This is a genomic window from Pantoea sp. AS142, assembly GCF_037152305.1.
Taxonomy (GTDB): Bacteria; Pseudomonadota; Gammaproteobacteria; order Enterobacterales; family Enterobacteriaceae; genus Pantoea.
In genome coordinates, this window is the sequence record NZ_JBBCMO010000001.1 from 512,439 (window position 1) to 570,109 (window position 57,671).

Genomic DNA, 57,671 nt, shown 5'->3' on the forward strand with positions numbered 1-57,671 from the left:
GTCGTGGCCATATTTTGCAGCCATTTCTTTAATCTGGGCCAGAGCACGATGCTGATCAGAAATCTCTTCGCGCAGACGAATGGTCGCTTCAAGGTTCACGCCATTCTCTAAATCTTCCTGCAGTGAGGCGAACTGAGAGAATTTATCCGCCATCAGGAAATCGATGCCGTACAACGCCACACGACGATAGTCACCAATGATACGGCCACGGCCATAAGCATCAGGAAGGCCGGTCAGGATACCTGATTTACGGCAACGCAAAATGTCCGGGGTATATACATCAAACACGCCCTGGTTATGCGTTTTGCGGTACTCAGTGAAGATTTTTTTCAGTGAAGGATCGAGTTCACGGCCATACACTTTGCATGACCCTTCGACCATTTTTATGCCGCCATAAGGAATGATGGCGCGTTTTAATGGCGCTTCAGTCTGCAGACCAACAATTTTTTCCAGTGGCTTAATGATGTAGCCCGCGTCGTGCGAAGTAATGGTTGAGGCAAGATCGGTATCGAAGTCCACTGGCGCGTGGGTGCGGTTCTCAATTTTGATACCTTCCAGCACGCTTTCCCATAATTTAGTTGTCGCTTCAGTGGCGCCCGCCAGGAATGACTCGTCACCTTCATATGGTGTGTAGTTTTTCTGAATGAAGTCGCGCACATTGACGCTGTTCTGCCATTCGCCTTCAGCAAATCCTTCCCATGCTGAAGCCAGTTTTGCATTAAGTTCGGTCATAATATACCTGCCTTATATGAGGAGACTTTATAGTCGGGCACAGTCAACGTCCTGTGCCGTCAAAAATACGTTTAATGAACCTGGTCGCCTTTACGGAGATAGATGACCCAGTAGGTCAAGCCAACCAGTACGCCGCCGCCGATGATGTTACCGATCGTCACGGGAATCAGGTTATCGATAATAAAATTACTGACGGTAAGCGAGTGAAACTGTGCAGCCGTAGTGCCCGCAGCCTGCCAGAACTCAGGTGTCGCAAAGTCGCGGATAGTAATGGCATAAGGAATAAGAAACATATTGGCGATGCTGTGTTCGAAACCGCTGGCGACAAACATCGCAACAGGCAGAATCATCACGACCAGCTTGTCAGTCAGAGTTCGGCCTGAGTAACTCATCCAGACTGCGAGACAGACCAGCAGATTAGCCAATGTACCCAGACAAACCGCTTGAATGAAGGTGTGATGCATCTTGTGATCGGCAGTTTCCAGGACATTTAAGCCCCAGGCTCCATTCGCGACCATGTGCTGTCCGGCAAACCACATCAGGGCGACAAAGAAGAGTGCCCCCGCAAGGTTACCGGCATAGACGTTAATCCAGTTGCGTGCCAGCTGTCCCCAGCTGATGCGGCCACTGGCTTTAGCGACAACGATTAATACGGTAGAGGTAAAAAGGTCCGCACCACATACCACGACCAGCATTAAGCCGAGTGAGAAGCAGATACCCCCAATCAGTTTGGCTATGCCATAGGGCATCGCGCCGCTGCCGGTGGTCGCTGTAATATAAAAAACGAATGCGATTGAGATAAATACGCCGGCATTTATTGCCAGAAAGAAGGTGGTAAAGGGATGTTTGGTTGCTTTGTAGATACCAGCGTCTTCGGCCACTTTCGCCATTGCGGCTGGTAATAAAAGATTAAAAGGGTTGTCAGTTTTCACACTAACTTGCTCCTGAAGTTGTCTGAAAAAATACTAACAAAGGAGTATAGGTCAGTAATTGATATGGATCATGTTTGCCAAGGCGGTAACCAGTTTACCGCGTAAAAAAGAGAGATTAATCCTATAACTATCTGAATTTAAATAATTAAATAAATTTTAAAAATAAAAAAATATTTTAATATAAAAATGATCACTTATTTTTTTATTTAGATAATGTTATTAATTAATCTCTTATATGTTAATTAAAATAATGTGATGTAATGCGAAGGAGTTGTAATGCAGTTAATGTTTCATAAATAAGGTGGAAAATTATGGCACCAGATAAGTCCAGTGCCACCTTCAGACGTTTGCTTCCAGTCTGACGCGTGATGGCTTACGCGTTTTCCCAGTAGTGACGTTTAGCTGCTTGTAGTTTTTCGTAGGCAGCAAGCAGGGCCTGATGGGCCGGGAATGCCTGCAGCTCATCATCAACAGCCTGAAGTCCGTTAAAAGGATTTTCACCACTAATGGCGGCTGAAGCCGCTTCCATTGCGCTGTCACCATACATCCGCAGGAAAGCGTGGTGGTACTGCAGCGGATCGCGCTCATCTTCCATTGCTAATAGCAGCAGGGTCTGCAGGCAACGGTAGTAATTTGCCCGCTCTGGCGTAAAGATTGAACTGTTAAATTCCATTGTCCATTCTGTCCAGATCAATGCCTGATCCAGATCTCCACCTGCCAATGCCAGCATCGCTTTTAATTCACCTACACGCAGCGTATACCAGCCATTATCTTTACCAGTCGCCACACCCAGTAGCTCACGAATACGGGTGAAGTCATCAAAACCTTCATCATCGAGCTGTCCAATCAGATCAAGATACTCTTCTGGATTCCAGTTGCTGTCAGGCAGGGCCAGCAGGGTGTCACGAATGCCAGCGCCCATACTGTTATTCGCCAGGAAGAGATCTTCCGCCGGGTAGATATCAGACATGCCTGGTACGATGATGCGGCAGGCGTAGACACCCAGATGCTCGTAGTCAGCAATATAGACTTCCTGATCCTCTGAGGCGAAGATCGCCATCAGTGTGGCAAACTCCTGCTCAGTACTGCCCGCGAATGACCAGTCTACAAAGGGATAATCCGCAGTTTCTTTGAACAGATCCCAGGAAATCAGGCCGCTTGAGTCAATGAAGTGTGTTTCAAGGTTGGCATGTTCAGCCACTTCTTCGTCATCAAAAGTCGGCGGCGTAAACACATCCAGATCTTTAAGGCTTCGGCCTTGTAGCAACTCGGTGACGGTACGCTCCAGTGCCACACCGAAATCAGGATGAGCACCAAATGAGGCAAAGCAGGTTCCGTTGGTCGGGTTAAACAGCACCACACAGATAACCGGATATTTACCGCCCAGCGAGGCGTCATAAGCGAAAATCGGGAAGCCTTCCGCTTCGAGGCGTGCAATCGCTTCAATCACTTCAGGATAACGCTGCATCACCTCATCAGGAATCGCAGGCAGGCTGATCGCTTCAGCAATAATGCGGTTTTTAATGTAGCGCTCAAACACTTCGGACAGCCCCTGAACGCGCGCTTCATTCGCGGTGTTCCCCGCTGACATGCCATTTGAGACATAGAGGTTGCCGATGATATTCATCGGGATATAGACAGTTTGCTGATCGGACTGGCGGGTGAAGGGCAGGGCGCAGATCCCGCGCTCAGCATTGCCAGACTGCAGATCTATCAGGCCGGAAGCCGTCAGTGCATTGTCGGGATCGTAAAACGCGCGCAGTTGTGGATCCAGAATGCCTTCCGGTAATGACTCATCATCAGGTAATGCAAACCATTTTTCATTGGGATAGTGAACAAAATCACCGTTAGCGATCCTTTTCCCCAGCCAGAAGTCTGCAAAAAAGTAGTTAGTTGAGAGACGCTCAAAATATTCGCCCAGTGCGGAGGCCAGCGCCGCTTTTTTACTGGCGCCCTTGCCATTAGTGAAACAGAGCGGGCAATCGCGGTCACGGATATGCACTGACCAGACATGGGGAACAGGATTCAGCCATGAAGCTTCTTCAATGTTAAAGCCAAGATCCTGCAGCTTGTTCTGGAAACGCGCAATGGAGTCTTCCAGTGCGGCATCTTTGCCCGGGATAAATGTTTGCGTCATAGTGCCGCTCTCTCAGTTGTCATAGGGTGCGTAAAGCGCGCAATGATACGGATTTTGCCAACAGACCGCTATCAGGGCGGGAAATTTTTACCGGCTTAGTTTTCATCACATCGGCTCTCAGGCCAAACGCGGATTAATAGTGGTGGATGAAGCCTCACAAAATTCCGCGCAGGTTTGCATTGGTAACATAACCTCCGGCGAGCCGGATTCAGAAAATGTGACCGCGCCCTGATTTATGATTGCAGCTATCAGAATGCAGTGATAAAACCGGATAGTTATTCATAACCGTTCGATATGACAGTGGTGAGGGGAAATGACGCAAGTTTATAATTTTAGCTCTGGCCCGGCGATGCTACCGGTTGAAGTGCTTCGTCGTGTAGAACAGGAACTGACGAACTGGCGCGGTCTGGGTACCTCTGTAATGGAGATCAGTCACCGCAGTAAAGAGTTTATTCAGGTGGCTGAAGAAGCGGAGCAGGACTTCCGTGATCTGCTAAAAATACCGGCTAATTACAAAGTTTTATTCTGTCATGGCGGGGCGCGTGCGCAGTTTGCAGCTGTACCGGGCAATCTGCTGGGTCAGGCGACTAGCGCAGACTATGTCGATGGCGGTTACTGGGCGCATAGCGCAATAAAAGAAGCGGAAAAGTATTGTTCCCCACGCACGCTGGATGTCAAAACAACCCGTGATGGTAAACGTGCTATCCTGCCGATGAGCGAATGGGATGTGAATGAGGCGTCCGCTTACCTGCATTTTTGCCCGAATGAAACCATTGATGGCATCGCTATCGACGAAGAGCCTGACTTTGGCAGTAAAACCGTTGTTGCTGATTTCTCATCCACCATTTTGTCACGTCCGATTGATGTCAGTCGCTATGGCGTAATCTACGCGGGTGCACAGAAAAATGTGGGACCAGCCGGGTTAACACTGGTTGTTGTCCGCGACGATCTGCTGGGGCAAGCGCATGCTTCCGTGCCTTCCATCCTCGATTACAAAGTGCTGGCCGATAACGATTCGATGTTTAACACCCCACCGACTTTTGCATGGTATCTCTCAGGGCTTGTGTTTAAATGGCTGAAAGAGAAGGGCGGTGTCGCTGAAATTGATCGTATCAATCAGGCAAAATCTGACCTGCTTTATGGCGTAATCGATCACAGTGGCTTCTATCGTAACGATGTGGCGACAGAAAACCGCTCACGCATGAATATTCCTTTCCAACTGGCAGACGCATCACTTGATGTGCTGTTCCTGGAAGAGTCATTCAAAGCGGGATTGCATGCGCTTAAAGGACATCGTGTAGTAGGCGGTATGCGCGCCTCTATTTATAATGCGATGCCGCTGGAAGGTGTGAAGGCCCTGACCGATTTCATGATCGATTTTGAACGCCGTCACGGCTGATTACTAAGATATCAGCATTGATGCTGATGCCAGACCTCGTCACATGGCGAGGTCTCTGTATTTTTTGAGGATTTCGTTTCACATGCAGGACTCCCTGACTCTCCAACCGATTGCACGCGTCAATGGCACCGTAAATCTGCCTGGTTCAAAGAGCGTTTCAAATCGCGCATTGCTGCTGTCTGCGCTGGCTGAAGGCACTACCCGTCTGACTAACCTGCTCGACAGCGATGATGTAAAGCACATGCTCAATGCGCTGACCGCACTGGGCGTAAGCTATACGCTTTCCGGCGATCGTACCATGTGTGAAGTGACAGGAAATGCCGGGCCACTGCACTCATCTCAACCGCTGTCACTGTTTCTGGGCAATGCCGGAACCGCAATGCGTCCGCTGGCCGCAGCGCTTTGTCTGGGCGAGCACGATATCGAACTGACCGGCGAACCTCGCATGAAGGAACGTCCAATCGGGCATCTGGTTGATGCGCTTCGTCAGGGTGGAGCAACCATTGAGTACCTGGAAAACGAAAACTATCCACCACTGCGTTTACGCGGGGGCTTTACCGGGGGTGAAGTCAGTGTGGATGGCAGCGTCTCCAGCCAGTTCCTGACGGCACTGCTGATGACCGCGCCGCTGGCGCAGCAGGATACCTGCATTACCATCAAAGGTGATTTGGTCTCGAAACCGTACATCGATATCACCCTCAATCTGATGCAGTGCTTTGGCGTCGACGTGCAGAATCAGAACTATCAGCGTTTTCTCATTAAGGGGCAGCAACAGTATCAGTCGCCGGGCGACTACCTGGTTGAAGGAGATGCCTCCTCCGCTTCCTATTTCCTGGCCGCTGCCGCTATAAAAGGCGGAACGGTTCGGGTCACCGGCATTGGACGCCAGAGTGTGCAGGGTGACATCCGTTTTGCAGATGTGCTGGAAAAAATGGGTGCAGTGATTGAGTGGGGCGATGATTACATTGCCTGCACGGCCGGAAAACTTCAGTCCATTGATATGGACATGAACCACATCCCGGATGCCGCAATGACTATTGCGACCACAGCGCTGTTTGCCGAAGGCACCACCCAGTTACGCAATATTTATAACTGGCGGGTAAAAGAGACCGATCGACTGAGCGCAATGGCCACCGAGTTACGTAAAGTGGGAGCAGAAGTCGAAGAGGGCCATGACTATATCCGTATTACACCGCCAGCGACGCTGATTCATGCTGATATTGGCACCTACAACGACCACCGCATGGCGATGTGTTTTTCGCTGGTAGCCCTTTCCGATACACCGGTGACCATTCTCGATCCTGGCTGTACGGCAAAAACCTTCCCGGATTATTTCGTTCAGTTGGCTAAAATAAGCCAGTGTGCCTGATATTTCCCTCTCCGGTGCGATTCCGCACCGGATCTCCCCCTGATTTAATCTGACTGTAACTGTCCAGAGATCCTCTGAATTAACTAACATTACGAACCCGGTTAGTGCGAAAGGGTAACCAAGCCGCGCTATGCAGCGTATAATGCTACTCATTAATGGTGACCGAAAGGTCAGGAAGCACGCAGCAACAGGAGGGAATAATGACAGTAACTGCCCCGGTCATAACTATTGATGGGCCAAGTGGAGCGGGAAAGGGAACCCTGTGCAAAGCGATGGCTGAATCGCTGCAGTGGCATCTGCTGGACTCCGGTGCTATCTATCGCGTGCTGGCGTTAGCCGCGTTGCATCATCAGGTGGATATCGAATCTGAAGAGGCTCTGGTGCCGATTGCTGCACACCTCGATGTGCGGTTTGTGTCACAAAACGGTGAAATGCAGGTCATACTTGAAGGCGAAGATGTCACTGGTGAAATCCGTACTCAGGAGGTCAGCAATACGGCATCACGTGTCGCCGCGTTTCCTCGGGTGCGTGAAGCGCTATTGCGCCGTCAGCGCGGTTTCCGCGAGTTGCCGGGTCTGATTGCTGATGGCCGTGATATGGGCACCGTAGTATTCCCTGATGCGCCTGTGAAAATTTTCCTTGATGCCAGCCCGGAAGAGCGTGCTCAGCGTCGTATGCTACAGTTGCAGGATAATGGCTTTAATGTTAACTTTGACCGCCTTTTAGCCGAGATAAAAGAACGCGACGACCGCGATCGTAATCGCGCAATCGCGCCTTTAGTAGCTGCTGGCGATGCATTGGTTCTGGACTCTACCGAGATGTCTATCGATCAAGTCATTGAAAAAGCGTTACACTTTGCCCGCCAGAAGCTGGGCATTCCGGCTTAACTGAATTTATCACCCTGTACCACGGATCAGGTGCCGGGCATGTGAAACAACCCCATCCGACATGAAGTCAGATGGACGTTAAATTGAAGAATCCTGAAGATTATCAATATGACTGAATCTTTTGCTCAACTATTTGAAGAATCCTTAAAAACAATCGAAACCCGCCCGGGTTCTATCGTTCGTGGCATCGTCGTTTCTATCGACAAAGATGTCGTTCTGGTTGATGCGGGTCTGAAATCTGAATCTGCAATCCCTGCAGAGCAGTTCAAGAACGCAGCCGGCGAACTGGAAATCCAGGTTGGCGACGAAGTTGATGTTGCTCTGGATGCAGTGGAAGACGGCTTCGGTGAAACCCTGCTGTCCCGTGAGAAAGCTAAGCGCCATGAAGCATGGATCACGCTGGAGAAAGCTTACGAAGACGCTGAAACTGTTACCGGTGTTATCAACGGCAAAGTTAAAGGCGGCTTCACAGTTGAGCTCAACGGTATCCGCGCGTTCCTGCCAGGTTCACTGGTAGATGTGCGTCCGGTGCGCGATACGCTGCATCTGGAAGGCAAAGAGCTTGAGTTCAAAGTTATCAAGCTGGATCAGAAACGCAACAACGTCGTGGTTTCACGTCGTGCGGTTATCGAATCCGAAAACAGCGCAGAGCGCGATCAACTGCTGGAAAACCTGCAGGAAGGCATGGAAGTTAAAGGTATCGTTAAGAACCTCACTGACTACGGTGCATTCGTTGATCTGGGCGGCGTTGATGGCCTGTTGCACATCACTGACATGGCATGGAAACGCGTTAAGCATCCAAGCGAAATCGTCAACGTGGGCGACGAAATCACCGTTAAGGTGCTGAAGTTTGACCGTGAGCGTACCCGTGTTTCTCTGGGTCTGAAGCAGCTGGGCGAAGATCCATGGGTTGCTATCGCTAAACGCTATCCGGAAGGTACTCGCCTGACTGGTCGTGTTACCAACCTGACTGATTACGGCTGCTTCGTGGAAATCGAAGAAGGCGTCGAAGGTCTGGTGCACGTGTCTGAAATGGACTGGACCAACAAAAACATCCATCCGTCTAAAGTTGTTAACGTAGGCGATGTGGTTGAAGTTATGGTTCTGGACATTGACGAAGAGCGTCGTCGTATCTCTCTGGGTCTGAAGCAGTGTAAATCTAACCCATGGCAGCTGTTTGCTGAGACGCACAATAAAGGCGATCGTGTTGAAGGTAAAATCAAGTCAATCACTGACTTTGGTATCTTCATCGGCCTGGATGGCGGCATCGACGGTCTGGTTCACTTGTCTGACATCTCCTGGAACGCGACTGGCGAAGAAGCCGTTCGTGAGTACAAAAAAGGCGACGAAATCGCTGCCGTTGTACTGCAGGTTGATGCAGAGCGCGAACGTATCTCTCTGGGCGTTAAACAGCTGGCAGAAGATCCGTTCAACAACTACATCACTTTGAACAAGAAAGGTGCCATCGTCACCGGTAAAGTGACTGCAGTTGATGCTAAAGGTGCTACAGTTGAATTAGCAGACGGCGTTGAGGGTTATCTGCGCGCTTCTGAAGCTTCACTGGACCGCATTGAAGATGCAACTCTGGTTCTGAACGTTGGCGACGACGTTGAAGCTAAGTTCACCGGCGTTGATCGTAAAAACCGTGTCGTAAGCCTGTCTGTCCGTGCGAAAGACCAGGCTGATGAGAAAGAAGCTATCAATACTGTTAACACCAAACAGGAAGAAGGCAATTTCTCTAGCGCTATGGCTGAAGCGTTCAAAGCGGCTAAAGGCGAGTAATCGACCTGAAGCGCCGGGTGGGTAACTACCCGGTTTCGGTAAAAGCTGTCATACATTCCCCTAGGGATAAACCGGAGGTTACATGACCAAGTCAGAACTGATCGAAAGACTGGCGGGACAGCATACTCATATACCGGCGAAAGTCGTTGAGGATGCAGTAAAAGAGATGCTTGAGCACATGGCCACTACACTGGCACAGGGCGAACGCATCGAAATCCGGGGATTCGGCAGCTTTTCTTTGCACTATCGCGCTCCTCGTACTGGTCGTAACCCGAAAACGGGTGACAAAGTGGATTTGGAAGGTAAATACGTTCCCCACTTTAAGCCAGGCAAAGAGCTTCGCGACCGCGCAAATATCTACGGCTAAGCCGATATCGAACCAGATAAACGACATCTCCGGATGTCGTTTTTTTTGCCTGATATTCACGTTCAGATCTGATATCCACTCTTCTTTTATCAACTCTGCAACACCGTACTCTCTTTGCGAGACCGCTTCCTACTGACTAAACATTTGCTGTTACTTTCATCTCATTTGCACAGAATAATCGCACTGAATCAATGGATACGATTATGCTGACATGGACCGTTTTGGCGCGACTGGCGATCGTTGCAACGTTACCGCTACTGCTGATTGCCCAGCTGCCTTCAGGCGAAACGATAGTGGTCTTCCTTGTTGTGGGCCTGGCGCTGCTGCATTGCGCTTACCAACCCGTTCGTCTTACTGGCATCACTCTGCTGTTTCTGGCATGGGCCTGTAACGACGCCCGTCTGATGGTGCGGGATATTGAACAGCTCTCTGGGCGTCCTGCAACCTTCACCATTCAGATTAATGAACTGCGGAAAGAGCGGAAACAAATCCGGGTGCGTTTGCTGAAAGAGGAGGGCAGGATGATTTATCCGCCTCGTTATGCCTGGCTCTATTTCGACGCTGAACCGGAAGTTTACTGTCCAGGACAACGCTGGACGATGCAATTGCGTCTGCGACCGATACACGCCCGGCTCAATGAGGGGGATTTCGATGCCCAGCGTTTCGCGCTCGCCAATAATACGCCACTTCAGGGGCGGATCCTTAAACAGGTTGCCGTTAGCGATCGCTGTGACGGGCGCTGGCGATTTATTGTATGGCATCGTGACAGGACCAGTGCAATGCCTTCACGTGCAACGCTGGAAGCGCTGGCTTTTGGCATTCGTGATGAGATGAGCCAGCAGACACGTCAGCTACTGCGGGATACCGGTACCGCACATCTGATGGCGATATCGGGCATGCATATCGCCTTAGCTGCCAGCACTGGCTGGATGATTGCGCGTGGGGTGCAGTTTTTATTGCCAGCCCGTTATATCAGCTATCTTTTCCCCCTCATCGTGAGTTGGCTATTTGCTGCTATCTATACCTGGCTTTCAGGAGCGCAGCCTCCCGCAGCGCGTTCGCTACTTGCCCTGACGCTGTGGACGATAACACGGGTTGCGGGGGTTCAGCTGAATAGCTGGCAGGTCTGGACGTTCTGTATGGCGTTGCTGCTGGTGACGGATCCGTTAACTGTCCTGTCTGACAGCTTCTGGCTCTCGGTACTGGCTGTCGGCATGCTGCTGGTCTGGTACCACTGGTTCCCGCTGCCAGCGGCGTTCCGTCATCAACGACGCTGGCTGCCGTTACAACTCCTGCATTTACAGGTGGGTATGATGATTTTAATGGTGCCGTTACAGGTGGCGATTTTCAACGGGATCAGCCTGACCGCGTTAGTAGCAAATGTTGTCGCGATCCCGGTTGTCTCATTTATTACCATGCCCCTTGTGACGTTCGCCATGCTGCTGCCAGTGGCACAGGTATCCGGCTTCTTCTGGGGAGCGGCCGATCTCTCTTTACGTGCATTGTTTCATTGCCTGACGTTGCTGCCGCCAGGCTGGTGGCCGCTGAGTGGCACAACCTGGTTCACGGTCATGGTTTGGGGCGGTCTGATTCTCTGGCGTGCGCAACTCTTCTTCTCGCTGCCATTGAGCAGTTGCGCGATAGCGCTGGCGATGATACTGAGTCGCCAGCCAAATCAGGAGCAGGGCTGGCGAATCGATATGCTGGATATCGGGCACGGTTTGAGCCTGGTGATCAGCCAGGGCGACGAGGCGGTCATGTATGACACAGGGCCGCGCTGGCAGCACGATAATGCGGGGAGTCGGGTGATCATTCCGTGGCTTGAGCGCAGGCAATTACGGTTAAAACAGGTCATCCTCAGTCATAACCATCTTGATCATACTGGCGGACTGGAGGCGATCACTCAACGCTGGCCAGCGGTTGAAATCAGAAGCGCGCTGGCAGACAAGACGCACTTGCCTTGCGTGCGTGGCACCCAGTGGCGCTGGCGACAGCTACGCTTTCGGGTTGTCTGGCCGCTGACAGCCCCCTTGCCGGGTGGCAATAATGACTCCTGCGTGGTCATCGTCGATGATGGTCAGGTCCGGCTGATGTTAACCGGCGATATTGAAGCTAAAGCGGAGCGTCAGCTGGTAGCACTGGAAAAACAGGGGCTGAAAGTCGATATTCTTCAGGTTCCGCACCACGGCAGCCGTACCTCTTCCACCTCATTGCTGCTGCGTAAAACAGCAGGCCATACCGCCATCGCCTCTCTGGCACGCTACAATGCATGGCGTATGCCTGCAAAAAATGTATTGGAAAACTATCGAACCACTGGATTTCACTGGCTGGACACAGGCCAGTCAGGACAAATTAGTATCAGGATAGAGCAGGGTAGAGTGCAGGTTTCCAGTCTGCGGGAACAATTAATGCCGCGTTGGTATCATCAGTGGTTTGGCGTCAAACGCGAATCCAGGTAGAATGGCCGGCTATTTCCAACAGCGTGAATAAATAATGCATCAAGATAAAGATCTCTCTACGTGGCAGACGTTTCGCCGACTCTGGCCGATGATCGCGCCTAATAAAGCGGGATTAATTGTGGCCTCTGTCGCTCTGATTATTAATGCTGCGGGCGACGCCTTAATGCTCTCCCTGTTGAAACCGTTACTGGATGATGGCTTTGGTAAAGCTGACAGATCGGTGATGCTGTGGATGCCCTTAGTGGTTATTGGCCTGATGCTGGTACGCGGAATAACCAGTTATATCTCTAGCTACTGCATCTCCTGGGTTTCTGGCAATGTCGTGATGAATATCCGCCGTCGGCTGTTCAGCCATATGATGGGCATGCCGGTTTCGTTTTTTGATCAGCAGTCGACCGGCACTCTGTTGTCGCGCATTACATACGATTCTGAACAGGTTGCCTCTTCTTCTTCGGGCGCGCTGGTTACGGTGGTGCGTGAAGGTGCCTCGATTATTGGCCTGTTTATCATGATGTTTTATTACAGTTGGCAACTGTCGTTGATCCTGATTGTGCTGGCACCTATCGTCTCATTTGCGATCCGCACCGTCTCTAAGCGTTTTCGCACCATCAGCAAAAGTATGCAGAACACCATGGGGCAGGTGACAACCAGCGCCGAACAGATGCTGAAAGGTCACAAAGAAGTGCTGATTTTTGGCGGTCAGGAAATTGAATCGGAGCGTTTCTCTCGCGTCAGTAACCGTATGCGTCAGCAGGGAATGAAGCTGGTCTCAGCGTCCTCAATCTCCGATCCGATTATTCAACTGATCGCGTCGCTGGCACTGGCTTTTGTACTTTATGCCGCCAGCTTCCCCAGCGTCATGGATACTCTGACCGCCGGTACCATTACCGTGGTTTTCTCCTCTATGATTGCCCTGATGCGACCGCTTAAGTCTCTGACCAACGTCAATGCTCAGTTCCAGCGTGGTATGGCGGCCTGCCAGACCCTGTTCTCGATTCTGGATAGTGAGCAGGAAGTGGACAACGGCACGCGCGAAATCACCCGTGCTAAAGGGGACATCGAATTCCGTGATGTGACCTTTACCTACCCTGGTCGTGAAATACCGGCACTGCGTCATATCAATCTGTCGCTACCAGCAGGAAAAACGGTGGCGCTGGTGGGTCGTTCCGGTTCCGGTAAGTCTACAATGGCGAGCCTGCTGACCCGTTTTTATGACATCCAACAGGGCGAAATCCTGCTGGACGGTTATGATTTGCGTGAGTACAGCCTGCGTTCGCTGCGTAATCAGGTGGCGCTGGTGTCGCAAAATGTGCATCTCTTCAACGACACCATTGCAAATAACATCGCTTATGCCCGCAGTGAGCAATATAGCCGTGAAGAGATCGAGCAGGCGGCGACCATGGCGCATGCCATGGACTTTATCAATAAAATGGATAAAGGTCTGGATACGGTAATTGGTGAGAATGGCGTTCTGTTATCTGGAGGTCAGCGGCAGCGTATTGCCATTGCCCGTGCATTGCTGCGTGACTGCCCGATCCTGATCCTGGATGAAGCGACTTCCGCATTGGATACCGAGTCAGAACGCGCTATTCAGTCAGCCCTGGATGAGTTGCAGAAGAACCGTACGTCGCTGGTGATTGCTCATCGACTCTCTACTATCGAAAAAGCGGACGAAATCGTGGTGATTGAAGATGGTCAGATTGTTGAACGCGGAACACATCGGGTGCTGTTAGCAGAACGCGGCGCCTATGCCCAGCTGCACAAGATGCAATTCGGTCAATGATTGAACGTATCTGGAGTGGCCACTCACCGCTGTGGCTACTGCTATGGCCATTGAGCTTACTGTATGGTGCGATCGCGAGCCTGATACGCTTAAGTTATCGGCGCGGCTGGCGTAAAAGCTGGCGTGCGCCCTTACCGGTAGTGGTGGTGGGTAACTTAACGGCTGGGGGGAATGGAAAGACGCCGGTGGTGATCTGGCTGGTTGAGACATTGCAGCAGCGCGGTCTGCGCGCTGGTGTCGTTTCCAGAGGTTATGGCGGTAAGGCGGACCACTATCCTTTGCTGGTCACGGCGCAGACCAGTACTGAACAGGCTGGTGACGAGCCAGTCCTGATTGCTCAGCGCACCGGTGCACTGGTCGCGGTCGCGCCAAAACGGCAACGGGCAATTGAGGCGTTGCTTAAACAGGGCTCGCTGGATGTGATTATCACGGATGATGGCCTGCAGCATTATGCCCTGCAGCGCGATCGTGAAATCGTAGTGGTTGACGGTGTGCGTCGTTTTGGTAATGGCTGGTGGCTGCCTGCCGGTCCGATGCGCGAACGTGCCGATCGTCTGCGGCAGGTCGATGCCGTGATCATTAACGGGGGGGAAGCGCGGCCCGAAGAGATTGCCATGCAACTTCAGCCCGGATTGGCTATCAACCTGCTGACCGGAGAAACCTGCCCGTCCGAGCAACTGGGTGCGGTGGTTGCCATGGCCGGTATTGGTCATCCTCCTCGCTTTTTCACCACGCTGAAACAGCATGGGATAACGCCGGTTGCGGAGATCGCCTTTGCCGATCATCACGCCTACAGCAAGGATGAGCTGACCCGATTACTCCAGTCAGGTCAGCAACTGCTGATGACAGAAAAGGACGCGGTGAAATGCCGTCTCTTTGCACAGCCCAACTGGTGGTATCTGCCGGTCGATGCCCATTTAACCGGTAAGGCAGTGACGCCGTTACTGGACGATATTGAACAACTCTGCCGCCGCATTTCCTGATACTTGCACACATTCTCAGGTGAAGCCTGATAAGGAAGAGAATGAACAGCCCGCATTCACTTTCATTGCAGCAGGCCCGTCATCTTCATCTCGCCGCGCAGGGCCTGCTGCGTGCTCCTGCAAAACGCGCCGTTTATCCGGATCTGATTAACTGCATCTCACGCATGTCGCTGCTGCAAATCGATACCATCTATGTGGTGGCCCGCAGTCCTTATCTGGTGCTGTTCAGCCGCCTGGGTAACTATCCTCAGGGATGGCTGGAACAGGCGCAGGCTGAGGGCGAACTCTTTGAGTACTGGGCGCACGAAGCCTGCTTTATTCCCCGTGCCGATTACAGACTTCTTCGTCATCGCATGCTGTCGCCGGAACGTCTGGGCTGGAAATACAACGCACAATGGGTCGCTGACCACCAGCAGGCCATTGCTGAATTACTGCAGCAAATCAGGGATAACGGCCCGGTGCGCGCCGCCGATTTTACCCATGCCGATAACCCTAAATCGGGATGGTGGGCATGGAAACCGCACAAACGCCATCTGGAAAATCTGTTCAGCGCCGGTGAGCTGATGGTCGCCGAACGCCGTAATTTTCAGCGTGTCTACGACCTGCGCAGCCGCGTCATGCCCGACTGGCAGGATGCGATACATGGCATCAGCGAAGCGGAGGCAACCCGTCAGATGCTGATGAACAGCGCCCGCAGCTTAGGGATTTTCCGCGCAGACTGGCTGGCGGATTACTATCGCCTGAAGCGGGCACCTCTGAAAGACTTTATCTCTGACGCCGAGGCTGCGGGCGATTTGGTCGCCGTCAATACAGAGGGACTGGGTGAGATGTGGCTGCATCGTGACTATTTGCCGTTGCTGGAGACACCGTTGCAGGCGACGCATAGCGCGCTGTTGTCGCCGTTTGATCCGGTGGTATGGGATCGCAAACGTGCACTGGAGCTATTTAACTTTGACTATCGTATCGAGTGCTATACTCCGGCTGAAAAACGCAAATTTGGCTATTTTGTTTTGCCCATCCTCCATCGCGGTCAGATAAAAGGGCGGCTGGATGCCCGCATGCTGCGTCAGGCAAGGCAGCTGGAGATTAAAAATATCTGGCTGGAAGAGAAGACCCGGGTCACGGCGCGCTTTGTCGTGGATATCCGGCGTGCGATTGAACGCTTTGCAGCCTGGCAGGGGGCAGAAAGCGTCACTATCCTGCAGGTACCCGATGCACTTAACGATCAGTGGCCAGCCCTGTGGACGCTGGATTAATCAATTTTAAAGCAGCCGCTGTGGGATGGCGTTTTACCCCATCCCGCATGCGCCGCGCTATGGTATGCTTTAATTCTTAAGCATTCGGTCCCTGATGGAGGACATATGGATCATCGTTTACTCGAAATCGTTGCCTGCCCGGTGTGCAATGGCAAACTTTACTTCAACAATGCTCAGCAAGAGCTGATCTGCAAACCTGATGGCCTGGCCTTCCCGGTCCGGGACGGCATTCCGGTGCTGCTGGAAACGGAAGCCCGCACGCTGTCGGTTGAAGAGATTCATCCATGAGTTTCACCGCCATCATTCCTGCGCGTTATGCGTCAACCCGCTTACCCGGCAAGCCGCTGCTCGATATTCACGGTAAACCGATGGTTGTGCATGTGATGGAGCGCGCCCGTGAATCGGGTGCCAGCCGGGTCATTGTTGCCACCGATCATCCTGATGTGGCGCTGGCAGTGGAAGCGGCTGGCGGCGAAGTCTGCATGACGCGCGCCGATCACCAGTCCGGCACGGAGCGGCTGGCGGAAGTGATCGAAAAATATCAGTTTGCTGATGATGAAATCATCGTCAACGTGCAGGGTGACGAGCCGATGATTCCGGCAGAGATTGTGCGTCAGGTGGCGACCAATCTGGCGGGATCGGCGGCCGGGATGGCGACGCTGGCGGTGCCGATCACCGATGCGGAAGAAGCCTTTAATCCGAACGCGGTGAAAGTCGTCATGGATGTGAATGGCTACGCGCTCTATTTCTCACGGGCGACCATTCCCTGGGATCGTGAACGCTATGCCGCATCGCGTGAGCAGATTGGCGATACGCTGCTGCGTCACATTGGTATCTACGCCTATCGTGCCGGTTTCATTCGCCGCTATGTCGCGTGGGCGCCTTGCCCCCTGGAACAGATTGAGCTGCTCGAGCAACTGCGTGTTTTATGGTACGGCGAAAAAATCCATGTTGCCGTGGCGAAAACCCTCCCCAGTGTGGGTGTGGACACGCCAGACGACTTGCAACGCGTCCGTAATGCTATGCAGGCCTGACATATGGGGAGCCGGTCTCCCCGTTTCAGCGCAACCTTCTTGATCCGCCGCTAAACTTATCTCCAACACTTCCTTCAGGATATTGTGATATTCATCTGAGGAGGATACCACATGGAACACCTTAAATCGGAACTCACGCTGGCGTTGGGTGAAACCATCAGCCGCCTCGAAATGATCAGTGAACATCCACCCACCCGGCTTTATGCGTTATACGATCGGGAAGGCCGCCCCATGCCGGTGGTGGCAAAATATTTTCGGCATCAGGGACGGGCGGCGATGGAAGCCAGAAAGCTGGCGTTGCTGGGGCAGGCCGGGTTGATTGCGGTGCCAGCGGTTTATGGCCTGGTGATGAGCCAGCAGCCTCCGGTGCATGAAATGCTTTTGCTGGCGCGACTTAATGGTGTGACGGCGGAGGCGCCGGCGCGGGATGCTCATCGCTGGCAACAGTTTTGCGAACAGGTGGTTGAGGGGCTGCTTGCCTGGCACCGGCTCGACAGTCACGGTCTGGTCGGAACGGTGGACAGCACGCAGCAAAACAGCTGGCCCGCCTGGTATGCCCAAAAGGTTGAGGTGTTGTGGACGACCCTGAGCTATCTGCGTCCGCCAGATTTTACGCTGGACGATCGCCAGATTCTGTTCCGCTGCCGGGCGCGACTGACGCATCTGTTTCGCGAATTCGACGATCCCTGCATCATGGTGCACGGCAACGTGCGGCTGCAAAGCATGCTGAAAAATAGCCGCAGTGACCAGTTAATCGCGATGACGCAGCCGGGCACGATTCTCTGGGCACCCCGTGAATATGATCTGATCCATCTGGACGCGTCGCCCGCTGAAACGGCGCTGCTGCACAGTTACCTGCAAAGGGCACCGGTTTCTGAGGGCTTTCTCTGGCGTCGGTGGGTTTACCAACTGTGGGATTGCATCGACAATCTGATTCAGACCGGCACGTTTAATCGTCCGCGTTTTGAGCATGCCCACGCTCAATTACTTCCCTGGCTCGGTTGAGCTCGTTTCCTCGCCTTTGAAATGCTGCAAGAGCGAGCCAAGCGCTTCATAGACCGCACGTTCACTGTGACTCAGCCAGATTGATGACGGTATCGCCCGTTCCCATCCATTCAGTGGTGACGTAATCGCCAGCTGATTGGCAGGCGCAGCAATCGGCTCAAGCCCTGCCGCATGGAAAAAGCGTATTGCCCGCGGCATATGATTCGCTGAGGTGACCAGCAGCAACGGGCGATCTCCAACCACAGTTTTGACCGCCTGCGCTTCATCCGCTGTGTCGCGAGGCTTGTCGAGAATCTGAATATGTTCGCGCGGAACGCCCAGACTTTCCGCTACCTGTGCCGCTACCCAGGCACTGCTCTTTGGATTGGTGCCACCCGCTGCGCCGGTAAAAATTAGCGTCGACTCTGGATTACGCTGCCACTGACGAACACCTTCTGCCACGCGCGGCAGACTGTTATTCAGCAGGTTCGAGCTGGGCGCCCACGCCGGGTTAAAGGTGTAGCCTCCGCCCAGCACCACAATGTAATCCACCTTCTCTGCGCCATTCCAGGTCGGATAGCTCCTGTCCAGCGGCAAAAGCAGACGATCGGCCAGCGGTTGCAGGCTCAGCAGTAGCAGTAGCAGCCAGCTGATGGAGATCACGGTTTTGCCGCTTTTCTGCCAGCCAGTAAACCAAAGCAGTAAAATGCCCAGCGCCATCAGCAAAAGCAGAAACGGCAGGGGTAAAAGCAGCCCGCCAGTGACTTTTTTTAGGGTAAATAACATCAAAAAAGAGTCCTGTTGTCCGAAAATAGAGCACCCGGAAGGGAAGATGGGGATGAAAGGTTCATTCTTCTGGTGCCTGTGACAAAATAGCACAAGTTTCACCGCAGCATACCGGAGCGCATGCCATGCAGGATCGTAACTTTGACGATCTCGCGGATAAATTTTCGCAAAATATTTACGGCACCACCAAAGGGAAGATACGTCAGGCCATCCTCCGGGATGAACTGGAGATGATACTGCCCGGACTTTCACCCTATCCGCTGTCGGTGCTGGATGCTGGCGGCGGTATCGGCCAGGTCTCCAGCGGGCTTGCTGCGCAGGGCCATCAGGTTCTGCTGTGCGACCTCTCCGGCGAGATGCTGCGCCGGGCAGAGGAAAATGCAGCGGCGCAGGGTGTGAGCCACAACATGCAATTCAGACAAATTAGCGCGCAGCAGGTGGGCGAACATTTGGATAAGCCGGTGGATCTGGTATTGTTCCACGCTGTGCTTGAGTGGGTCGCTGAACCGGAGAAGGTGCTGAAAGCGCTCTTCGACCTGCTGCGTCCAGGGGGCGTCATGTCGCTGATGTTTTACAATCTGCACGGCCTGACATTGCGCACCTTAACGCTGGGTAATTTCGGGTATCTGCGCACCAACCTGACCAAACGCAAAAAGCGAACGCTGTCGCCTGACTATCCGCGCGACCCCAATCAGGTCTATCGCTGGCTGGAGGCGTGCGGCTTTGTGATTGAGCAGCGTGCCGGAATCCGGGTGTTCAGTGACTACATGAAGCCGCCCAAGGGCGAGCCAAAAAGCGACGACGAAATTATTGAGATGGAGCGGCGTTACTGCCGTCAGGAACCCTTTTTGAGCTTAGGGCGTTACATCCACGTGACCGCGCGTAAACCCGGGCAGAAGGACGAATTATGAGTGAATTTTCCCAGACGGTACCTGAACTGGTATCCTGGGCGCGCAAAAATGACTTTTCGCTTGCGCTGCCAGTGGAACGTCTGGCCTTTTTGCTGGCTATCGCCACCCTCAACGGTGAGCGGATGGATGGCGAAATGAGCGAAGGCGACCTGATTGATGCTTTCCGTCACGTCAGCAAAGCTTTCGAACAAACCCACGAAACTGTGCTGGTTCGCGCCAACAACGCTATCAACGATATGGTGCGACAGCGCCTGCTCAACCGTTTTACCAGCGAGCTCACCGAAGGAAACGCCATCTATCGCCTGACGCCGCTGGCGATCGGCATCACCGACTATTACATCCGTCAACGTGAGTTTTCGACCCTGCGTCTGTCGATGCAGCTTTCGATTGTTGCCAGTGAGCTTAAGCGGGCAGCCGATGCCGCACAGGAAAACGGCGATGAGTTTCACTGGCACCGCAATGTTTTCGCGCCACTGAAATATTCGGTGGCGGAGATCTTCGACAGCATTGATATGACTCAGCGTCTGATGGATGAACAGCAGCAGGAGGTTAAAAACGATATCGCTGAACTGCTGAATAAAGACTGGCGCGCGGCTATTTCCAGCTGTGAAATGCTGCTCTCTGAAACGTCAGGGACGTTGCGTGAACTGCAGGATACGCTGGAAGCCGCGGGCGACAAACTGCAGGAAAATCTGCTGCGGATTCAGGATGCCACACTGGACAGTCCCGATCTGGGCTTCGTCGATAAGCTGGTGTTTGATCTGCAAAGTAAACTCGACCGTATTACCAGCTGGGGCCAGCAGGCGATCGACTTGTGGATCGGCTATGACCGCCACGTTCATAAATTTATCCGTACCGCTATCGACATGGATAAAAACCGCGTCTTTGCTCAGCGCCTGCGGGTATCGGTGCAGAATTACTTCGACGCGCCCTGGGCGCTGACCTACGCCAACGCCGACCGACTTTATGACATGCGCGATGAGGCACTGACGCTGCGGAATGACGAAGTCATGGGCGAACTGCCACCGGAGATGGAATACGAAGAGATCAACGAAATCCGCGAACAGCTGGCAGCGATGATTGAAAAAGCGCTACAGGTCTACAAATCGCAACAAAAACCGCTCAACCTCGCGTCAGTGATGCGCGACTACCTGGCCCAGTATCCCCGCGCCCGCCATTTCGATCTGGCGCGCATTGTGGTGGATCAGGCGGTGCGCCTTGGCGTAGCGGAAGCCGATTTAGCCGGTTTGCCTGTGGAATGGCAAGCCATCAATGATTACGGAGCCAAGGTGCAGGCACATGTCATCGACAAATATTGAACAAGTGATGCCGGTTAAACTGGCACAGGCACTGGCCAACCCGATTTTTCCCGCGCTGGACAGCCAGTTGCGCGCCGGACGCCATATCGGTATCGAAGAGCTGGATAATCACGCTTTTCTGATGGACTACCAGTCATTTCTCGAAGAGTTCTACAGTCGCTATAACGTTGAGTTAATTCGTGCGCCGGAAGGCTTTTTCTATCTGCGTCCGCGTTCAACCACGCTGATTCCGCGTTCTGTGCTCTCTGAGCTGGACATGATGGTCGGTAAGATTCTCTGCTATCTCTACCTCAGCCCGGAACGACTGGCCAATGAAGGGATCTTCACCCAGCAGGAATTGTATGACGAGCTGCTCTCACTGGGCGATGAGAACCGTCTGCTGAAGCTGGTAAACCAGCGTTCAACGGGTTCAGATCTGGATCGCACCAAACTGCAGGAGAAAGTGCGCGCTTCCCTGAGCCGCCTGCGTCGCCTTGGCATGGTGTGGTTTTTTGGCAACGACAGCAGCAAATTTCGCATCACGGAATCGGTGTTCCGCTTTGGTGCCGATGTGCGTGCCGGTGATGACGCCCGTGAAGCGCAGCTTCGTCTGATCCGTGATGGTGAGGCAATGCTACTGGAAAACGCCACTGCTCCGGTCGACACCGATGAAGGTGAAGGGCAGGAAGACGACGCGAGTGAGAACGCAGAGGAAGAACAGGCATGATTGAGCGCGGAAAGTTTCGTTCGCTTACGCTGATCAACTGGAACGGTTTTTTTGCCCGCACCTTTGATCTTGATGAATTAGTAACCACGTTGTCAGGCGGTAACGGTGCAGGTAAGTCCACTACGATGGCGGCATTTGTCACCGCGCTGATCCCCGATTTAACGCTGCTGCATTTCCGTAACACCACCGAAGCGGGCGCGACGTCAGGGTCACGTGACAAGGGCCTGCACGGTAAACTGCGGGCCGGCGTCTGCTACTCCATGCTGGATGTGGTGAACTCTCGCCATCAGCGAGTGGTAGTCGGTGTGCGTCTGCAACAGGTCGCCGGACGCGATAAAAAGGTCGATATCAAGCCGTTCAGTATCCATGGTCTGCCAACCGATACTAACCCGACCGATATGCTGACGGAAGTGCTTAACAGCCGTCAGGCACGCGTGTTGCCACTGAATGAGGTGAAAGAGCGGGTTGAAGCGCAGGAAGGCGTGCAGTTCCGCGCCTATAACTCGGTGACCGATTATCACGCCATGATGTTTGATCTGGGCGTGGTGCCGCGCCGTCTGCGCTCGGCCAGCGATCGCAGCAAGTTCTATCGCCTGATTGAAGCCTCGCTGTATGGCGGTATCTCCAGCGCCATCACCCGCTCTCTGCGTGATTACCTCCTGCCTGAAAACAGTGGTGTGCGTAAAGCGTTCCAGGATATGGAAGCCGCGCTGCGCGAGAACCGTATGACGCTGGAGGCGATCCGTGTTACCCAGTCTGATCGCGATCTCTTTAAGCATCTGATCTCAGAAGCGACCAGCTATGTTTCAGCGGACTATATGCGCCACGCTAACGAGCGTCGGGGACACCTGGACAGCGCGTTACAGCTGCGCAATGAGCTGTTCAGCAGCCGTAAGCAACTCGCCACCGAGCAGTATCGTCATGTTGAGATGGCGCGCGAACTGGCCGAGCACAGTGGCGCAGAAAACGATCTCGAAGTCGATTATCAGGCGGCCAGCGATCACCTGAACCTGGTGCAGACGGCGATGCGTCAGCAGGAGAAGATTGAGCGCTACGACGCAGATATCGAAGATCTGACGCTGCGGCTGGAAGAGCAGACCGAAGTGGTCTCAGAAGCGCGTGAAATTCAGGAAGAGAATGAAGCGCGTGCCGAAGCGGCTGAGCTGGAAGTGGATGAGCTGAAAAGTCAGCTGGCCGATTTCCAGCAGGCGCTTGACGTGCAGCAAACCCGCGCCATCCAGTACCAGCAGGCATTGCAGGCGCTGGAACGCGCTCGCGCGCTTTGCCAATTGCCCGAACTGAACATCGAAAATGCCGCTGAATGGCAGGAAAGCTTCCAGGCCAAAGAGGAAGAGGCGACAGAGCGCCTGCTGCGTCTGGAGCAGAAGCTGAGCGTGGCGGAAGCGGCGCACAGTCAGTTCGAACAGGCGCTGGCGCTGGTGACCAGCATTGCCGGTGACGTGAGCCGTCAGGATGCCTGGCAAACCGGTCGCGAATTGCTGCGTGATGCCAGCAACCAGCGGCACCACGCCGAACAGCTCTCTTCGCTGCGTCTGCGTCTTAATGAGCTGGAACAGCGTCTGCGCGAGCAGCTTGAGGCGGAGCGTCTGCTGGCCGAGTTCTGCAAGCGTCAGGGGCAGCATTATGAAGCAGATGCGTTGGCAGGCTTGCAGCAGGAGCTTGAAGCCCAGATTGAACAGCTGAACAGCAGCGTTTCCGACGCCGGTGAGCAGCGCATGACGATGCGTCAGGAGCTGGAACAGCTGCGCGAACGCATCGCCAACCTGACGGCCCGTGCGCCACACTGGCTGGCGGCGCAGGAGATCCTGACGCAGCTCAGCGAACAGACCGGCCAGGCGCTTAACAGCAGCCAGGACGTCACCGAATATATGCAGCAGCTGCTGGAGCGTGAGCGTGAAACTACCGTCGAGCGTGATGAAGTGGCAGCATGTAAACGCGATATCGAACAGCAGATCGAACGGCTCAGTCAGCCGGGTGGTGCAGAAGATGCGCGCCTGACCCAGCTGGCAGAACGTTTTGGCGGCGTGTTGCTGTCTGAGATTTACGACGATGTGACGCTGGATGATGCGCCTTATTTCTCAGCGCTCTACGGTCCGTCACGTCATGCGATTGTGGTGCCTGAACTCTCCCGTGTGCGTGAGTTGCTGGATGGCCTGGAGGAGTGCCCGGAAGATCTCTACCTGATCGAGGGTGATCCTCAATCGTTCGATGACAGCGTATTCAGCGTGGATGAGCTGCAGAATGCGGTGGTGGTGAAGGTGGCAGAGCGTCAGTGGCGTTATTCCCGCTTCCCGAAAATACCGCTGTTTGGCCGCGCGGCGCGTGAGAATCAGCTTGAACTGCTGCACCTTGAGCGCGATAAGCTGGCCGAACGCTACGCCACACTGTCGTTCGACGTGCAGAAAACTCAGCGTCTGCATCAGTCATTCAGCCGCTTTATCGGCAGTCATCTGGCCGTCGCCTTTGATGCCGACCCGGAAGCGCAGCTCCGTCAGCTGGGCGCGCGCCGTGGTGAACTGGAGCGGGCGCTTAATCAGCATGAGAGCAATAATCAGCAGCAGCGTCAGCAGTTTGAGCTGGCGAAAGAGGGGGTTTCACAATTAAACCGATTGCTACCTCGCGTCAATCTGCTGCTGGACGATACCCTGCGCGATCGCTGCGAAGAGATCCGCGAGCAGGTCGATGCCGCACAGGAAGCCGCGCGCTTCCTGCATCAGCATGGCGCTAAGCTGGCGAAACTTGAACCGATCATCGCTGTATTACAGAGCGACCCGGAACAGCACGAGCAGTTACAGGCTGATTATCAACAGGCCCAGCAGCAGCAGCGCAATGCGCGTCAGCAGGCCTTTGCCCTGACAGAAGTCGTGCAGCGTCGCGCTCACTTCAGCTATGACGACTCGGCCAGCATGCTTAACGGCAACAACGACCTCACCGATAAACTGCGTCAGCGTCTGGAACAGGCTGAGGGTGAACGCAGTCGCAGTCGTGATCGCCTGCGTGAACATCAGGCGCAGCTGACGCAATATTCCCAGGTGCTGGCCTCGCTGAAAAGCGCCTGGGACGCCAAACGCGACATGCTGAAAGAGCTGCAGCAGGAGATGCAGGATATTGGCGTCCAGGCTGACAGCAGCGCAGAAGCACGCGCACGCGTTCGCCGTGACGAACTCTACACTGCACTGAGCCATAACCGCGCCCGCCGTAATCAGCTGGAGAAACAGCTCACTTTCTGTGAAGCGGAGATGGATAACCTGCAGAAACGACTGCGTCAGCTGGAGCGTCATTATTATCAGGTGCGTGAACAGGTGGTCAGCGCTAAAGCGGGCTGGTGTAACGTACTGCGCCTGGTGAAAGAGAATGGCGTCGAACGTCGCCTGCATCGTCGTGAACTGGCCTACCTGAGCGGTGATGAGCTGCGTTCTATGTCGGATAAAGCGCTGGGTGCGCTGCGTCTGGCGGTGGCGGACAACGAACATCTGCGCGACGTGCTACGGTTGTCGGAAGATCCAAAACGGCCGGAACGTAAAATTCAGTTCTTTATTGCGGTTTATCAGCATCTGCGCGAGCGTATTCGTCAGGATATTATTCGTACTGACGATCCGGTTGAAGCAATTGAGCAGATGGAAATCGAACTGAATCGCCTGACGGAAGAGCTGACGGCGCGTGAGCAGATGCTGGCGATCAGTTCGCGCAGTGCAGCCAACATTATCCGTAAAACGATCCAGCGTGAACAGAACCGCATCCGCCAGCTCAACCAGGGCCTGCAGACCGTCAGCTTTGGTCAGGTGCGCAGCGTGCGGCTTAACGTTAACGTGCGTGAAACCCACGCCATGCTGCTGGATACGCTGTCGGAAGAGCACGAGCAGCATCAGGATCTCTTTAACAGCAACCGTCTGACCTTCTCGGAGGCGCTCGCCAAACTTTATCAGCGTCTTAATCCGCATATCGACATGGGGCAGCGGACGCCGCAGACCATCGGTGAGGAGCTGCTGGACTACCGCAACTATCTGGAGATGGAAGTGGAAGTCAACCGGGGTTCCGATGGCTGGCTGCGTGCAGAAAGCGGTGCGCTGTCAACCGGTGAAGCGATCGGTACTGGTATGTCGATTCTGGTGATGGTGGTGCAGAGTTGGGAAGAGGAGTCCCGTCGTCTGCGTGGCAAAGATATTTCGCCTTGCCGACTGCTGTTCCTGGATGAAGCGGCCCGTCTGGATGCCCGCTCCATCGCCACGCTGTTTGAACTCTGTGAGCGATTGGAGATGCAGCTGGTGATTGCAGCACCGGAGAATATCAGCCCGGAGAAAGGCACCACCTACAAACTGGTGCGTAAGGTGTTTAACAACACCGAACATGTGCATGTGGTCGGCCTGCGTGGTTTTGCTGCCGATCCTTCACCCGCGCGTGCGGTGAGTGAAACAGATTCTCTGCCCGATTTAACGACTGAAAAATCACAGGCAGAGACGTAGTCAAAAACTGAACCATTCGTTAATCTGGAAACGGCATTTGTCACATGAGGCAAATGCCGTTTTTGTTTGTATACTCACATTATGAGTCACGGCGCGGTTGCAGTGGTTACAGGGAACACTGCGAAGTTGAAAGATAAGGGGGCAGGGATGTTGCTGGTAAAAACATTAAATCATCATCGCGTTATATCATTGTTAGCACTGGCGCTAACTGTTGTTCCATTTACGCTACCTCAGGCCGCTGTCATTGCCGCTATGCCCGGGACACCGCGGGCGGCAATCTCCGTCTCCGAAAGTCAGCAACGCATCCGGCAGGCGTTTTCCAGCGCCGATCAGCCATTTTATCTTGCACCATTGGCGACACTGTATGCGTCGCGTCATATGCAGCCACTCTGGCAGGATGCTCAGGCCGTGCAGAAATTTCAGCAGCAGTTGGCTGAGGTGGCGCTTTCTGGCGTCCAGCCGCAGTTCACGCGCTGGATTGAGCGTCTGACCAACCCGGCCATCACCGGCTTTGCACGGGATGTTGCGCTCTCCGATGCGATGCTGGGCTATCTGCAATTTGTTTCAAATGTACCGACGCAGGGTGAAACCTGGCTTTACAGCAATGTCCCCTACCGGCTGACACAGCCGTCAGTGGCGGTGGTCAATCAGTGGCAGAACGCGGTAAATGCGGGATCGGCCAATACATTTATTACTTCACTCCAGCCGCAGCACCCGCAGTATCAACCGATGCATGCTGCCCTGAAAACCTTGCTTAATGATAAACAGCCCTGGCCACAGTTGAAAAAAAACGAAACGCTGCGTCCGGGACAGGTCAGTGACGATGTTCCGGCGCTGCGTGAAATATTGCAACGTAGCGGCATGTTAACCGCGCAGGCTGTTACGCCGGCACCGGATGAAGATGCGGTGCCGGTTGCTGCCTCGCCGGTGAGCCACAGCGAGCAGCCGGTCGCGGTCAGTCCTTCTGCCACGCCCGTCACCGATCTGCCTGCGCCCTCGCCGCAATTGCCCGGTAACGTGCAGAGTTTGACGCTGGAAGGGAACACCGCCAATGTCTATGACGAGACGCTGGTGGCTGCAGTAAAGCGTTTCCAGCAGTGGCAGGGACTGGATGGCGACGGTGCTATCGGTGCCAGGACGCGGCAGTGGCTTAACGTCTCTCCGCAGATGCGTGCTTCCCTGCTGGCGTTGAATATTCAGCGCCTTCGCCTGCTGCCGGATGATATGCACAACGGCATCATGGTGAACATCGCCAACTATTCGCTGATTTATTACAACAACGGCAATAAGATCCTCTCCTCACGTGTCATCGTCGGACGTCCCGATCGCAAGACACCATTGATGCGCAGTGCGCTGAACAATGTGGTGCTGAACCCGCCGTGGAATGTGCCGACCACGCTGGTACGTCAAGATATTATTCCCAAGGTGAAACAGGATCCCACTTATCTCTATAAGCATGGTTATACCCTGCTGTCGGGCTGGAGCGCTGATGCCGAGGTGATTGATCCCACTATGATCGACTGGCGCATGGTTACCGCCTCATCGTTCCCTTATCGGCTGATTCAGGCGCCGGGCGTGGCGAATGCGCTGGGCCGTTATAAATTTAATATGCCAAGCTCAGATGCGATTTACCTGCACGACACGCCGAACCATAACTTGTTTCAGCGTGATATCCGCGCGCTCAGCTCAGGCTGCGTCCGTGTAAACAAAGCGTCTGAATTGGCTGGCTTATTACTTCAGGATGCGGGCTGGAACGATGTCCGTATTTCCAGCACGTTGAAAGAGGGTGACACCCGCTATGTGTCGATTCGCCATCGCATTCCGGTCAATCTCTATTATCTGACGGCGTGGGTTGCTGATGATGGCAAACCGCAGTTCCGCACAGATATTTACAATTATGATGACACCGCCCGTTCGGGCAGTCAGGCTCTGAGCCGGGCTGAGCAATTGCTGCTCTAGTGATTGATTTTAAATCGTTAGCAGCCCGCCGGTCATTCAGAAAAATATGATCAAATGGCGATCGCTTCGGGGATCGCCTCGCAAACCGTTTGCTGATGGGTTGACGCTCCACTGAGAGAAAGTTATGGTTCGGCCTGTGCGCTTTTTACACATTTCTATGGCTTCACTCTCAGGTAAACCGTTACATGTCTACTATTGATTCTTTTCGTCGCAAACTACTGCTATGCGGTAGCGCCGCCGCTGGACTGGCATTATTGCCCGCTTCTGCTAAGGCCTCGCTTTCTACGTCTCGCCCGCGTGTATTGATGCTTAATAATCTCCACACCGGTGAAACCCTTAAAACTGAGTTTTTTAATGGTAAGAGTTACGACAAGGATGAGTTGTCACGATTAAATCACTTTTTCCGTGACTATCGGGCCAATAAAGTGAAAAGCATTGACCCGCACCTGTTTGACCAAATCTTCCGCTTGCAGGCGCTGCTGGGAATGCGTAAACCGATCCAGCTGGTTTCCGGCTATCGTTCACTTGCAACCAACAATATGTTACGTGAGAGCGGTCCTGGGGTGGCAAAGCACAGCTATCACACCAAAGGCCAGGCAATGGATTTCCATATTGAAGGTATTTCATTAGCCAATGTTCGCAAAGCGGCGTTATCTCTGCGTGCCGGTGGTGTAGGATATTATCCCCGCAGTAACTTTGTACATATTGATACCGGGCCGATCAGGCACTGGTAATGATACCGGCAACGCTGCGTGAGCCGGTCATGGAGCGTTATGAATTACCACATTATTCCTGTTACAGCGTTTGCCCAAAACTGCTCAGTTATCTGGTGCGACACTACTCGTGAAGCCGCACTGGTCGACCCTGGCGGCGATGCCGATCTAATCAAACAAACGCTGCAGCATTGCAAACTTAAACCGACTCAGATTCTGCTGACGCATGGACACCTTGATCACGTCGGGGCAGCTGTCGAACTGGCTGCTTTCTACCAGATTCCGATTATCGGACCGCATAAGCGTGATGCATTCTGGCTGGAAGCACTGCCTACCCAGAGCCGGATGTTCGGACTTGATGAATGTGCACCTTTTACGCCCGACCGCTGGCTGGAAGAGGGGGAGAGCGTACAGGTAGGGCTGACCACGCTGGAAGTCCTGCACTGCCCGGGACATTCGCCTGGCCATGTGGTGTTCTTTGACCGTTCAGGACGGTTACTGATCTCAGGCGATGTGATTTTTAATGGTGGTGTGGGACGCACAGACTTCCCGCAGGGCGATCATCAGCAGTTAATTGATGCTATCCGCACAAAATTACTGCCGCTGGGCGATGATGTTACGTTTCTGCCCGGTCACGGCCCGATTTCTACGCTGGGACGTGAACGCATCAGTAATCCTTTTCTGCAATAAAAAATGGGCCAGCAGGCCCATTTTTCAATTAGGTCATCCTGCTTACAGCACGGCGACAATCGCTTCGCACAGCGCAGACATATTGTCTGGCGTCATGCCCGCCACATTCACCCGGCCTGAGTTGACGGCATAGACACCAAACTCTTCACGCAGCCGAATTACCTGGTCTTTGGTTAATCCACTAAACGAGAACATGCCGTTCTGCTTAATGATAAAGCTGAAGTCGCGCTGTGCGCCTTTTTCCGCCAGTGTGTTCACAAACAATTGGCGCATGCGCTGAATGCGCTGGCGCATGTCCGACAGCTCCTGCTCCCAGATGGTGCGCAGGGTATCGTTGCCCAGAATCGTGGCGACGATGGCCGCACCATGCGCTGGCGGATTGGAGTAGTTCGCACGAATGGTATATTTGACCTGGCTGAACGCCGTATCTGCCACGCTGGCTTCCGCCGCCACCAGGGTGATGGCACCCACACGCTCGTTGTACAGGCCGAAGTTCTTAGAGTAAGAACTGGCGACGATCAATTCCTGATGCGATGCAGCAAAAATACGCAGGCCTTCTGCATCTTCCTCCAGACCCCGGGCAAAGCCCTGATAGGCGAAGTCGAACAACGGCAACCAGTCATTGGCCTGTGAAAGCTGCGCCAACTGCTGCCACTGCTCAGCGGTCGGGTCGATACCGGTCGGGTTATGGCAGCAGCCGTGGAACAGCACCACGTCACCAGGCTGAACCTGCTGCAGCGACGCCAGCATGCTCTCAAAATCCAGCGTATGGTTTGCCGGGTCGTAATAATGGTATTCACAGACCTCAAGGCCGGCTGCATTGAACACGTTGTTGTGATTCGGCCAGCTCGGATTGCTGATCCAGACCCGTTTCACCGATGTTTGCGTGGCGAGGAAATCGGCTGCAACGCGTAGCGCGCCTGTACCACCCGGTGTCTGAGCCGTGCGAGCGCGGCCAGCGGTGATTAGCGGGCTCTGGTTGCCGAACAGCAGGGCCTGTGTGCAGCGGGCAAAATCAGCCAGACCATCAATGCTGAGATAGTTTTTGGTGGTTTCATTTTCCAGCAGGTATTGCTCAGCTTTTTTAACACTGGTCAGCACCGGGGTCTTGCCGGTTTCGTCTTTATAGACGCCAATACCCAGGTTTATTTTTTCGGGGCGGTCGTCAGCACGAAACAGATCGGCCAGCCCAAGAATAGGATCGGCGGGTGCAGCAGAGATCGATTCAAACATGTGTCAGGTCCATTAGCGTGAACTTTAGCAAGAGGGCTCTCAGGTTAGCGCCCGGTCAGGCAAATGCCAACCGTTTGCGAGACAAATTCATACATTTTGCAGTGTGGATTGCGCGACGAGGAAATGCAGAGGTTAAAACGGGGTAACAGGGCGGGAAGATAGGCGGTTCAGGGGAATCACAGACATAAAAAACGGGGCCGTAGCCCCGTTTTTCAACATGTTTAAGCAGGATTAGAACTGGTAAACCAGGCCTACGGCTACAGTGTCATCAGTGTTCAGGCCCAGCGCGTTGTTGTCATCCAGCTGGTTGATCTGATAGTCCACATAGGTAGACATGTTTTTGTTGAAGTAGTAGGTCGCGCCCACGTCGATGTATTTAACCAGGTCAGCATCGCCCACGCCTTCAATGTCCTTGCCTTTAGATTGTACATAAGCAATGGATGGGCGCAGACCGAAGTCGAACTGATACTGTGCAACAAGTTCAATGTTCTGTGCTTTATTAGCAGAGGCAGCACCTGTCTGTGTAACGCCTGCAGCATTCACACTGGTGTTAACAGTAATTGGCGTAGAGTTACGGGTTTCACCGTACATCGCTGCCAGGTAAACGTTGTTTGCATCATATTTCAGAGCAGTTGCCCAGTTTTCTGCGCGTTTACCCTGACCAACTACGTTGCCATTAATGTCAGTGGTGCCGTCTGCCTGAGAGTCAGTGCGATCGCTGCTGCTATATGCACCAACAACACCGACACCGATTGGTGAGGTATAGCTGGTTGAAGCGCCCCAGCCGTCGCCGTTAGCACGACGGGTGTCAGTACGCTCATTTTTACCCTGATACTGAACTGCGAAGTCCCAGCCATCTACCAGACCAAAGAAGTTGGTGTTGCGGTAGGTCAGCAGGCCGGTGCTACGACCGTTCATGAAGTTATCTGAATATCCTGAGTCGCCACCGAACTCTGGCAGCATGTCGGTCCAGCCAATTGCATCATAAACCACACCGTAGTTACGGCCGTAGTCGATTGAGCCAGCGTCACCGAATTTCAGACCGGCAAAGCCCAGACGGGTTCTGTTACCATCTTGTGCGTCTGAACCTTCAGAGTTGTTCGCCTGAATGTTGTATTCCCACTGGCCGTAACCAGTCAGTTGGTCATTAATCTGCGTTTCGCCCTTGAAACCAAAACGAACGTAAGATTTGTCGCCGTTGTTGCCATCGTTATCCGCGGCATCGTTATCAGAGAAGTAGTGCAGACCAACAGCTTTACCGTACAGGTCCAGTTTGTTGCCGTCTTTGTTATAGATTTCTGCAGCGTTTGCTGCGCCGGCGGCTAACAGAGCTGGGATAATCACTGCAAGAATATTGCGCTTCATCATTATTCATTACCCTCATTGGAGTTATTTGTACACCTGCCACTGCCGTCAAGAAACCTTTACGGGAACCCTGAACGAAGTTTGGTGTCTTCCTGTGTCTGCACGCATCTTTCCATCCCCCCCGCCGTAATTCTACCTCGAAAATGCTACTAAACTCGTAATCTGGTTTCAAAGAGAAAATTTGTATTACAAAGTGTAAAAAATACGGAACTTTGTGAGATAACTCAAAATTTACAAAAATAAAAAAAGGCCGGCAGTGCCGACCTCTTTATATATATGAATTTCTTATATTTAATGCTGAATTTTAGAAACTCGCATTGCGTGGAGTACGCGGGAAGGGGATGACGTCCCTGACATTTTGCACGCCAGTCACATAGGCGATTAAACGTTCAAAGCCCAATCCGAAGCCTGAATGTGGCACGGTACCGTAGCGGCGCAGGTCACGATACCACCAGTAATCTTCTTTATTCAGACCCATCTCTTCCAGACGAGCATCCAGCACCTCAAGACGCTCTTCACGCTGTGAACCACCGATGATCTCACCAATCCCTGGCGCCAGAACATCCATCGCCGCCACGGTTTTGCCATCTTCGTTCAGGCGCATATAGAATGCTTTAATGTCTTTCGGATAGTTTTTCACCACTACCGGTGCTTTAAAATGTTTCTCTGCCAGATAGCGTTCATGTTCTGAAGAGAGATCGATACCCCAGGAAACTGGGTTTTCAAAGCTCTGACCACAGTTCATCAGGATATTAACCGCATCGGTGTAATCGACCTGGGCAAAATCAGTCGTGATGAAACGCTGCAGGCGCTCTATGGCCTCTTTATCCACGCGCTCAGCAAAGAAGGCCATGTCATCGGCGCGTTCTTCCAGTACCGCGTTGAATACATATTTCAGCATGGCTTCTGCCAGTGCAGCGGCATCATCAAGTGACGCAAACGCAATTTCCGGCTCCAGCATCCAGAATTCTGCCAGATGGCGACTGGTATTGGAGTTCTCTGCACGGAAGGTCGGGCCGAAGGTGTAGATCTTCGACAGGGCGCTGGCATAGGTTTCGCCGTTCAGCTGTCCTGAAACGGTGAGGAACGCTTCTTTACCAAAGAAATCTTCGCTGAAGTCAACGTTGCCCTGGTCATTACGCGGCAGGTTTTCCAGATCCAGCGTTGAGACCCGGAACATTTCGCCGGCACCTTCGGTGTCGGAGGCTGTAATCAGCGGTGTGGAGACCCAGAAATACCCATTTTCGTGGAAGAAGCGATGCAGCGCCTGTGCCAGAGTGTGGCGAACGCGGGCCACCGCGCCAATCAGGTTAGTGCGCGGACGCAGGTGAGCCACTTCGCGCAGATACTCGATGCTGTGGCGTTTAGCCGCCATCGGGTAGCTGTCGGGATCGTCCACCCAACCTACCACTTCCAGGCGGGTCGCCTGAATTTCAAATGCCTGGCCCTGACCCGGCGATGCCACCACTTTTCCGGTGACGATAATGGAACAGCCTGTGGTCAGACGCAGCACTTCATCCTGATAATTATTCAGAGAATTATTGACGACAGCCTGAACGGGATTAAAGCAGGAGCCGTCATAGACAGCGATGAAGGAAAGACCGGCTTTGGAATCTCTTCGGGTACGCACCCAACCACGTACGGTGACTTCACTGTCAACCGCAACGCGACCGTGCAGTACATCCGCTACAGGCACTACGCTCATAAATATCTCTCTATATAGAAGAAGTGAGTAAAAAAGTTGCCCCATCCGGGGTTTTGCTATGTTACTTGCGAGTCTTCAGGAAACAAGCAAAATTCAGGGGGGAAAGCAGATTTATTACAGCAGAGGCGGGGCGCATCAACGCCCCGATAAGAAGAGAATCAACTCGCTTTTTTCACCAGCGGCAGTTCAAAAGCTTTACGCAGGGCTCTGACAAAGGCTTTATCCTGGCAGATGGTTTTGCCCGGGCTATCTGAGAGTTTTGCCACCGGCTTGCCGTTACACTGCACCAGTTTGATAACGATGTTCAGGGGTGTTACGCCTGGAATATCGCAGGTCAGACGGGTGCCGATGCCGAACACGACATTCGTGCGCTGACCAAAGTGGCGGTAAAGCGTCACTGCTTTGTCGAGATTCAGGTTGTCAGAAAAGACCAGCGTTTTGCTTTGCGGATCGATACCCAGCTTATGATAATGGGCGAGTGCCTTCTCGCCCCATTCCAACGGATCGCCGGAATCGTGGCGCAATCCCTGGTAGCGGCGGGCAAACACCGGACCGAAATCGCGCAGGAACGCATCCATGGCGATGCAATCCGTGAGGGCGATGCCCAACTGATCGTCATACTCATCCAGCCACGCCTGCAACGCAGCGCGCTGGCTGTTTGCCAGGACCGGGCTGATCTGCTGGAATGCCTGGAACCACTCATGGGCCTGGGTACCCACTGGCGTCAGAGACAGACGGCGCGCCAGATCATAGTTACTGGTGCCAATCAGCCACGGAAAATCGTGTTTCAGCGTAGAGACAATCGACTGCTGCACATCCTGCGAATAGCGACGACGGGTGCCGAAATCCATCAGGCGGAAGCGTGACATATCAAGGTCAGCTACCTGTGTCTTAAAATCGCCGAGTTTCTGATGCAAGTGTTCAAGCGCCTGCTGGGTGGTGACCTGCGGCGTGCGATGACGATGCACAATTTCGCTGATCAGCGCCAGCAGAGGCACCTCCCACATGATCACCTCTCGCCACGGTCCCTCAATACGAATATCCAGCTTGCCGTAATGGTTGCGCACTACAACCTGATCCGGGTTATAGCGGAACTGGCCTAACCAGCTCAGGTAATCCGACTGGAAAAAGGGCAGGTGAGACAACCATGTCGCTTCATCATCAGTCAGCGCCAGGTGTTGCATTGCGGTTATCGCGTCACGAATTTCGTCAGCGTAGAGACCCAGCAGTTCGTCGCCGCGGCAGCGAAACTCCGCCGCCACCGTTATGTCATGATAGCGGTGGAAAACGGCCTGCTGCATATGGAGCTTATAGGCATCCGTATCCAGCAGCGAGGTCAGTATCGGGGAAGCATGTCCTGTCATGGCGCGTTTCAGCATCCTGTTCGGTGGCGCAGAGCCCGGTGTTGTACACAGTCATAAAGACGCAAAAGTATAATTCACTATCTGAACCGGATCACAGCATATTTCAGTCGGGCGGGTCGAGGCCAATCTGTGCCTTTGTTAACAAACTGTAGCCATTTAACCCTTTAGGTGCATTGTGCGTGGCAAGCTTGTAGTAACCAGCTTAGACTTTGCCGGTAAACATTTAACAACGCGAGATGCAATATGACGCAACAGCCCCAAATCAAGTATCGCCACGACTACCGTGCGCCCGATTACACCATCACCGATATCGATTTAACCGTTGAACTGGATGCGTCGACTACGCGTGTAACGGCCATCAGCCAGGTTATACGACTGGGCGATAGCCAGGCTGAGCTGCGGCTGGACGGCGAAGCGTTAACGCTGATTGCGCTGGAGATTGACGGGCAACCCTGGGCAGCCTTCCGTGAAGAAGAGGGCGCACTGGTGCTCAGCCAGTTGCCGGAAAGCTTCACCCTGAAAATCATCAACGATATTCACCCGGATCAGAACACTGCGCTGGAAGGGCTGTACAAATCGGGTGAGGCGCTCTGCACGCAATGTGAGGCTGAAGGCTTCCGTCATATTACCTGGTATCTCGATCGCCCTGACGTATTGGCACGTTTTACCACCACTATTTATGCCGACGGTGAGCGTTACCCGTTCCTGCTCTCCAACGGTAACCGGATTGATAGCGGTCGGGATGAGCGGGGTCGCAGTTGGGTGAAGTGGGAAGATCCGTTCCCGAAACCTTGCTACCTGTTTGCGCTGGTGGCGGGCGATTTCGACGTGCTGCGTGACAACTTCACCACCCGTTCAGGACGTGATGTGGCGCTGGAGATCTTCGTCGATCGCGGTAATCTGGACCGCGCCGACTGGGCAATGACCTCACTGAAAAACAGCATGAAGTGGGATGAACAGCGTTTCAACCTGGAGTATGACCTCGACATCTTTATGATCGTGGCGGTGGACTTCTTCAATATGGGCGCCATGGAGAACAAAGGTCTTAACGTCTTTAACGCCAAATATGTATTGGCTAAAGCGGAAACGGCAACTGACAAAGATTACCTCGGCATTGAAGCCGTGATCGGTCACGAATATTTTCACAACTGGACCGGGAACCGCGTAACCTGCCGCGACTGGTTCCAGCTCAGCCTGAAAGAGGGGTTGACGGTGTTCCGCGATCAGGAGTTCAGTTCTGATCTGGGTTCACGTGCGGTGAATCGCATTGATAATGTGCGTATCGTGCGCGGTGCGCAGTTCGCCGAAGATGCCAGTCCGATGGCACACCCGATCCGCCCGGATCAGGTGATTGAAATGAATAATTTCTACACCCTGACGGTGTACGAAAAAGGGTCAGAAGTGATCCGCATGCTGCACACCCTGCTGGGTGAAGAGAATTTCCAGAAAGGGATGCGGCTCTATTTTGAGCGTCACGACGGCAGCGCCGCCACCTGTGATGACTTTGTTCAGGCGATGGAAGATGCCTCAAACATCGATCTGTCGCAGTTCCGCCGCTGGTACAGTCAGTCCGGTACGCCCGTACTGACGGTGCGCGACGACTATAATCCGGAACTGGAGCAGTACACGCTGCACGTCACGCAACACACGCCCGCCACCGCCGACCAGAAAGAGAAGCTGCCGCTGCATATCCCACTGGATATCGAACTCTATGACGGTGAAGGTAAGGTGATCCCATTGCAGAATAACGGTCATCCGGTTCACCCGGTGCTAAATGTCACCGAGGAGTTCCAGACCTTTATTTTCGATAATGTCTACTTCCAGCCGGTGCCATCGCTGCTGCGTGAATTCTCTGCGCCGGTGAAGCTCGATTATAAGTGGAGTGATGCTCAGCTCACCTTCCTGATGCGCCATGCACGCAACGACTTCTCCCGCTGGGATGCGGCGCAGAGCCTGCTGGCGACCTACATCCGTCTGAACGTTGCCCGCTATCAGCAGGGCCAGCATCTGTCACTGCCGCTGCATGTCGCCGACGCCTTCCGCGCGGTCCTGCTCGATACCGATTGCGACCCGGCCCTGGCGGCGCTGATCCTGACGTTGCCGTCGGAAAATGAGATTGCTGAGCTGTTTGATATTATCGATCCGCAGGCGATTGCGCTGGTGCGTGATGCACTGCAACGCACACTGGCACGCGAACTGGCTGATGAGTTTTTTGCGATCTATAACGCCAATCAGCAATCTGAATACCGCGTGGAGCATGACGCTATTGGTCAGCGCAGCCTGAAAAATATTTGTCTGACCTATCTCGCCTTCAGTGATGCGCAGCTGGCCGACAAACTGGTGCAGGCGCAGTATCATCAGGCAACCAACATGACGGATGCGCTGGCGGCGCTTTCTGCTGCGGTCGCGGCACAGTTGCCGTGCCGTGATGCGCTGCTGGCGGCTTACGATGAGCGCTGGCATCAGGATGGTCTGGTGATGGATAAATGGTTTGTGCTGCAGGCAACCAGTCCGGCTGCTAACGTGATGCGCAACGTGCGTCAGCTTCTGAATCATCGCTCCTTCACAATGAGTAATCCGAACCGCGTTCGCTCGCTGATTGGCGCCTTTGCCTCGGCTAACCCGGCCGCGTTCCATGCTAAAGATGGCAGCGGCTACAAGTTCCTGGTGGAGATGCTCACCGACCTTAACACCCGCAATCCGCAGGTTGCAGCACGGATGGTAGAGCCACTGATTCGTCTGAAACGTTATGACGAAGACCGGCAGGGGATGATGCGCCAGGCGCTGGAACAGCTGCTGGCGCTGGATAAACTCTCTGGCGATCTCTACGAGAAAATTACCCGGGCACTGAACGCCTGATAATAAAAAGGCGGAGCGTCTGAGACGACCTCCGCCTTTTTTCAGCGTTGCTGCGCATAACGTACCGGCTGCGGTCGTTCCGTGCGCTGCATCACCCTATCCAGCACCTCCGCTTCCAGTTCGGCCAGTCGCGCCGATCCCCGACGCCGGGGTCGTGGCAGATCCACCAGCAGATCCAGACCGATCTCACCCTCTTCAATCAACAGCACGCGATCCGCCATGACTACGGCTTCACTGACATCATGCGTGACCAGCAGCACGGTAAAGTTATGCTGCTGCCACAGTGACTCAATCAATCCCTGCATTTCAATGCGGGTCAGCGCATCCAGCGCTCCCAATGGTTCATCCAGCAGCAGTAAACCGGGCCGATGGATTAGCGCCCTGGCCAGTGCTACACGCTGTTTCTGGCCGCCAGAGAGTGCGGCTGGCCACTCATCGGCCCGATCGGCCAGTCCCACCGACGCCAGCGCATCCCTCGCCGCGCTGCGCCATTCGCGTCCGCGCAGGCCGAGCCCGACGTTATCGATCACTTTTTTCCACGGCAGCAATCGCGCATCCTGAAACATCAGGCGGGTATCTTCACGTGCCGACTGTAGCGGAGCATTGCCCGCCAGCAGTTCGCCGCTGGAGCTTTGTTCCAGTCCGGCCAGCAGGCGCAGCAGGGTGCTTTTGCCACAACCGCTGCGGCCCACCACTGCCACAAACTGACCAGAGGGAATATGCAGATCGATCTTATTGAGAATGGTGCGACTGCCATATTGTTTGCTGACGCCGTTAACACCAACCGGGGTGCCGGTATTCAGGCGCGCTGGTGAAAAAGTCTGGCTCATGCGTTCTCCTCCTTCAGTTGATAAGCGGGGTGCCAGCGTAACCAGACACGTTCCAGTAACAATGCGGCGACATCCGCCAGTTTGCCGAGCAGAGCGTAGAGAATAATGGCAACGACCACCACATCGGTCTGCAGGAATTCACGCGCGTTCATTGCCAGATAGCCGATACCAGCGTTGGCGGAGATGGTCTCTGCGACAATCAGCGTCAACCACATCAGCCCTAGCGCGAAACGGACGCCGACCATGATATTAGGCAGCGCACCAGGCAGGATCACCTGAATAAACAGGCTCCAGCCGGAGAGACCATAACTGCGCGCCATCTCAACCAGCCCGCGGTCGATGTTTCGGATGCCATGATAGGTATTCAGGTAGATCGGGAACAGTGTGCCCAGCGCCACCAGGAAGATTTTGGCGGACTCGTCGATACCGAACCAGAGGATCACCAGCGGGATCAGCGCCAGATGCGGCACATTGCGCAGCATCTGTACTGAGGTATCCAGCAATCGTTCACCGGTTTTTGAGGTGCCGGTAATCAGCCCGAGCAGCAGGCCGATAGAACCGCCGATGCTGAAGCCGATCAACGCCCGCCAGCTGCTGATTGCCAGGTGCTGCCAGAGTTCACCGCTGGCGGTCAGCTGCCAGAAGGTGGTCACAATTTTCTCCGGCGCGGGCAGAATGCGGTTCGATAACCAGCCGGTTTGCGAAGCAATCTGCCACACCACGACAAGCAGTGTGGGCAGCAGCCACGGCACCAGCGTATCAGCAAGGCGTTTTCGGGTTCTGGCCATTATCCTCTCCTCAGCCCCGGGCGACTTTTTTCTCAGGGGTAAAATCGTTGGCAACCGCTTCACCGTGCGCCTGAACCACGCGCGGCTGTGGCACCAGGGGAACCTGCAGATCAAGATGCGGGAACAGCAGTTCGCCGACACGATAAGCCTCTTCCAGATGCGGATAACCCGACAGGATAAAGGTCTCAATGCCCAGCGCTTCATACTCTTTGATGCGTGCGGCGACAGTCGGACCATCTCCGACCAGCGCTGTACCGGCACCGCTGCGCACCAGGCCAACGCCAGCCCACAGATTCGGGCTGATTTCGAGTTTGTCACGGCGACCACCGTGTAGTGCTGCCATCCGGCGCTGGCCCACAGAATCTGCTCGCTGGAACGCCGCCTGCGCTTTCGCGATGGTGGCGTCATCCACATTGGCAATCAGTCTGTCGGCGGCCTGCCAGGCCTCTTCATTGGTTTCACGCACAATCACATGCAAACGGATGCCGAAGCGGACGGTTCGTCCCTGAGCGGCCGCTTTTGCGCGCACCTGATCAATCTTCTCTTTAACCTGTTCAGGGGGTTCACCCCAGGTGAGGTAAACATCGACCTGTTCGGCGGCCAGCGCCTGAGCCGGTTCAGAAGAGCCACCAAACCAGAGCGGTGGGCGTGGCTGCTGTACCGGTTTAAACATCAGACGTGCGCCGCGTACTTTTACGTGCTTGCCTTCATAATCGACGGTTTCGCCTTCCAGCACCCGGCGCCAGACGCGGGTGAACTCCGCTGATTCAGCGTAGCGCTCACGGTGATCAAGAAACACCCCGTCGCCCGCCAGCTCTTCGGGATCGCCGCCGGTGACCAGATTGAATAGCGCGCGGCCATTGGAGAGGCGATCCAGGGTTGCGGCCTGTCGCGCCGCCTGAGTCGGTGAAATCACGCCAGGACGCAGCGCGACCAGGAACCGCAGGCGCTGAGTGACTGGGATCAGCGAGGCGGCAACCAGCCAGGCATCTTCACAGGAGCGCCCGGTTGGAATCAATACGCCGCCAAAGCCGAGACGGTCAGCAGCCTGAGCCACCTGTTGCAGATAGGCGTGATCAACGGGACGCGCCCCTTCGGCGGTACCAAGATAGTGGCCGTCGCCATGCGTCGGCAGGAACCAGAAAATGGATACGCTCATTGTTGCTCCTTACTGCGTTGCGGTATGCGGTTGCCAGAGTCGATCCTTAATCGTCACTTTTACTGGCAACAGATGATTGGCATAGAACAGGTCAGCGGTGCGCTGCTGTGCCGCTGCCGTTTCGGCACTGACCGGCGAAATCCGGGTTGGCGGTCGATGGTTGAGATAGCTGGCAATGACCGGTTCGGGCAGGCCCATCGCCTGTGCCAGTAGGGTGGTGCTCTGCTGACGCTGGCTGATTGTCAGCGCGTCGGCGGTGCTGAAGGTGTCGAGCACCTGCTGGATAAACGCACCGTGTGCTTCGGCATAACGGCGGGTGGCTAAATAGAAAGAGCCGGTCAGGTTAAGTGAACTGCCATCAATCAGGAGGCGCGAATGACCCTGCAGCAGCACCGAGGAATAGTAGGGGTCCCAGATTGCCCAGGCATCAACGTTACCCTGCTGGAAGGCAGCGCGCGCATCGGCGGGCGTCAGATAGACCGGTGTGATGTCTTTAAAGGTCAGGCCCGCCTGCTGTAAAGCGCGCAGCAATAAGTTGTGTGAACTGGAGCCTTTCTGAAAAGCGACTTTTTTCCCTTTCAGATCTGCCACCTGTTTCAGGGTGCTGCTTTTCGGCACCAGAATCACTTCTGATTTGGGTTTTGGCGGCTCCGAGCCGACATAGAGCAGATCCGCACCCGCGGCCTGCGCAAACAGCGGTGGAAGGTCACCGGTACTGCCGAGATCGATACTGTTGACGTTTAGCGCTTCCAGCATTTGTGGGCCAGCCGGGAACTCGATCCACTTAATCTGAGTATGGGGAAAACGCTTTTCGAGTAACTGATGTGATTTCGCCAGCACCATGCTGACTGAGCCTTTCTGATAGCCGATGCGGATCTCAGCCGGATCGGATTCTGCGGCCTGTGCCTGAAGGCCGGCCAGTAACAGTCCGGCCACCAGCCACTTTCCTATTCTCTGCTTCATCAATTTCTTCCTTAAACCGCTTGCGCAACGGGGTGGTGGTGACGGGTCAGCGCCAGCCAGAAGGCGCTGACGGCTTCATCCAGGCGCTGTGACAGGGAATCCTGCAGTTCGGGCTGACGGTCGTAATGATTGATCTGGTGATCCTCGGCGTAAACGCCGTGCAGAATTTCTTGCGCCTTTAATGCGTTGAGTACCGGCTTCAGGGCGTAGTCCAGCGCCAGCATGTGACCGGCACTGCCGCCGCTGGCCAGCGGCAACACGACTTTGTGTTCCAGTGCGCGTTCAGGCAGCAGATCAAGCAGGGTTTTCAGCGCGCCCGAAAACGACGCTTTATAGATAGGTGTCGCAATAATCAGGCCATCAGCTGAGGCCAGGTCGTCACGCAGGGCCAGTAGTGCGGGCGCATCAAAACGTGCATTGATCAGATCGTCAGGCTGAAAATTGTGAATATTCCAGGGAATGACTTCAATGCCCCGTGCCTCCAGCTTGTGCTGACACAGTGTCAGCAATGAGGTTGAGCGGGAGGGAAAGCGTGGGCTGCCTGCCAGCGTAATAACTCGCATCATCACTCCTTATAACTAAAAGTTATTGATTATCAAATGTTGAGAACTTATGCCTTCATACTGTCAGAGCAGGGGAGTGGGCTTAAATGATTTATCCGGCAATGCAAGTGTGAAAACTGCAAATAGAAGCCATGGCGGCAGAAAGGAGCATCCGCACTTCCGATAATTCTTAAATTAAGCGCTGGCAGCAAAACAATTCATTAAGGAGGGTGATAAGAGATGTTCAAAAAAGGCCGGCGGCGCGGAAAAAATCTCTTTCGTCTGATTGCTTAATCATTCTTAGTGAGGGTGGCGCAACGATAAAGCGAAACGGTTGATGAAAGAGCGCTTCAAAGCAGCACAGAATCAGCTCTTCTGCGACAACACCCGCCTGACATTAGGATTAATTGCAGAAAGCAAACTGTAATAAAAATGAATGAATACTGAATTTATTCACCTTTTCAGATGTTCTCTTACAGCTTTCTGAATCTGGTTACGTCTGCTTTGCAGCGCAATTTTAAATCAATGCTCAACGGTTTTAACATTGCTGCGGGCTATAGATGCACTTTTTTTAACAGTGAAAATGACATGGAACGTTGAGGTGATTTTTTTCGACTGGTCTTTTTTTGCGTAACCGGTTTAAGATAATCAGACTAAATGAAAGCCATCATAATATTAGCTATTAGCGTATTACTCTTTTCGACGTTTTGCCTTTGGTCAGGCCCTGCATCTGGCAGGTGAATCGTATTGTCTTTTTTAACAGCAGAGAATTGCCTATGTCTGACACTTTATTATCAGTTGTTATTCCAACCTACAATGTTGAAAAATATATCGTAGAATGCGTCGATTCATTATTACGTCAGGTTAAAGCACCCAATGAAATAATCATTGTGAATGATGGCTCTACTGATAGAACATTAGCCTTACTCGAACAAAATTATGCGCATCTTTCCCAGGTGAAAATAATTACCACTATGAATGCCGGTGCCGGTCATGCACGGGATATTGGCATTGCGCAGGCACAGGGTCAGTTTCTCTTTTTCTGCGATCCTGACGACGTCGTGGTTAACGGGCTGGTGGCCGAGTTGGCCATGGTGGTGGAAAATCACCCTGAAACCGACCTGTTCTGTTTTAACTCCTGCGTCTACCGTGATGGTCAGATTGACATCACATCGCCAAAGGTCAGACACGAACACTTTGGGCAGCATAAACCGCAGGACGTCTTATTGCGCCTGCTGCGTAACGGCAGCTATACATCGGCGGCATGGAGTTATGTCGTCAGTAAACGCGTTATTGAGCAGCATAAATTACGCTTTGTTAAACGCGTTCATGAAGACCACAATTTTACCCTTTCCACTTTTATGAAAAGTCAGCAGGCCTGGGTCAGTCATCAGACCTATTATAAACAGCGCATTCGCAACGGCTCACTGACCAACAGTACTAAAAGCAATGAGTTTTTCTATCAGCGCTATGATGCTTTTATGCATGCCTACAATACATTAACCAGTTCACTGGTTAAATCAGCCTGGCGCAATACGCTGGGGAAAGCCTATTTAGTGCACTCCTTTCGTCTGATGATCTATTTATCACTCTATAATCGCACCCCCGTGCCGGAATATGTACTTAATGCGATTCGCTTTATGGGGCGTAACGTTAAAACAGAAAATATTAAAGAGTGGATATTGTTCAATCGTCCTGAACTGTTTATTGCGCTGCAACATTACAAAGTAAAAAAAGAGCTCAAACACGCAGCCTGATACTGAAAAACAGCCTGATTCTGAAAAATGTGAAGCGATATTGTTTATGCCTTAGTGAAATGAGAAGGTGAGACATGCAATGTGTATAAGGTTGTTGCGTCATGGCAAAAGTACTCGATAAAAGTCTGGTTATTAATATTTTCTCGCTGCTGGCATACCGCGGCGCGTCGTTTCTGTTTCCTCTCGCAACGCTGCCCTATCTTGCCCGTGTTCTGGGCGTAGAGCAGATGGGTACGCTGGCGCTGGCAATCGCCTGCGTACTTTATTGCAGCACTATCTCTGACTGGGGATTTAATGTCTTCACGACCAAAGATATTGCTCATCATCGTGATGATAAAGAACGCGTCAGCCAGCTCTTCTGGTCAACGTTTAACGCCAAGCTGATGCTGCTGGTGGTGACCAGCGGGACGCTGCTGACCGCGACCTGGTTCAATCCCTCCTGGCATCCGCTGTTCTTTATTATCCTGGCAAACTGCACCACGCTGGTAGGCTCGCTGTTTTCATTCGGCTGGCTGATGCAGGGCTTTGAGAAGCTGGGTAAGACCGCGATGATCGCCACCTTCGGGAACTTTTGTGCGATTCCACTGACCTTTTTGCTGGTGAAATCTCCACAGGATACCTGGCTGGCTGCGCTGATCCCTGGTGCGGTTTCCATTATCAGCGCGGCGATTACGCTGAAGTTCGTGCTGGAGATGAAGGTCATTGGCCGCTACCGCTTTGAACCGCGCGAAATCAAACAGCGCATCACCGATAGCATGGATGTGTTTATCGCCATTGCCGGTGCTAACCTTTTCAATAGCGTCAATGTAGTGATCCTCGCCTCCTTTACCTCTACTTACATGGTCGGGATCTATAACGGTGCGGACCGCCTTCGTAAAGCGGCTAACTCCGTGCCTGAGCAGATCGGTAGCGCCTTCTTCCCGCGTGTCAGCCATCTGTTTGGCCGGGATAAACGGGCCGCGATTGCGGCGACACGCAAAAGCCTGTTGCTGTCGTTTTCGCTGAGCCTGTCGATTGTGATCTTCACCTGGTTTTTTGCTGATGTCGTGGTCTCAATTTTATTGGGTAAAGACTTCATCCCGTCGGCGGATGTGCTGCGCGTCTTTGTGCTCTGCTTCTTGTTTGGCAACATTGCCTATCCGGCTGGATTACAGATTCTGATCCCACATGGTCTGGCCCGCCAGCGAATGTGGGTGATGATGGCAGCTGGCGTGATTAACGTGCCGCTGTGCTGTTTTCTGGCGTGGAAGTTTGGCGCAATTGGTGCCGCGTGGTCGATGGTCGGGGCTGAAGCGTTCGTCTGTCTCGGTATTTTTGGCATCATGCAGCGTCACGGCATCCTGCGGGAATATCTGTTTCCGTCTCAGGTGAAAAACCACCCCGTAAACGATTCCGCCGCGTAAGATCAAAGCATTTTCAGATAGTTTCCTGCCTCCCTGTAGTTCGATTTACTTTTGCGCCAGAGCACTTTACCATTCTGGCGCACATTTTGCCGTGCACCGACTTTCACGATCGCTTCCGTCCTTCAGGAGAGTGCATGTTTTATCCTATCGTCCGACCGGCGCTGTTTAAACTCGACCCCGAACGCGCACACGAACTCACCTTTAAGCAACTGCGTTTTATGAACGGGACTCCGCTGGCGCTGTTTTATCGTCAGAATCTACCGTCGCGTCCGGTCACCTGTATGGGGCTGACCTTTAAGAATGCCCTGGGCCTGGCCGCGGGTCTGGACAAGAACGCCGAGTGCATTGATGCGTTTGCAGCGATGGGCTTTGGTTTTGTTGAAGTCGGCACCGTCACGCCGCGCGCCCAGCCAGGTAATGATAAGCCGCGGATGTTTCGTCTGGTGGAAGCGGGCGGGATTATCAATCGGATGGGATTTAATAATCTGGGTGTTGATCACCTGGTTGAAAACGTGCAGAAAGCGCGTTTTAAGGGCGTGCTGGGGATTAATATTGGTAAAAATAAAGATACCCCGGTCGAGCAGGGAAAAGATGATTATCTGATCTGCATGGAAAAGGTCTATGCCCACGCCGGTTATATCGCCATCAATATTTCCTCGCCTAATACGCCGGGTTTGCGTTCGCTGCAATATGGCGAAGCGCTCGACGATCTGCTCTCTTCCATCAAGCAGAAACAAAAAGAGCTGGAACAACGGCATCTGAAATATGTGCCGCTGGCCGTAAAAATCGCGCCAGATCTCTCTGAAGACGAGTTAATTCAGGTCGCGGACAGTTTAATTCGTCATCAGATTGATGGCGTGATTGCCAGCAATACCACGCTTGATCGTTCGCTGGTTAGTGGTCTTAAGTATGCCGGGGAAGCGGGTGGGTTAAGTGGACGGCCAGTGCAGTCACGCAGTACGGCGGTGATCCAGCGCCTCTCTCAGGAACTGCAGGGGCGCCTGCCAATTATTGGTGTTGGCGGGATCGATTCCCTGACGGCAGCGCGTGAAAAAATCTCCGCAGGGGCAACGCTGGTTCAGATTTATTCAGGCTTTATTTATCAGGGGCCAGGATTAATCAAAGATATCGTCACGCATCTCTAAGACAATTCTCACAATCATTGGCCGGGGGGTTTATTTATCCCCTCGGCTCGTTTATATTTTGTCCTGTTGCACGCTTTTTCAGCTTTGGTTATGTTTCTTTTTTCGCTGAATTCTGCGCGATTTTTGGTGTAGCGGTAAATACAGGGCACTCAATGAAAATTAAACCCGATGATAACTGGCGTTGGTATTTTGACAGCAGCCACGACCGAATGATGCTCGACCTGGCAGACGGTATGCTTTTTCGTTCCCGTTATTCTCGCAAAATGCTCACGCCGGATGCTTTCACTGAATCGGGTTTTTGTGTCGATGATGCTGCCCTTTATTACACCTTTGAAGAGACCTGCCGTCATTGCAAACTCAGTGGCAGCCATTGCGCTGAACTGGTGTTAAATGCGCTGGTCGCTGCACGCTTCCTCAAGCCACTGATGCCGAAAAGCTGGCATTTCGCCGCTTATGCCCCTGCAATGCAGCCCCGTACCGGTGAAATGGTACAGGTTACGCTGGCAGAAGAGGGAACTCAGGCACGTCTGCTGGTGGTTGAGAGTGGTGATAATGCGGCGCTTTGCCTGCTGGCGCAGCCGGGATTAACGCTGGCCGGGAAAAATATGGTGCTTGGCGATGCTATCAAGGTGATGAACGATCGCCTGCAGCCCTGGCATCAGGATGTGGCACCACGCTACGCCCACGCGGTCTGATTACCTCAGTTCCACATCGCCTGCCGGAATACAGCTACAGCTTAACAGTGTGCCGTCCTGACGCAGGGCGCTCTGTTTCAGCGCCTTCACTTCACCCGCGACCAGACTAAGTTTGCAACTGCCACACAGACCTGCCCGACAAGAGTAGGGGATGCGGAAACCCTGCATCTCCAGCTGATCCAATAACACCTGCTGATTATCCCCGGTAAACGTATGACCCTGAAACGTGATGGTCACGGCATCAGGCGCCTGCTGCTGTGGTTTCAACGTTTCGACCACGTCACCCGCACCATAGATACGCGGTGCATGACGTTTCAGGACAATCATTTCATCACCCACACGCACCACACCGCTGTTACGCGCGACTAAATTCAGACCGAAATCGATATCACCACTACCATCCAGAGCGGTGCGGAAAGTCTGCAGCGTGGCCAGCGGATGACCGGCAGGATGCTTAATTCCGGTCTCGGTGCTGACCGTGGTGAGCACGCATCGACTGCATGGTTTAGGCGCGTCGAAAATCACGTCGCCAATCTGAATCTCCGCCCAGCTATCTTCATCCCACGCGGCAGCGCCGCTGACGACCAGATTCGGCCGAAACTGTTCGGCACGGACGCTGGCCGGGCAGCGCTGTTGCAGATCATGCAGCGACGCGTTGTTGATCAGCAAAAACGGAAAGCCATCGGCAAAGCTCAGCGGAATATGATTAAACGCTTTGACCCGTCGGCTGGGTTGCGGCCCGACCCAGCGCAGCTGAACTTCACGCGGGAAGAACTGGCTCAGCCATTGATTAATCGCCTGAGGGGCGATGCGCGCCGTAAAATGGTTGCCCCAGACTTCGGTGGGATGATCCTGCTCACCGAAATCGCTAAAGCGGATCAGGGAGTGACTGCCATCCGGGGCCGTCAGTAGCAGGCCATCCGGTAGAATAGCGGGTGTAAAGCGCACCATCTCCGGGTGCTGCCGTGCGGTTATAAAGGTGCCATCAGGTTCCGTCACCATGAACAGACGATCAAACGCCAGTCCGCTGTCAGTGACCAGCGCGTGTGACAACGCTAATCCCCGCATCGATTTCACTGGATGAATAAATAAGCGGGAAAGCGTGATCATGGTGTTCTCCTTGAACCCGACACGTAACACAAAAGAAGCTAACTTTATGACATAGGTCTCCGATTCGCTATAATGCGCGACAATTTTCTCAAGAGTTAAAAAGTGACGATATGAATTCTCTGTTTGCCAGCACGGCGCGTGGGCTCGAAGAGCTGTTAAAAAGTGAGCTGGACGCGCTGGGCGCTCAGGATTTGCAAGTGGTGCAGGGAGGCGTTCACTACGAAGCCGACGATCGCGTCATGTACCAAAGCCTGATGTGGAGTCGTTTAGCATCACGCATCCTGTTGCCGCTGGGAGAGTTTGGTGTCTACAGCGATCTCGATCTCTATCTGGGAGTGCAGAGCGTGGACTGGCCGACGATGTTCGGCAGCGACAAAACTTTTGTCGTGCATTTCAGCGGTACCAACGACTCGATCCGTAATAGCCAGTTTGGCGCGCTGAAGGTTAAAGATGCGATTGTGGACAGCTTTACCCGTCATAACCTCGAGCGGCCAAATGTCGATCGGGAGCAGGCGGATATCCGTATCAACGTCTGGCTGAATGACGATCGCGCCAGCATTGCACTGGATCTCAGCGGCAGTTCCCTGCATCAGCGTGGTTATCGTCAGCAAACCGGTCAGGCTCCGTTAAAAGAGACTCTGGCTGCGGCGATTGTGCTGCGCTCTGGCTGGGAGTCAACCACACCGCTGATCGACCCGATGTGTGGTTCGGGTACGCTGCTGATTGAAGCCGCGCTGATTGCTTGCGATCGTGCACCAGGCCTGCTGCGTAAGCACTGGGGCTTCACCGCCTGGAGCCAGTTTAATGCTGCGCTATGGCAGGAAGTAAAAACAGAGGCGCAGGATCGTGCCCGCATCGGCACGGCTGCCACACAGGCGCGCTTCTTTGGCTATGACAATAATGGCCGCGTGCTGGAGTGGGCGCAGGCGAATGCCCGCCGCGCTGGCGTCTTTGAACTCTTTACGTTTGCGCAGCAGGACCTGCTGAAGCTGACCAATCCGGTTGATGCGGCGGTTCACGGCACGGTGCTGAGCAATCCCCCCTACGGCGAGCGTCTGGAGAGCGAACCGGCGCTGATTGCGCTGCACAGCCAGCTTGGACGCCTTATGAAGCAGCATTTTGGCGGCTGGAATCTGTCGCTGTTCAGCGCGTCGCCAGAGCTGCTGAGTTGCCTGCAACTGCGTGCCGATCGCCAGTTTAAAGCGAAAAACGGTCCACTGGATTGCGTGCAGAAAAACTATCAGCTGGCGGTTAACAGCAGTGAAAGCGCCGGACAGATTGCGGAAGATTACGCGAATCGTCTGCGTAAAAACGTGAAGAAACTGGAGAAGTGGGCGCGTCAGGAAGGCATTGAATGCTACCGCATTTATGACGCCGATCTGCCAGACTACAACGTTGCTGTTGATCGCTATGGTGACTGGGTGATTATTCAGGAGTATGCGCCACCGAAAACCATCGATCCTAATAAAGCGCGTCAGCGCCTGTTCGATGTCATCAGCGCGACGCTGAGCGTGTTGCAACTGCCTGCTGATCGTCTGATTATGAAAACCCGTGAACGGCAGAAAGGTAAATCGCAGTATCAGAAGCTGAGCGAGAAGGGCGACTATTTCGACGTCAAAGAATTCAATGCACGTTTCTGGGTGAATCTGACCGACTATCTCGATACCGGCCTGTTCCTCGATCACCGTATTGCCCGTAAAATGCTCGGCCAGATGAGTCAGGGCAAAGATTTCCTGAACCTGTTTGCTTATACCGGCACCGCTAGTGTGCATGCTGGTCTGGGGGGCGCGCGTTCAACCACCACGGTAGATATGTCGCGTACCTATCTGGAGTGGGCGGAGCGCAACCTGCGTCTTAACGGACTGACCGGGCGTCAGCATCGTCTGATGCAGGCGGACTGCCTGAGCTGGCTACACGAGAGTGAAGAGAATTTTGACCTGATCTTTATCGATCCGCCAACCTTCTCCAACTCAAAACGTATGGAAGAGAGCTTTGACGTGCAGCGCGATCATATGATGCTGATGCGTAACCTGAAGCGCCTGCTGCGTCGCGGCGGCACCATCATGTTCTCCAATAACAAACGTGGTTTCAAAATGGACATGGATGGCCTGAAAACACTGGGCTTGCAGGCGCAGGATATTACCCAGAAAACGCAGTCGCAGGACTTCGCGCGTAACCGTCAAATTCACAACTGCTGGCTGATCACTCATGCCGGTAAGGAATAAGATTACATGTCATTAATCAGTATTCACGGCGCTTATCTCTCATTCAGCGATGCGCCGCTGCTAGACAATACCGAACTTCACATCGAAGAGAACGAACGCGTGTGTCTGGTGGGACGTAACGGTGCGGGTAAATCCACGCTGATGAAAATCATCAATGGCGAGCAGCCACTGGATGATGGTCGCATTATTTATGAAACCGATCTGGTGGTCGCGCGCCTGCAACAGGATCCGCCACGCAATATTACCGGTTCGGTGTACGACTTCGTGGCCGAGGGGGTTGAAGAGCAGGCTGAGCATCTGAAAGCCTATCACGCCATTTCCCATGTGGTAATGGAAGATCCCAGCGATAAAAATCTTAATGAGATGGCGCGTCTGCAAAGCATTCTCGACCATCAGAATTTGTGGCAGCTGGAGAGCCGTATCAATGACGTGCTGGAGCAGATTGGTCTGCAGCCCGATACCGAGCTATCGTCGCTCTCTGGTGGCTGGCTGCGTAAAGCAGCGCTAGGCCGTGCGCTGGTGAGTAACCCGCGCGTCCTGATGCTGGATGAGCCAACTAACCACCTTGACATCGAAACCATCGACTGGCTGGAAACTTTCCTGAAGAATTTCAGCGGTAGCATCGTCTTTATCTCGCATGACCGTTCGTTTATTCGCAATATGGCAACGCGCATTGTCGATCTCGACCGTGGCAAACTGGTCTCCTGGCCGGGTAACTACGATCTCTATCTGGAAGGCAAAGAGGAAGCGTTGCGTGTTGAAGAGATGCAGAACGCTGAATTTGACCGCAAACTGGCGCAGGAAGAAGTGTGGATCCGTCAGGGCATCAAAGCGCGTCGTACCCGTAACGAAGGCCGTGTGCGTGCGCTGAAAGCGCTGCGTCGTGAACATTCAGAACGTCGCGAAGTGATGGGCAAGGCCAACATGCAAGTGGGCGAAGCATCCCGCTCCGGTAAGATTGTGTTCGAGCTGGAAAATGTCGACTACGCGGTAGACGGCAAAGTGCTGGTGAAGGATTTCTCAACACAGGTTCAGCGTGGTGACAAAATTGCGCTGATCGGGCCGAACGGCTGTGGTAAAACGACCTTACTGCGCCTGATGCTTCAACAGCTGAAAGCTGACCATGGCCGCGTGCATTCCGGCACCAAACTGGAAGTCGCCTACTTTGACCAGCATCGCGCTGAACTGGATCCGGATCGCACCGTGATGGACAACCTGGCCGAAGGCAAGCAGGAAGTGCTGGTCAATGGCAAACCGCGTCACGTACTGGGCTATCTGCAGGACTTCCTGTTCCATCCCAAACGTGCCATGACGCCGGTGCGCGCCCTTTCAGGTGGTGAACGCAACCGTCTGCTGCTGGCGCGTCTGTTCCTGCGTCCCAGCAATCTGATGATTCTGGATGAACCAACCAACGACCTTGACGTCGAAACGCTGGAACTGCTGGAAGAGCTGATTGATGGTTATCAGGGCACCGTCTTACTGGTGAGCCACGATCGTCAGTTCGTCGACAATACCGTCACTGAGTGCTGGATTTTTGAAGGCAATGGTGAAATCGGAACCTTTGTTGGCGGGTATCATGATGCTCAGCAGCAGCGTGCCGCCTACCGGCAGCACAAATCTGCTTCACCGGTGAAAGCGACTGGCCACACGTCTAAGCCCGCAGCAGAAAAGGGTGATGCGAAGCGTAGCGTGAATAAGCTCAGTTACAATCTGGCGCGTGAGCTGGAACAGTTGCCGCAAAAGCTGGAGCAGCTGGAAGCGCGTATCGGTGAACTGCAGGCGAAAATGAGTCACCCAGACTTTTTCAGTCAGGCACACGATCAGACGCAACCGGTGCTGGATAATCTGGCTCAGGCTGAACAGGAGCTGGAAACGGCTTTTGCGCGCTGGGAAGAGCTTGAGTCACTAAAAAACGGCGCGTAGGGCAGGGCTAACAGATGTGTTCAGCAGTGAAAAGTAACGCGTGGATGCTCTGTCCACAATGCGATTTAATGATTAAGCTGCCGGACATACCCGTTGGCAGCCGTGCTTCATGCCCGCGCTGCCACACTTCTCTGACGGCCAACTGGCACGAACCGCGTAAACGACCGACGGGCTATGCGCTGGCGGCTCTGTTTATGCTGCTACTGGCGAATCTGTTTCCTTTTATCTCAATGAAGGTGGCGGGGCTGACCAGCCAGATAACGCTGGCGCAGATTCCACAGGTAATGGTGACGGAAGATTACAGCAGCCTGGCGACGCTGTTTCTGCTATTTGTACAGGCGGTTCCGGCCTTCTGCATGATAACCATTATCCTGCTGGTCAATCCGATACCCTTGCCAGCCCGGCTCAGAATCGGTCTGGCACGCATTCTGTTTCAGTTGCGTAACTGGGGCATGTCAGAAATTTTTATGGCGGGTGTGCTGGTCAGTTTCGTTAAGCTGATGGCCTATGGCGAGATCGGACTGGAGACCAGCTTCTGGCCTTGGGTGCTATTCTGTCTGCTGCAGTTGCGGGCCTTTCAGTGCGTTGACCGACGGGGCTTGTGGGACAGCCTGTCACCCCGACCTGCGATACCCCATCCGCCCGAAGTGGGCATCAGTGGTTTAGAGCAGGGCCTGCGCGCCTGTCCTTGCTGTACCGTCATTCTGCCCGAAGCCGAGCATCAGTGTCCCCGCTGCGGCGTCACGGCCCAGGCACGGCGTAAACACAGCCTGCAGTGGACGCTGGCGCTGTTAATGACCTCGGTGTTGCTTTATATCCCGGCTAACCTGATGCCCATCATGGTGACTGAAACGCTCGGCACAGCTTATCCCTCCAACATTATGGCGGGGGTGATTTTGCTGTGGGGCGACGGTTCCTATCCGGTGGCGCTGGTGATCTTTATCGCCAGTATCATGGTGCCTACGCTGAAAATGCTGGCGATTGGCTGGCTTTGCTGGGATGCCAGCGGACGCGGACAACGAGACAGCCACAGGATGCACAAAATTTATGAAGTGGTCGAATTTGTTGGACGCTGGTCAATGATCGACGTATTTGTGATTGCCGTGCTCTCTGCGCTGGTGCGTATGGGGCAATTAATGAATGTTTATCCCGCGTGGGGGGCAGTATTGTTTGCGATGGTGGTGATTATCACCATGATTGCTGCCATGACCTTTGACCCGCGATTAACCTGGGATCGTGTACGCGAAAACAAGATGAAGGAGTCGCGCCTTGACGGAAACTAACCACGGCCATGCAAAAGTGGAACAGATTAAGCGCTGGTCGCCGGTCTGGATTGTCCCCATCGTTACGCTGTTGATTGGCGGATGGATCCTCTTTTACCACTTCAGCCATCAGGGGCCAGAAGTCACCTTAATCACCGAAAACGCCGAAGGCATTGTTGCGGGTAAAACCACGATTAAAAGCCGCAGCGTGGATGTGGGTGTGGTGGAGAGCGCGGTGTTAAGCGACGATCTTCACCATGTGGAAATTAAAGCGCGCCTGAACGCAGGCATGGAAAAACTGTTGCACAGCGACAGCGTTTTCTGGGTAGTGAAGCCGCAGGTGGGCCGCGAAGGGATCAGCGGTCTTGGCACCCTGCTGTCAGGAGCCTATATCGAACTGCAGCCCGGTTCCAAAAAACAGCCACCTGAGCAATTTAAATTGCTGGATGCACCGCCGTTAGCGCCACCGGACGCCAAAGGTATTCGTATCGTGCTGGACAGCAAGAAAGCGGGTCAGCTCAATCCGGGTGATCCGGTGCTGTTTCGCGGTTATCGTGTCGGTACGGTCGAGACCAGTGTGTTTGATACCGATAAACGCATGATGACCTATCAGCTGTTTGTCGCCGCGCCTTACGATCGCCTGATTACTACCAACGTACGCTTCTGGAAGGATAGCGGCATTGCTGTGGATATGTCCGCCTCAGGAATGCGGGTGGAGATGGGATCGCTGACCACGCTGTTCAGTGGCGGCGTTAGCTTTGATGTGCCGGATGGCTGGATGCTGGGTCAGCCTGCGAAAAATCAGTCTGACTATCATTTGTTTGACGATCAGCGCAGCATTCAGGACTCGCTCTATACCAACCATATCGATTATGTGATGTTCTTCTCCGACTCGATCCGTGGCCTGCAGGCGGGGGCGCCGGTAGAATTCCGTGGCATTCGTCTGGGTACCGTATCAGAAGCGCCATTAATGAAAGCCGGTCTGGACCAGGCGCTGAATAATGATTATCGCGTGCCGGTGCTGATCCGCATTGAGCCGGATCGCTTTGTCAGCCGACTGGGCGAGAACTTCGATCTGGAGCAGCATCTGCAGGATGGTAAAAAACGTGGCCTGCGTGCGACGTTGAAAACCGGCAACCTGCTGTCGGGCGCACTCTATGTCGATCTCGACTTCTATGACAATGCGCAGGCATACAAAGGCCCTGAGAAAGTTTCTGGCTATGAAGTTATCCCAACGGTCAGTGGTGGCCTGAGCCAGATTCAGCAGAAGCTGATGGCGGCGCTGGATAAGATCAACAGTCTGCCATTGAATGGCATGGTCAATGAAGCGACAGGTACGTTGAAAGAGAGCCAGAAAACGATGCGTGACCTGCAGCGTACCATCGACAATATCAACAAAGTTACCGCCAGTCCGGCCATGAAAACCTTGCCGGAAGACTTGCAGCAAACATTGCGCGAACTGAACCGCAGCATGAAAGGCCTGCAACCAGGTTCACCTGCGTACAGCAAGCTGGTAGGAGATATGCAGCGACTGGATCAGGTACTGCGTGAACTTCAGCCGGTGTTGAGAACGCTTAATACCAAGAGCAATGCGCTGGTATTTGAGGCGAAACCGGGACAGGATCCCCAGCCGAAGAGGGCGAAACAGTGAATAAAGGATTGATACTTTGTGCCGCGCTGGTCTTGAGTGCGTGCAGTAGCAGTGTTGACAATACATGGTATCAGCTGCCCTCCGGGGCGGCTTCCATGCAGGTCAGTAGCAGCCAGCTGAATGAACCGCAACCGATGTTGTGGGTGCAGCAGGTGACGGTTCCCGATTATCTGGCAGGCAATGGGCTGGTTTACCAGACCAGCGATGTTAAATATGTCATCGCCGCGAATAATCTCTGGGCCAGCCCGCTTGATCAGCAGCTGCAGCAAACACTGATTACTAACCTCGGGAAGGCGCTGCCAGGTCGGCTGGTGGCAGGATCACCTTTAGGCGCGCAGCACGACACGCTGAATGTGACCGTCACAGGGTTCCAGGGACGCTATGATGGCAAAGCGATTATCAGTGGTGAATGGACGCTGGAACATCAGGGACGGCTAACCAAACAGGCGTTTAACCTGGTACTACCGCAGACCGAAGATGGCTACGATGCAATGGTTAGAACGCTGGCGACGGGCTGGCAACAGACGGCACAGAAGATTGCCAATAGTGTGGTTGCGTTAAATTAAGATTAATGTGAATAAATAAGCTAAGCCCCGAATGCATGTCGTCCTTTTTCGACATCGCTCAGGGGCTTTTTTATTAGCTTAATCAGAAAGATAGTGTTGCCGCATGCATCACAAAACGTCTTTATTTCTACCTGCTGAGGTCACATTTATGACACTGGTATGAAGATTGGGCATTGATCTTTGGGTGCGCAGGAGGTAGAACATAAGGGTGGTTGAACATTAATTCACCACTTTTCTTTCCACCAGATTCCACAGACCTTACATGAGGGATACGGAGTATGAAGAGACAGAAACGAGACCGACTCGAACGCGCCCATTCACGTGGTTATCAGGCAGGCATTACTGGACGCTCAAAAGAGATGTGTCCGTATCAGTTGATTGACGCTAAGTCTCACTGGTTGGGAGGTTGGCGACAAGCCATGGAGGACAGATCGGTAGCTGCATAACCGGATGTCACTGAAAAGGGAATATAACCTCCGCCATGCGCGGAGGTTTTTGTTTGCAGCGGAAAAACTTAGAAAGCGGCAGTATCTTTAAACAGGCCGACTTTAAGATCGCTGGCGGTGTAGATCAGATTACCGTCAACCAGCACTTCACCATCTGCCACGCCCATGACCAGTTTACGGTTGATCACGCGTTTAAAGTGAATGCGGTAAGTGACTTTCTTCGCTTCAGGCAGGACCTGGCCGGTAAATTTCACTTCACCCACACCCAGCGCACGACCTTTACCTTCGCCGCCCAGCCAGCCCAGATAGAAACCGACCAGTTGCCACATGGCATCCAGGCCCAAACAACCAGGCATCACCGGATCGCCAATAAAGTGACAGCCGAAGAACCAGAGATCAGGATTGATATCCAGCTCCGCTTCAACAAAACCTTTGTCATATTTGCCGCCGTCTTCGGTCATTTTGACCACGCGGTCCATCATCAGCATGTTGCCAGATGGAAGCGGCGGACCATTTTCGCCAAACAGTTCACCACGACCCGACAGAATCAGGTCTTCTTTGGTATAGGATTCGCGTTTATCTACCATGTTTTCAATAAGCCTTGTTTTAGTGAATCACGAATATTAGCGAACAGTTGTACGCTGAGCAAATTGGATTAACGGTGGTTGAACCAGTTAAGCCAGCGCAGCGCCCAGGGACGTTGCGGTATGTCCGGCTGGTTGAACAGGCTAATGCGTTCCTGGATGGTATTCAGCAGGCAATCGCCCTGACCATCCTCGGTACTCCAGATTTTACCGGTCAGCAGCGGTAGCGCTTCATCGGCACGGTCAATGGCCCAGATATGGAAGCGGCCCTGTTCAACCGCACTGACAACGGCCTGATTAAGACTGAGATGACGCACATTGCAGGCGGGAATAATCACACCCTGCTGACCTGTCAATTCTCGCTGATGGCAAATATCAAAGAAGCCTTCGATCTTCTCATTCAGCCCGCCTACCGGTTGTACGT

At 53.6% G+C, this 57,671-nt stretch carries 45 protein-coding genes and 1 pseudogene (2 of these 46 cut by a window edge); 30 read left to right on the forward strand and 16 right to left on the reverse strand.

Features of this window, described 5'->3' with window-relative positions:
* From pflB to ycaO, 3 genes are all read right to left on the reverse strand, one after another.
* Positions 1–732 carry the beginning of a formate C-acetyltransferase gene (gene pflB / locus WFO64_RS02535; protein ID WP_337008637.1) on the reverse strand. The gene continues 1,551 nt to the left of window position 1, outside the view, so 732 of the gene's 2,283 nt are visible here — the first part of the coding sequence; it begins with the start codon at positions 730–732; its stop codon lies off the left edge, out of view.
* 71 nt (positions 733–803) lie between these two features.
* The gene (focA, locus tag WFO64_RS02540; protein WP_337008639.1) at positions 804–1,664 is read right to left on the reverse strand and encodes a formate transporter FocA; all 861 of its coding nucleotides are present in this window, start codon (positions 1,662–1,664) and stop codon (positions 804–806) included.
* 373 nt (positions 1,665–2,037) lie between these two features.
* Positions 2,038–3,801: a 30S ribosomal protein S12 methylthiotransferase accessory factor YcaO gene (ycaO, locus tag WFO64_RS02545; protein WP_337008641.1), complete on the reverse strand. Its 1,764-nt coding sequence runs from the start codon at positions 3,799–3,801 to the stop codon at positions 2,038–2,040.
* Between the two features lie 313 nt (positions 3,802–4,114).
* Here ycaO and serC point away from each other — a divergent pair, with 313 nt between their 5' ends.
* The 12 genes from serC (at position 4,115) to WFO64_RS02605 (ending at position 18,125) form a co-directional block, all read left to right on the forward strand.
* Positions 4,115–5,200, forward strand: coding sequence for a 3-phosphoserine/phosphohydroxythreonine transaminase (gene serC, locus WFO64_RS02550; protein ID WP_337008643.1), 1,086 nt, complete (start codon positions 4,115–4,117; stop codon positions 5,198–5,200).
* A gap of 82 nt (positions 5,201–5,282) precedes the next feature.
* Complete coding sequence (aroA, locus tag WFO64_RS02555; protein ID WP_337008645.1) at positions 5,283–6,569, forward strand: 3-phosphoshikimate 1-carboxyvinyltransferase; 1,287 nt, start codon at positions 5,283–5,285, stop codon at positions 6,567–6,569.
* Between the two features lie 200 nt (positions 6,570–6,769).
* Positions 6,770–7,456 (forward strand): (d)CMP kinase, encoded by a 687-nt coding sequence (gene cmk / locus WFO64_RS02560; protein ID WP_337008647.1) that lies wholly within the window; start codon positions 6,770–6,772, stop codon positions 7,454–7,456.
* A gap of 108 nt (positions 7,457–7,564) precedes the next feature.
* Positions 7,565–9,238 carry a 30S ribosomal protein S1 gene (rpsA, locus tag WFO64_RS02565; RefSeq protein WP_003849352.1) on the forward strand — a complete coding sequence of 558 codons (1,674 nt, stop codon included), beginning with the start codon at positions 7,565–7,567 and terminating at the stop codon, positions 9,236–9,238.
* Between the two features lie 82 nt (positions 9,239–9,320).
* Positions 9,321–9,605 carry an integration host factor subunit beta gene (gene ihfB, locus WFO64_RS02570; protein WP_003849360.1) on the forward strand — a complete coding sequence of 95 codons (285 nt, stop codon included), beginning with the start codon at positions 9,321–9,323 and terminating at the stop codon, positions 9,603–9,605.
* Positions 9,606–9,808: 203 nt separating this feature from the next.
* Positions 9,809–12,064, forward strand: a complete 2,256-nt coding sequence (locus WFO64_RS02575; RefSeq protein WP_337008649.1) for a DNA internalization-related competence protein ComEC/Rec2 — start codon at positions 9,809–9,811, stop codon at positions 12,062–12,064.
* A 34-nt stretch (positions 12,065–12,098) separates the two neighbouring features.
* Positions 12,099–13,847, forward strand: coding sequence for a lipid A ABC transporter ATP-binding protein/permease MsbA (gene msbA, locus WFO64_RS02580; protein ID WP_337008651.1), 1,749 nt, complete (start codon positions 12,099–12,101; stop codon positions 13,845–13,847).
* Positions 13,844–14,830, forward strand: coding sequence for a tetraacyldisaccharide 4'-kinase (gene lpxK / locus WFO64_RS02585; RefSeq protein ID WP_337008653.1), 987 nt, complete (start codon positions 13,844–13,846; stop codon positions 14,828–14,830). The genes msbA and lpxK overlap by 4 nt, the downstream gene beginning before the upstream one ends.
* Positions 14,831–14,871: 41 nt before the next feature.
* Positions 14,872–16,086 carry a winged helix-turn-helix domain-containing protein gene (locus WFO64_RS02590; protein ID WP_337008655.1) on the forward strand — a complete coding sequence of 405 codons (1,215 nt, stop codon included), beginning with the start codon at positions 14,872–14,874 and terminating at the stop codon, positions 16,084–16,086.
* A 105-nt stretch (positions 16,087–16,191) separates the two neighbouring features.
* Complete coding sequence (locus WFO64_RS02595; protein ID WP_003849374.1) at positions 16,192–16,374, forward strand: Trm112 family protein; 183 nt, start codon at positions 16,192–16,194, stop codon at positions 16,372–16,374.
* Positions 16,371–17,120: a 3-deoxy-manno-octulosonate cytidylyltransferase gene (gene kdsB, locus WFO64_RS02600; RefSeq protein WP_337008657.1), complete on the forward strand. Its 750-nt coding sequence runs from the start codon at positions 16,371–16,373 to the stop codon at positions 17,118–17,120. Before WFO64_RS02595 ends, kdsB begins: the two co-directional genes overlap by 4 nt.
* A gap of 111 nt (positions 17,121–17,231) precedes the next feature.
* On the forward strand, positions 17,232–18,125 hold the full coding sequence (locus WFO64_RS02605; RefSeq protein ID WP_337008659.1) for a hypothetical protein: 894 nt from the start codon (positions 17,232–17,234) through the stop codon (positions 18,123–18,125).
* Here the strand turns inward: WFO64_RS02605 and elyC are convergent.
* Positions 18,105–18,890, reverse strand: a complete 786-nt coding sequence (elyC, locus tag WFO64_RS02610; protein WP_337008661.1) for an envelope biogenesis factor ElyC — start codon at positions 18,888–18,890, stop codon at positions 18,105–18,107. The genes WFO64_RS02605 and elyC overlap by 21 nt on opposite strands.
* A 125-nt stretch (positions 18,891–19,015) precedes the next feature.
* Between elyC and cmoM the strand changes: the two genes are divergently transcribed.
* The 7 genes from cmoM to WFO64_RS02645 all read left to right on the forward strand — a co-directional run bounded on the left by cmoM (position 19,016) and on the right by WFO64_RS02645 (position 29,672).
* A complete protein-coding gene (gene cmoM, locus WFO64_RS02615) occupies positions 19,016–19,801 on the forward strand; it encodes a tRNA uridine 5-oxyacetic acid(34) methyltransferase CmoM (RefSeq protein WP_337008663.1) in 786 nt (261 codons plus the stop codon).
* Positions 19,798–21,120 carry a chromosome partition protein MukF gene (mukF, locus tag WFO64_RS02620; protein WP_337008665.1) on the forward strand — a complete coding sequence of 441 codons (1,323 nt, stop codon included), beginning with the start codon at positions 19,798–19,800 and terminating at the stop codon, positions 21,118–21,120. Before cmoM ends, mukF begins: the two co-directional genes overlap by 4 nt.
* Positions 21,101–21,826: a chromosome partition protein MukE gene (gene mukE / locus WFO64_RS02625; RefSeq protein ID WP_337008667.1), complete on the forward strand. Its 726-nt coding sequence runs from the start codon at positions 21,101–21,103 to the stop codon at positions 21,824–21,826. The genes mukF and mukE overlap by 20 nt, the downstream gene beginning before the upstream one ends.
* Positions 21,823–26,310 (forward strand): chromosome partition protein MukB, encoded by a 4,488-nt coding sequence (gene mukB / locus WFO64_RS02630; protein WP_337008669.1) that lies wholly within the window; start codon positions 21,823–21,825, stop codon positions 26,308–26,310. The genes mukE and mukB overlap by 4 nt, the downstream gene beginning before the upstream one ends.
* 147 nt (positions 26,311–26,457) lie before the next feature.
* A complete protein-coding gene (ldtD, locus tag WFO64_RS02635; RefSeq protein WP_337008671.1) occupies positions 26,458–28,269 on the forward strand; it encodes a L,D-transpeptidase in 1,812 nt (603 codons plus the stop codon).
* 185 nt (positions 28,270–28,454) lie between these two features.
* Positions 28,455–29,003 (forward strand): YcbK family protein, encoded by a 549-nt coding sequence (locus WFO64_RS02640; RefSeq protein WP_337008672.1) that lies wholly within the window; start codon positions 28,455–28,457, stop codon positions 29,001–29,003.
* A 39-nt stretch (positions 29,004–29,042) separates the two neighbouring features.
* Positions 29,043–29,672, forward strand: a complete 630-nt coding sequence (locus WFO64_RS02645) for an MBL fold metallo-hydrolase (RefSeq protein ID WP_337008673.1) — start codon at positions 29,043–29,045, stop codon at positions 29,670–29,672.
* Between the two features lie 42 nt (positions 29,673–29,714).
* Here WFO64_RS02645 and WFO64_RS02650 read toward each other — a convergent pair whose 3' ends face one another.
* The 4 genes from WFO64_RS02650 to pncB form a co-directional block, all read right to left on the reverse strand.
* Positions 29,715–30,905 carry an amino acid aminotransferase gene (locus WFO64_RS02650; RefSeq protein WP_337008675.1) on the reverse strand — a complete coding sequence of 397 codons (1,191 nt, stop codon included), beginning with the start codon at positions 30,903–30,905 and terminating at the stop codon, positions 29,715–29,717.
* A 231-nt stretch (positions 30,906–31,136) separates the two neighbouring features.
* On the reverse strand, positions 31,137–32,273 hold the full coding sequence (ompF, locus tag WFO64_RS02655) for a porin OmpF (protein WP_337008677.1): 1,137 nt from the start codon (positions 32,271–32,273) through the stop codon (positions 31,137–31,139).
* Positions 32,274–32,574: 301 nt separating this feature from the next.
* On the reverse strand, positions 32,575–33,975 hold the full coding sequence (asnS, locus tag WFO64_RS02660; RefSeq protein ID WP_337008679.1) for an asparagine--tRNA ligase: 1,401 nt from the start codon (positions 33,973–33,975) through the stop codon (positions 32,575–32,577).
* A gap of 158 nt (positions 33,976–34,133) precedes the next feature.
* Complete coding sequence (gene pncB, locus WFO64_RS02665) at positions 34,134–35,339, reverse strand: nicotinate phosphoribosyltransferase (RefSeq protein WP_337008681.1); 1,206 nt, start codon at positions 35,337–35,339, stop codon at positions 34,134–34,136.
* Between the two features lie 243 nt (positions 35,340–35,582).
* On the opposite strand from pncB, the gene pepN reads away from it, so the two are divergent.
* Complete coding sequence (pepN, locus tag WFO64_RS02670; RefSeq protein ID WP_337008683.1) at positions 35,583–38,198, forward strand: aminopeptidase N; 2,616 nt, start codon at positions 35,583–35,585, stop codon at positions 38,196–38,198.
* A gap of 41 nt (positions 38,199–38,239) precedes the next feature.
* Here the strand turns inward: pepN and ssuB are convergent, their stop codons facing one another.
* The 5 genes from ssuB to ssuE are packed head-to-tail and all read right to left on the reverse strand — an operon-like array spanning position 38,240 to position 42,501.
* A complete protein-coding gene (ssuB, locus tag WFO64_RS02675; RefSeq protein WP_337008684.1) occupies positions 38,240–39,028 on the reverse strand; it encodes an aliphatic sulfonates ABC transporter ATP-binding protein in 789 nt (262 codons plus the stop codon).
* The gene (gene ssuC / locus WFO64_RS02680; protein ID WP_337008685.1) at positions 39,025–39,816 is read right to left on the reverse strand and encodes an aliphatic sulfonate ABC transporter permease SsuC; all 792 of its coding nucleotides are present in this window, start codon (positions 39,814–39,816) and stop codon (positions 39,025–39,027) included. The genes ssuB and ssuC overlap by 4 nt, the downstream gene beginning before the upstream one ends.
* Positions 39,817–39,826: 10 nt before the next feature.
* Positions 39,827–40,975 carry an FMNH2-dependent alkanesulfonate monooxygenase gene (ssuD, locus tag WFO64_RS02685; RefSeq protein WP_337008686.1) on the reverse strand — a complete coding sequence of 383 codons (1,149 nt, stop codon included), beginning with the start codon at positions 40,973–40,975 and terminating at the stop codon, positions 39,827–39,829.
* Between the two features lie 9 nt (positions 40,976–40,984).
* Positions 40,985–41,938 carry a sulfonate ABC transporter substrate-binding protein gene (locus tag WFO64_RS02690; protein WP_337008688.1) on the reverse strand — a complete coding sequence of 318 codons (954 nt, stop codon included), beginning with the start codon at positions 41,936–41,938 and terminating at the stop codon, positions 40,985–40,987.
* A gap of 11 nt (positions 41,939–41,949) precedes the next feature.
* Positions 41,950–42,501, reverse strand: coding sequence for an NADPH-dependent FMN reductase (gene ssuE / locus WFO64_RS02695; protein WP_337009483.1), 552 nt, complete (start codon positions 42,499–42,501; stop codon positions 41,950–41,952).
* 755 nt (positions 42,502–43,256) lie between these two features.
* On the opposite strand from ssuE, the gene WFO64_RS02700 reads away from it, so the two are divergent.
* The 4 genes from WFO64_RS02700 to WFO64_RS02715 all read left to right on the forward strand — a co-directional run bounded on the left by WFO64_RS02700 (position 43,257) and on the right by WFO64_RS02715 (position 47,480).
* Positions 43,257–44,237 (forward strand): glycosyltransferase family 2 protein, encoded by a 981-nt coding sequence (locus tag WFO64_RS02700; RefSeq protein ID WP_337009485.1) that lies wholly within the window; start codon positions 43,257–43,259, stop codon positions 44,235–44,237.
* 101 nt (positions 44,238–44,338) lie between these two features.
* The gene (locus WFO64_RS02705; RefSeq protein WP_337008690.1) at positions 44,339–45,640 is read left to right on the forward strand and encodes a flippase; all 1,302 of its coding nucleotides are present in this window, start codon (positions 44,339–44,341) and stop codon (positions 45,638–45,640) included.
* A 134-nt stretch (positions 45,641–45,774) separates the two neighbouring features.
* On the forward strand, positions 45,775–46,785 hold the full coding sequence (pyrD, locus tag WFO64_RS02710) for a quinone-dependent dihydroorotate dehydrogenase (protein WP_337008692.1): 1,011 nt from the start codon (positions 45,775–45,777) through the stop codon (positions 46,783–46,785).
* Positions 46,786–46,937: 152 nt separating this feature from the next.
* On the forward strand, positions 46,938–47,480 hold the full coding sequence (locus WFO64_RS02715; protein WP_337008694.1) for a cell division protein ZapC: 543 nt from the start codon (positions 46,938–46,940) through the stop codon (positions 47,478–47,480).
* On the opposite strand, the gene WFO64_RS02720 is transcribed toward WFO64_RS02715, so the two are convergent.
* Positions 47,481–48,590 carry a YcbX family protein gene (locus WFO64_RS02720; RefSeq protein ID WP_337008696.1) on the reverse strand — a complete coding sequence of 370 codons (1,110 nt, stop codon included), beginning with the start codon at positions 48,588–48,590 and terminating at the stop codon, positions 47,481–47,483. It abuts the gene before it with no gap.
* Between the two features lie 110 nt (positions 48,591–48,700).
* Here WFO64_RS02720 and rlmKL point away from each other — a divergent pair, with 110 nt between their 5' ends.
* The 6 genes from rlmKL (at position 48,701) to rmf (ending at position 56,663) form a co-directional block, all read left to right on the forward strand.
* Complete coding sequence (gene rlmKL, locus WFO64_RS02725; protein WP_337008697.1) at positions 48,701–50,815, forward strand: bifunctional 23S rRNA (guanine(2069)-N(7))-methyltransferase RlmK/23S rRNA (guanine(2445)-N(2))-methyltransferase RlmL; 2,115 nt, start codon at positions 48,701–48,703, stop codon at positions 50,813–50,815.
* A gap of 6 nt (positions 50,816–50,821) precedes the next feature.
* Positions 50,822–52,738, forward strand: coding sequence for an ABC transporter ATP-binding protein (locus WFO64_RS02730; RefSeq protein ID WP_337008699.1), 1,917 nt, complete (start codon positions 50,822–50,824; stop codon positions 52,736–52,738).
* Positions 52,739–52,752: 14 nt separating this feature from the next.
* The gene (pqiA, locus tag WFO64_RS02735) at positions 52,753–54,021 is read left to right on the forward strand and encodes a membrane integrity-associated transporter subunit PqiA (protein WP_337008701.1); all 1,269 of its coding nucleotides are present in this window, start codon (positions 52,753–52,755) and stop codon (positions 54,019–54,021) included.
* On the forward strand, positions 54,008–55,651 hold the full coding sequence (gene pqiB, locus WFO64_RS02740) for an intermembrane transport protein PqiB (RefSeq protein ID WP_337008703.1): 1,644 nt from the start codon (positions 54,008–54,010) through the stop codon (positions 55,649–55,651). Before pqiA ends, pqiB begins: the two co-directional genes overlap by 14 nt.
* Positions 55,648–56,217 (forward strand): membrane integrity-associated transporter subunit PqiC, encoded by a 570-nt coding sequence (gene pqiC / locus WFO64_RS02745; protein WP_337008705.1) that lies wholly within the window; start codon positions 55,648–55,650, stop codon positions 56,215–56,217. Before pqiB ends, pqiC begins: the two co-directional genes overlap by 4 nt.
* Before the next feature lie 278 nt (positions 56,218–56,495).
* Complete coding sequence (rmf, locus tag WFO64_RS02750; RefSeq protein ID WP_008925875.1) at positions 56,496–56,663, forward strand: ribosome modulation factor; 168 nt, start codon at positions 56,496–56,498, stop codon at positions 56,661–56,663.
* Between the two features lie 68 nt (positions 56,664–56,731).
* On the opposite strand, the gene fabA is transcribed toward rmf, so the two are convergent.
* Together fabA and WFO64_RS02760 are read right to left on the reverse strand one after the other, a co-directional pair.
* Positions 56,732–57,250 (reverse strand): bifunctional 3-hydroxydecanoyl-ACP dehydratase/trans-2-decenoyl-ACP isomerase, encoded by a 519-nt coding sequence (gene fabA, locus WFO64_RS02755; RefSeq protein WP_008925876.1) that lies wholly within the window; start codon positions 57,248–57,250, stop codon positions 56,732–56,734.
* Positions 57,251–57,318: 68 nt separating this feature from the next.
* Positions 57,319–57,671, reverse strand: a pseudogene (locus WFO64_RS02760) (AAA family ATPase) (it continues 1,515 nt past the right edge of the window).

Bases quoted from the DNA above. Each gene is read 5' to 3' on its own strand.
- mukB (WP_337008669.1), top strand. From the start codon at position 21,823: ATGATTGAGCGCGGAAAGTTTCGTTCGCTTACGCTGATCAACTGGAAC.
- WFO64_RS02590 (WP_337008655.1), top strand. From the start codon at position 14,872: ATGAACAGCCCGCATTCACTTTCATTGCAGCAGGCCCGTCATCTTCAT.
- WFO64_RS02605 (WP_337008659.1), top strand. From the start codon at position 17,232: ATGGAACACCTTAAATCGGAACTCACGCTGGCGTTGGGTGAAACCATC.
- ldtD (WP_337008671.1), top strand. From the start codon at position 26,458: ATGTTGCTGGTAAAAACATTAAATCATCATCGCGTTATATCATTGTTA.
- pepN (WP_337008683.1), top strand. From the start codon at position 35,583: ATGACGCAACAGCCCCAAATCAAGTATCGCCACGACTACCGTGCGCCC.
- ihfB (WP_003849360.1), top strand. From the start codon at position 9,321: ATGACCAAGTCAGAACTGATCGAAAGACTGGCGGGACAGCATACTCAT.
- WFO64_RS02730 (WP_337008699.1), top strand. From the start codon at position 50,822: ATGTCATTAATCAGTATTCACGGCGCTTATCTCTCATTCAGCGATGCG.
- kdsB (WP_337008657.1), top strand. From the start codon at position 16,371: ATGAGTTTCACCGCCATCATTCCTGCGCGTTATGCGTCAACCCGCTTA.
- rpsA (WP_003849352.1), top strand. From the start codon at position 7,565: ATGACTGAATCTTTTGCTCAACTATTTGAAGAATCCTTAAAAACAATC.
- mukF (WP_337008665.1), top strand. From the start codon at position 19,798: ATGAGTGAATTTTCCCAGACGGTACCTGAACTGGTATCCTGGGCGCGC.
- pyrD (WP_337008692.1), top strand. From the start codon at position 45,775: ATGTTTTATCCTATCGTCCGACCGGCGCTGTTTAAACTCGACCCCGAA.
- cmoM (WP_337008663.1), top strand. From the start codon at position 19,016: ATGCAGGATCGTAACTTTGACGATCTCGCGGATAAATTTTCGCAAAAT.
- WFO64_RS02650 (WP_337008675.1), bottom strand. From the start codon at position 30,905: ATGTTTGAATCGATCTCTGCTGCACCCGCCGATCCTATTCTTGGGCTG.
- ssuC (WP_337008685.1), bottom strand. From the start codon at position 39,816: ATGGCCAGAACCCGAAAACGCCTTGCTGATACGCTGGTGCCGTGGCTG.
- WFO64_RS02640 (WP_337008672.1), top strand. From the start codon at position 28,455: ATGTCTACTATTGATTCTTTTCGTCGCAAACTACTGCTATGCGGTAGC.
- WFO64_RS02700 (WP_337009485.1), top strand. From the start codon at position 43,257: ATGTCTGACACTTTATTATCAGTTGTTATTCCAACCTACAATGTTGAA.
- ompF (WP_337008677.1), bottom strand. From the start codon at position 32,273: ATGATGAAGCGCAATATTCTTGCAGTGATTATCCCAGCTCTGTTAGCC.
- pqiA (WP_337008701.1), top strand. From the start codon at position 52,753: ATGTGTTCAGCAGTGAAAAGTAACGCGTGGATGCTCTGTCCACAATGC.
- rmf (WP_008925875.1), top strand. From the start codon at position 56,496: ATGAAGAGACAGAAACGAGACCGACTCGAACGCGCCCATTCACGTGGT.
- WFO64_RS02715 (WP_337008694.1), top strand. From the start codon at position 46,938: ATGAAAATTAAACCCGATGATAACTGGCGTTGGTATTTTGACAGCAGC.
- cmk (WP_337008647.1), top strand. From the start codon at position 6,770: ATGACAGTAACTGCCCCGGTCATAACTATTGATGGGCCAAGTGGAGCG.
- serC (WP_337008643.1), top strand. From the start codon at position 4,115: ATGACGCAAGTTTATAATTTTAGCTCTGGCCCGGCGATGCTACCGGTT.
- ssuD (WP_337008686.1), bottom strand. From the start codon at position 40,975: ATGAGCGTATCCATTTTCTGGTTCCTGCCGACGCATGGCGACGGCCAC.
- ssuB (WP_337008684.1), bottom strand. From the start codon at position 39,028: ATGAGCCAGACTTTTTCACCAGCGCGCCTGAATACCGGCACCCCGGTT.
- aroA (WP_337008645.1), top strand. From the start codon at position 5,283: ATGCAGGACTCCCTGACTCTCCAACCGATTGCACGCGTCAATGGCACC.
- elyC (WP_337008661.1), bottom strand. From the start codon at position 18,890: ATGTTATTTACCCTAAAAAAAGTCACTGGCGGGCTGCTTTTACCCCTG.
- mukE (WP_337008667.1), top strand. From the start codon at position 21,101: ATGTCATCGACAAATATTGAACAAGTGATGCCGGTTAAACTGGCACAG.
- WFO64_RS02690 (WP_337008688.1), bottom strand. From the start codon at position 41,938: ATGAAGCAGAGAATAGGAAAGTGGCTGGTGGCCGGACTGTTACTGGCC.
- rlmKL (WP_337008697.1), top strand. From the start codon at position 48,701: ATGAATTCTCTGTTTGCCAGCACGGCGCGTGGGCTCGAAGAGCTGTTA.
- ycaO (WP_337008641.1), bottom strand. From the start codon at position 3,801: ATGACGCAAACATTTATCCCGGGCAAAGATGCCGCACTGGAAGACTCC.
- fabA (WP_008925876.1), bottom strand. From the start codon at position 57,250: ATGGTAGATAAACGCGAATCCTATACCAAAGAAGACCTGATTCTGTCG.
- msbA (WP_337008651.1), top strand. From the start codon at position 12,099: ATGCATCAAGATAAAGATCTCTCTACGTGGCAGACGTTTCGCCGACTC.
- WFO64_RS02645 (WP_337008673.1), top strand. From the start codon at position 29,043: ATGAATTACCACATTATTCCTGTTACAGCGTTTGCCCAAAACTGCTCA.
- pncB (WP_337008681.1), bottom strand. From the start codon at position 35,339: ATGACAGGACATGCTTCCCCGATACTGACCTCGCTGCTGGATACGGAT.
- WFO64_RS02705 (WP_337008690.1), top strand. From the start codon at position 44,339: ATGGCAAAAGTACTCGATAAAAGTCTGGTTATTAATATTTTCTCGCTG.
- ssuE (WP_337009483.1), bottom strand. From the start codon at position 42,501: ATGCGAGTTATTACGCTGGCAGGCAGCCCACGCTTTCCCTCCCGCTCA.
- WFO64_RS02720 (WP_337008696.1), bottom strand. From the start codon at position 48,590: ATGATCACGCTTTCCCGCTTATTTATTCATCCAGTGAAATCGATGCGG.
- asnS (WP_337008679.1), bottom strand. From the start codon at position 33,975: ATGAGCGTAGTGCCTGTAGCGGATGTACTGCACGGTCGCGTTGCGGTT.
- WFO64_RS02595 (WP_003849374.1), top strand. From the start codon at position 16,192: ATGGATCATCGTTTACTCGAAATCGTTGCCTGCCCGGTGTGCAATGGC.
- WFO64_RS02575 (WP_337008649.1), top strand. From the start codon at position 9,809: ATGCTGACATGGACCGTTTTGGCGCGACTGGCGATCGTTGCAACGTTA.
- lpxK (WP_337008653.1), top strand. From the start codon at position 13,844: ATGATTGAACGTATCTGGAGTGGCCACTCACCGCTGTGGCTACTGCTA.